The 55,008-nt window shown below is 63.4% G+C and carries 61 protein-coding genes and 4 tRNA genes (2 of these 65 only partly in view); 46 read left to right on the top strand and 19 right to left on the bottom strand.

From position 1 onward, the window contains the following. From AC25MA_RS11500 to recX, 13 genes are all read left to right on the top strand, one after another. Positions 1-289, top strand: the 3' portion of a protein-coding gene (locus tag AC25MA_RS11500; RefSeq protein WP_028690624.1) for a phage GP46 family protein. Its footprint begins 110 nt before the window's first position; only the last 289 of its 399 coding nucleotides appear in the window; the start codon falls outside the window, past its left edge; it ends in the stop codon at positions 287-289. After that, positions 279-1,319, top strand: coding sequence for a baseplate J/gp47 family protein (locus AC25MA_RS11495; protein ID WP_486972035.1), 1,041 nt, complete (start codon positions 279-281; stop codon positions 1,317-1,319). The genes AC25MA_RS11500 and AC25MA_RS11495 overlap by 11 nt, the downstream gene beginning before the upstream one ends. After that, the gene (locus AC25MA_RS11490; RefSeq protein ID WP_069016697.1) at positions 1,307-1,906 is read left to right on the top strand and encodes a YmfQ family protein; all 600 of its coding nucleotides are present in this window, start codon (positions 1,307-1,309) and stop codon (positions 1,904-1,906) included. Before AC25MA_RS11495 ends, AC25MA_RS11490 begins: the two co-directional genes overlap by 13 nt. Positions 1,907-1,917: 11 nt before the next feature. Then, positions 1,918-3,135, top strand: a complete 1,218-nt coding sequence (locus AC25MA_RS11485; protein ID WP_028690621.1) for a hypothetical protein — start codon at positions 1,918-1,920, stop codon at positions 3,133-3,135. A gap of 9 nt (positions 3,136-3,144) precedes the next feature. After that, on the top strand, positions 3,145-3,528 hold the full coding sequence (locus tag AC25MA_RS11480; RefSeq protein WP_028690620.1) for a phage tail assembly chaperone: 384 nt from the start codon (positions 3,145-3,147) through the stop codon (positions 3,526-3,528). 207 nt (positions 3,529-3,735) lie between these two features. Next, positions 3,736-3,945, top strand: a complete 210-nt coding sequence (locus AC25MA_RS11475; RefSeq protein ID WP_486972034.1) for a Com family DNA-binding transcriptional regulator — start codon at positions 3,736-3,738, stop codon at positions 3,943-3,945. Beyond that, on the top strand, positions 3,932-4,483 hold the full coding sequence (locus AC25MA_RS11470; RefSeq protein WP_486972033.1) for a glycoside hydrolase family 19 protein: 552 nt from the start codon (positions 3,932-3,934) through the stop codon (positions 4,481-4,483). Before AC25MA_RS11475 ends, AC25MA_RS11470 begins: the two co-directional genes overlap by 14 nt. A 32-nt stretch (positions 4,484-4,515) precedes the next feature. Then, entirely contained in the window at positions 4,516-4,977 is a 462-nt protein-coding gene (locus AC25MA_RS11465) for a lysis system i-spanin subunit Rz (RefSeq protein ID WP_186596900.1), read from the top strand. Between the two features lie 86 nt (positions 4,978-5,063). After that, positions 5,064-6,398, top strand: a complete 1,335-nt coding sequence (locus tag AC25MA_RS11460; RefSeq protein ID WP_486972032.1) for a colicin-like pore-forming protein — start codon at positions 5,064-5,066, stop codon at positions 6,396-6,398. Positions 6,399-6,400: 2 nt separating this feature from the next. Next, positions 6,401-6,961, top strand: coding sequence for a hypothetical protein (locus AC25MA_RS11455; protein ID WP_182323120.1), 561 nt, complete (start codon positions 6,401-6,403; stop codon positions 6,959-6,961). Between the two features lie 47 nt (positions 6,962-7,008). Continuing rightward, complete coding sequence (locus AC25MA_RS11450; RefSeq protein WP_028690617.1) at positions 7,009-7,491, top strand: CinA family protein; 483 nt, start codon at positions 7,009-7,011, stop codon at positions 7,489-7,491. A 104-nt stretch (positions 7,492-7,595) separates the two neighbouring features. Further along, positions 7,596-8,672 (top strand): recombinase RecA, encoded by a 1,077-nt coding sequence (gene recA / locus AC25MA_RS11445; RefSeq protein WP_028690616.1) that lies wholly within the window; start codon positions 7,596-7,598, stop codon positions 8,670-8,672. A gap of 8 nt (positions 8,673-8,680) precedes the next feature. Beyond that, the gene (gene recX, locus AC25MA_RS11440) at positions 8,681-9,151 is read left to right on the top strand and encodes a recombination regulator RecX (protein WP_028690615.1); all 471 of its coding nucleotides are present in this window, start codon (positions 8,681-8,683) and stop codon (positions 9,149-9,151) included. A gap of 52 nt (positions 9,152-9,203) precedes the next feature. Here the strand turns inward: recX and AC25MA_RS11435 are convergent, their stop codons facing one another. After that, positions 9,204-10,322 (bottom strand): LOG family protein, encoded by a 1,119-nt coding sequence (locus AC25MA_RS11435; protein WP_028690614.1) that lies wholly within the window; start codon positions 10,320-10,322, stop codon positions 9,204-9,206. A 303-nt stretch (positions 10,323-10,625) separates the two neighbouring features. On the opposite strand from AC25MA_RS11435, the gene AC25MA_RS11430 reads away from it, so the two are divergent. Beyond that, the gene (locus AC25MA_RS11430; RefSeq protein WP_028690613.1) at positions 10,626-10,832 is read left to right on the top strand and encodes a hypothetical protein; all 207 of its coding nucleotides are present in this window, start codon (positions 10,626-10,628) and stop codon (positions 10,830-10,832) included. Position 10,833: 1 nt separating this feature from the next. Here the strand turns inward: AC25MA_RS11430 and AC25MA_RS11425 are convergent, their stop codons facing one another. Beyond that, positions 10,834-11,253 (bottom strand): quorum-sensing-regulated virulence factor family protein, encoded by a 420-nt coding sequence (locus AC25MA_RS11425; RefSeq protein ID WP_028690612.1) that lies wholly within the window; start codon positions 11,251-11,253, stop codon positions 10,834-10,836. A 214-nt stretch (positions 11,254-11,467) separates the two neighbouring features. Between AC25MA_RS11425 and AC25MA_RS11420 the strand changes: the two genes are divergently transcribed. From AC25MA_RS11420 to AC25MA_RS11410, 3 genes are all read left to right on the top strand, one after another. Further along, positions 11,468-12,178, top strand: a complete 711-nt coding sequence (locus AC25MA_RS11420; RefSeq protein WP_028690611.1) for a tRNA-uridine aminocarboxypropyltransferase — start codon at positions 11,468-11,470, stop codon at positions 12,176-12,178. A 257-nt stretch (positions 12,179-12,435) separates the two neighbouring features. After that, positions 12,436-13,086, top strand: coding sequence for a response regulator transcription factor ErdR (erdR, locus tag AC25MA_RS11415; protein WP_028690610.1), 651 nt, complete (start codon positions 12,436-12,438; stop codon positions 13,084-13,086). 77 nt (positions 13,087-13,163) lie between these two features. Then, entirely contained in the window at positions 13,164-13,529 is a 366-nt protein-coding gene (locus tag AC25MA_RS11410; protein WP_028690609.1) for a diacylglycerol kinase, read from the top strand. A 4-nt stretch (positions 13,530-13,533) separates the two neighbouring features. Here the strand turns inward: AC25MA_RS11410 and finR are convergent, their stop codons facing one another. Beyond that, positions 13,534-14,460: a LysR family transcriptional regulator FinR gene (finR, locus tag AC25MA_RS11405; RefSeq protein ID WP_028690608.1), complete on the bottom strand. Its 927-nt coding sequence runs from the start codon at positions 14,458-14,460 to the stop codon at positions 13,534-13,536. 120 nt (positions 14,461-14,580) lie between these two features. On the opposite strand from finR, the gene fpr reads away from it, so the two are divergent. Beyond that, complete coding sequence (gene fpr, locus AC25MA_RS11400; protein WP_028690607.1) at positions 14,581-15,360, top strand: ferredoxin-NADP reductase; 780 nt, start codon at positions 14,581-14,583, stop codon at positions 15,358-15,360. Between the two features lie 79 nt (positions 15,361-15,439). Here the strand turns inward: fpr and tsaA are convergent, their stop codons facing one another. From tsaA to rimO, 5 genes are all read right to left on the bottom strand, one after another. Next, positions 15,440-16,132, bottom strand: coding sequence for a tRNA (N6-threonylcarbamoyladenosine(37)-N6)-methyltransferase TrmO (tsaA, locus tag AC25MA_RS11395; RefSeq protein ID WP_486972031.1), 693 nt, complete (start codon positions 16,130-16,132; stop codon positions 15,440-15,442). A gap of 6 nt (positions 16,133-16,138) precedes the next feature. Continuing rightward, complete coding sequence (locus AC25MA_RS11390; RefSeq protein ID WP_028690605.1) at positions 16,139-16,600, bottom strand: YehS family protein; 462 nt, start codon at positions 16,598-16,600, stop codon at positions 16,139-16,141. 189 nt (positions 16,601-16,789) lie between these two features. Beyond that, positions 16,790-17,500: an rRNA pseudouridine synthase gene (locus tag AC25MA_RS11385; RefSeq protein ID WP_486972030.1), complete on the bottom strand. Its 711-nt coding sequence runs from the start codon at positions 17,498-17,500 to the stop codon at positions 16,790-16,792. Positions 17,501-17,621: 121 nt separating this feature from the next. Next, complete coding sequence (locus AC25MA_RS11380; protein WP_028690603.1) at positions 17,622-18,080, bottom strand: GNAT family N-acetyltransferase; 459 nt, start codon at positions 18,078-18,080, stop codon at positions 17,622-17,624. Between the two features lie 85 nt (positions 18,081-18,165). Continuing rightward, positions 18,166-19,497, bottom strand: coding sequence for a 30S ribosomal protein S12 methylthiotransferase RimO (gene rimO, locus AC25MA_RS11375; protein WP_050704462.1), 1,332 nt, complete (start codon positions 19,495-19,497; stop codon positions 18,166-18,168). Positions 19,498-19,732: 235 nt separating this feature from the next. Between rimO and AC25MA_RS11370 the strand changes: the two genes are divergently transcribed. Beyond that, complete coding sequence (locus AC25MA_RS11370; RefSeq protein ID WP_028690601.1) at positions 19,733-21,631, top strand: potassium transporter Kup; 1,899 nt, start codon at positions 19,733-19,735, stop codon at positions 21,629-21,631. A gap of 35 nt (positions 21,632-21,666) precedes the next feature. On the opposite strand, the gene AC25MA_RS11365 is transcribed toward AC25MA_RS11370, so the two are convergent. The 5 genes from AC25MA_RS11365 to AC25MA_RS11345 all read right to left on the bottom strand — a co-directional run bounded on the left by AC25MA_RS11365 (position 21,667) and on the right by AC25MA_RS11345 (position 26,338). Further along, complete coding sequence (locus AC25MA_RS11365) at positions 21,667-22,959, bottom strand: AcvB/VirJ family lysyl-phosphatidylglycerol hydrolase (RefSeq protein WP_207851715.1); 1,293 nt, start codon at positions 22,957-22,959, stop codon at positions 21,667-21,669. Continuing rightward, complete coding sequence (gene mprF, locus AC25MA_RS11360) at positions 22,959-25,601, bottom strand: bifunctional lysylphosphatidylglycerol flippase/synthetase MprF (RefSeq protein WP_207851713.1); 2,643 nt, start codon at positions 25,599-25,601, stop codon at positions 22,959-22,961. Before mprF ends, AC25MA_RS11365 begins: the two co-directional genes overlap by 1 nt. 247 nt (positions 25,602-25,848) lie before the next feature. Beyond that, a tRNA-Met gene (locus AC25MA_RS11355) sits at positions 25,849-25,925 on the bottom strand. A gap of 124 nt (positions 25,926-26,049) precedes the next feature. Continuing rightward, positions 26,050-26,126 (bottom strand) — tRNA-Met (locus AC25MA_RS11350). 135 nt (positions 26,127-26,261) lie between these two features. Next, positions 26,262-26,338, bottom strand: a tRNA-Met gene (locus AC25MA_RS11345). A gap of 210 nt (positions 26,339-26,548) precedes the next feature. On the opposite strand from AC25MA_RS11345, the gene dinB reads away from it, so the two are divergent. After that, positions 26,549-27,607: a DNA polymerase IV gene (gene dinB / locus AC25MA_RS11340; RefSeq protein ID WP_207851745.1), complete on the top strand. Its 1,059-nt coding sequence runs from the start codon at positions 26,549-26,551 to the stop codon at positions 27,605-27,607. 31 nt (positions 27,608-27,638) lie between these two features. Here the strand turns inward: dinB and AC25MA_RS11335 are convergent, their stop codons facing one another. From AC25MA_RS11335 to AC25MA_RS11325, 3 genes are all read right to left on the bottom strand, one after another. Next, positions 27,639-28,592: a hypothetical protein gene (locus AC25MA_RS11335; RefSeq protein ID WP_486972029.1), complete on the bottom strand. Its 954-nt coding sequence runs from the start codon at positions 28,590-28,592 to the stop codon at positions 27,639-27,641. Positions 28,593-28,613: 21 nt separating this feature from the next. Beyond that, entirely contained in the window at positions 28,614-30,329 is a 1,716-nt protein-coding gene (locus tag AC25MA_RS11330; RefSeq protein WP_186597165.1) for a proline--tRNA ligase, read from the bottom strand. A gap of 157 nt (positions 30,330-30,486) precedes the next feature. After that, entirely contained in the window at positions 30,487-31,803 is a 1,317-nt protein-coding gene (locus tag AC25MA_RS11325) for an OprD family porin (RefSeq protein WP_247283464.1), read from the bottom strand. 761 nt (positions 31,804-32,564) lie between these two features. On the opposite strand from AC25MA_RS11325, the gene AC25MA_RS11320 reads away from it, so the two are divergent. Both AC25MA_RS11320 and AC25MA_RS11315 read left to right on the top strand, forming a co-directional pair. After that, entirely contained in the window at positions 32,565-32,984 is a 420-nt protein-coding gene (locus AC25MA_RS11320; RefSeq protein ID WP_207851709.1) for an HIT family protein, read from the top strand. A 2-nt stretch (positions 32,985-32,986) separates the two neighbouring features. Further along, positions 32,987-33,199 (top strand): SlyX family protein, encoded by a 213-nt coding sequence (locus tag AC25MA_RS11315; protein WP_036986089.1) that lies wholly within the window; start codon positions 32,987-32,989, stop codon positions 33,197-33,199. A 19-nt stretch (positions 33,200-33,218) separates the two neighbouring features. Here the strand turns inward: AC25MA_RS11315 and AC25MA_RS11310 are convergent, their stop codons facing one another. Beyond that, positions 33,219-33,812 carry a cold-shock protein gene (locus tag AC25MA_RS11310; protein ID WP_028690592.1) on the bottom strand — a complete coding sequence of 198 codons (594 nt, stop codon included), beginning with the start codon at positions 33,810-33,812 and terminating at the stop codon, positions 33,219-33,221. Positions 33,813-34,079: 267 nt separating this feature from the next. Between AC25MA_RS11310 and AC25MA_RS11305 the strand changes: the two genes are divergently transcribed. From AC25MA_RS11305 to AC25MA_RS11190, 24 genes are all read left to right on the top strand, one after another. Then, positions 34,080-34,553, top strand: coding sequence for a Dps family protein (locus AC25MA_RS11305; protein WP_028690591.1), 474 nt, complete (start codon positions 34,080-34,082; stop codon positions 34,551-34,553). A 193-nt stretch (positions 34,554-34,746) separates the two neighbouring features. Further along, positions 34,747-35,067, top strand: coding sequence for a ribbon-helix-helix domain-containing protein (locus AC25MA_RS11300; RefSeq protein ID WP_051555674.1), 321 nt, complete (start codon positions 34,747-34,749; stop codon positions 35,065-35,067). An 89-nt stretch (positions 35,068-35,156) separates the two neighbouring features. Continuing rightward, the gene (locus tag AC25MA_RS11295; RefSeq protein WP_003254776.1) at positions 35,157-35,378 is read left to right on the top strand and encodes an FmdB family zinc ribbon protein; all 222 of its coding nucleotides are present in this window, start codon (positions 35,157-35,159) and stop codon (positions 35,376-35,378) included. 94 nt (positions 35,379-35,472) lie between these two features. Next, positions 35,473-37,248 (top strand): aspartate--tRNA ligase, encoded by a 1,776-nt coding sequence (gene aspS / locus AC25MA_RS11290; protein ID WP_486972028.1) that lies wholly within the window; start codon positions 35,473-35,475, stop codon positions 37,246-37,248. 110 nt (positions 37,249-37,358) lie between these two features. Beyond that, on the top strand, positions 37,359-38,111 hold the full coding sequence (locus AC25MA_RS11285; protein WP_062574893.1) for a YebC/PmpR family DNA-binding transcriptional regulator: 753 nt from the start codon (positions 37,359-37,361) through the stop codon (positions 38,109-38,111). Positions 38,112-38,244: 133 nt separating this feature from the next. Continuing rightward, positions 38,245-38,769 (top strand): crossover junction endodeoxyribonuclease RuvC, encoded by a 525-nt coding sequence (gene ruvC, locus AC25MA_RS11280; RefSeq protein ID WP_028690587.1) that lies wholly within the window; start codon positions 38,245-38,247, stop codon positions 38,767-38,769. A 108-nt stretch (positions 38,770-38,877) separates the two neighbouring features. Further along, entirely contained in the window at positions 38,878-39,495 is a 618-nt protein-coding gene (ruvA, locus tag AC25MA_RS11275; protein ID WP_011535159.1) for a Holliday junction branch migration protein RuvA, read from the top strand. After that, positions 39,492-40,538, top strand: coding sequence for a Holliday junction branch migration DNA helicase RuvB (gene ruvB, locus AC25MA_RS11270; RefSeq protein ID WP_088852273.1), 1,047 nt, complete (start codon positions 39,492-39,494; stop codon positions 40,536-40,538). Before ruvA ends, ruvB begins: the two co-directional genes overlap by 4 nt. Positions 40,539-40,663: 125 nt before the next feature. Beyond that, positions 40,664-41,116, top strand: a complete 453-nt coding sequence (ybgC, locus tag AC25MA_RS11265; protein ID WP_062361235.1) for a tol-pal system-associated acyl-CoA thioesterase — start codon at positions 40,664-40,666, stop codon at positions 41,114-41,116. 2 nt (positions 41,117-41,118) lie between these two features. Continuing rightward, entirely contained in the window at positions 41,119-41,814 is a 696-nt protein-coding gene (gene tolQ, locus AC25MA_RS11260) for a protein TolQ (RefSeq protein WP_028690584.1), read from the top strand. 14 nt (positions 41,815-41,828) lie between these two features. After that, positions 41,829-42,281 (top strand): protein TolR, encoded by a 453-nt coding sequence (tolR, locus tag AC25MA_RS11255; RefSeq protein ID WP_011535155.1) that lies wholly within the window; start codon positions 41,829-41,831, stop codon positions 42,279-42,281. Then, positions 42,281-43,357, top strand: coding sequence for a cell envelope integrity protein TolA (gene tolA, locus AC25MA_RS11250; protein ID WP_036986087.1), 1,077 nt, complete (start codon positions 42,281-42,283; stop codon positions 43,355-43,357). The genes tolR and tolA overlap by 1 nt, the downstream gene beginning before the upstream one ends. Before the next feature lie 47 nt (positions 43,358-43,404). Beyond that, on the top strand, positions 43,405-44,655 hold the full coding sequence (gene tolB / locus AC25MA_RS11245; protein ID WP_051555667.1) for a Tol-Pal system beta propeller repeat protein TolB: 1,251 nt from the start codon (positions 43,405-43,407) through the stop codon (positions 44,653-44,655). Between the two features lie 54 nt (positions 44,656-44,709). Then, positions 44,710-45,207 (top strand): peptidoglycan-associated lipoprotein Pal, encoded by a 498-nt coding sequence (pal, locus tag AC25MA_RS11240; protein WP_028690581.1) that lies wholly within the window; start codon positions 44,710-44,712, stop codon positions 45,205-45,207. A 6-nt stretch (positions 45,208-45,213) separates the two neighbouring features. Continuing rightward, entirely contained in the window at positions 45,214-46,023 is an 810-nt protein-coding gene (gene ybgF, locus AC25MA_RS11235) for a tol-pal system protein YbgF (protein ID WP_028690580.1), read from the top strand. A 160-nt stretch (positions 46,024-46,183) separates the two neighbouring features. After that, positions 46,184-46,831, top strand: coding sequence for a 7-carboxy-7-deazaguanine synthase QueE (gene queE / locus AC25MA_RS11230; protein WP_028690579.1), 648 nt, complete (start codon positions 46,184-46,186; stop codon positions 46,829-46,831). 10 nt (positions 46,832-46,841) lie between these two features. Then, positions 46,842-47,516, top strand: a complete 675-nt coding sequence (gene queC / locus AC25MA_RS11225) for a 7-cyano-7-deazaguanine synthase QueC (RefSeq protein ID WP_028690578.1) — start codon at positions 46,842-46,844, stop codon at positions 47,514-47,516. Between the two features lie 61 nt (positions 47,517-47,577). Then, positions 47,578-47,653, top strand: a tRNA-Lys gene (locus tag AC25MA_RS11220). A gap of 301 nt (positions 47,654-47,954) precedes the next feature. Next, on the top strand, positions 47,955-48,806 hold the full coding sequence (locus AC25MA_RS11215; protein WP_062361232.1) for an STAS domain-containing protein: 852 nt from the start codon (positions 47,955-47,957) through the stop codon (positions 48,804-48,806). Positions 48,807-48,810: 4 nt separating this feature from the next. Further along, positions 48,811-49,173 (top strand): STAS domain-containing protein, encoded by a 363-nt coding sequence (locus tag AC25MA_RS11210; RefSeq protein WP_028692979.1) that lies wholly within the window; start codon positions 48,811-48,813, stop codon positions 49,171-49,173. Next, entirely contained in the window at positions 49,170-49,574 is a 405-nt protein-coding gene (locus AC25MA_RS11205) for an anti-sigma regulatory factor (protein ID WP_028692980.1), read from the top strand. Before AC25MA_RS11210 ends, AC25MA_RS11205 begins: the two co-directional genes overlap by 4 nt. Next, positions 49,571-50,581 carry an ATP-binding protein gene (locus tag AC25MA_RS11200; protein WP_279153519.1) on the top strand — a complete coding sequence of 337 codons (1,011 nt, stop codon included), beginning with the start codon at positions 49,571-49,573 and terminating at the stop codon, positions 50,579-50,581. Before AC25MA_RS11205 ends, AC25MA_RS11200 begins: the two co-directional genes overlap by 4 nt. Beyond that, positions 50,574-51,437 (top strand): sensor histidine kinase, encoded by an 864-nt coding sequence (locus AC25MA_RS11195; RefSeq protein WP_069016688.1) that lies wholly within the window; start codon positions 50,574-50,576, stop codon positions 51,435-51,437. The genes AC25MA_RS11200 and AC25MA_RS11195 overlap by 8 nt, the downstream gene beginning before the upstream one ends. Beyond that, positions 51,427-53,373, top strand: a complete 1,947-nt coding sequence (locus AC25MA_RS11190; protein WP_486972027.1) for a response regulator — start codon at positions 51,427-51,429, stop codon at positions 53,371-53,373. The genes AC25MA_RS11195 and AC25MA_RS11190 overlap by 11 nt, the downstream gene beginning before the upstream one ends. 84 nt (positions 53,374-53,457) lie before the next feature. Here AC25MA_RS11190 and AC25MA_RS11185 read toward each other — a convergent pair whose 3' ends face one another. Both AC25MA_RS11185 and AC25MA_RS11180 read right to left on the bottom strand, forming a co-directional pair. After that, positions 53,458-54,744, bottom strand: a complete 1,287-nt coding sequence (locus tag AC25MA_RS11185; protein WP_028692984.1) for an NAD(P)/FAD-dependent oxidoreductase — start codon at positions 54,742-54,744, stop codon at positions 53,458-53,460. Between the two features lie 53 nt (positions 54,745-54,797). Next, on the bottom strand, positions 54,798-55,008 hold the 3' portion of the coding sequence (locus AC25MA_RS11180; protein ID WP_486972026.1) for an amino acid permease. Its footprint extends 1,343 nt past the window's final position; only the last 211 of its 1,554 coding nucleotides appear in the window; its start codon lies off the right edge, out of view; the stop codon is at positions 54,798-54,800.

Raw genomic sequence — 55,008 nt, 5'->3', positions numbered from 1 at the left:
CGGCTGGTGGGGCGACAGCTACCCGAACGTGGCCGATGACCGTATCGGTTCGCGGCTGTGGCTGCTGCAACGGGTCAAGCTGACCGAGCAGACCCGCCGCGACGCCGAGTTCTATGCCCGCGAGGCCTTGCACTGGCTGGTCGACGACGGCCACTGCCGCGCGATCGAGGTGCGCGGCGAACGTCGCGGCCTGCAGCGCCTGGCCTTGCACACCACATTGGTGCTCGCTGACGGCGAGCGCCTGGAGATCAACCTGGGAGACAGCTGGCAGGTGAACTATGCCCTTTGAAACGCCAAACCTGGCGCAACTGATCGACCGCACCCAGAACGACCTGGGCCGCGTGCCGCTACGCCGGGCCGATGCCCAGGTGCTGGCCCGGGCCATCAGCGGTGCCGCCTATGGCCTATACGGCTACATGGACTGGATCGCCGAGCAGATCCTCCCGGACAGCGCCGACGAGGACACTCTCGAGCGCATGGCGACGCTGCGCCTGAAGCAACCGCGCAAGGCCGCCCAGCGCGCCACTGGCAGGGTGGCCTTCAATGCCATCGCTGGCGCGCGCCTGGAGCCCGACACATTGCTGCAGAGCGATGATGGACGCAGCTATCGCGTCAGCGAAACGCCGGTGCTGGTGGCGGGTGTCAATCAAGTTGCGGTCGAGGCCCTCGATCCCGGCACCGTCGGCAATGCCGAGGCGGGGTTGGCGCTGTTCTCGGTACAGCCCGTAGCCGGTGTCGGCGGGCCCTTCACCGTGCTGGCGCCGGGCGTGCGCGGCGGGGTGGCGGTCGAGAGCCTCGAGGCCTTGCGGGCTCGGGTGATCCGCTCGTATCGGGTGATCCCCCATGGTGGTTCTGCCGACGACTACGTGACCTGGGCGCTGGAGTTCCCTGGCGTGACCCGCGCCTGGTGTCGGCGCAATTACCTGGGGCCGGGTACCGTGGGCGTGTTCGTGATGTGCGACGAGGATGCCGAGCCCTTGCCGGACGCCAGTCAACTGGCTGCGGTTAAGGCCTACATCGAGCCGCTGCGACCGGTCACCGCCGAAGTGCATGTGCTGGCGCCGACGCCCATCGCGGTGACCTACCGCCTGCGCCTGACCCCCGACAGCAGCGCCGTGCGCGCCGCGGTCGAGGCGCAGTTGGCCGACCTGCACAAGCGCGAGGCCGAACTGGGCGAACCGCTGCTGCTCAGCCACATCCGCGAGGCCATAAGCGGTGCCACCGGGGAGCGCGACCATCGCCTCGACTGGCCGAGCAGCGATGTGTCGGCGCAGCTCAACCAGTTGCTGGTGTATGGAGGTTGCCAATGGCTGGACTGAGAAACGCCGCTGACTATCACCAGCAACTGCGTGCGCTGTTGCCTGACGGCCCGGCCTGGGACCCGGAGCGGGTGCCGGAGCTGGATCAGGTGTTGGCCGGCACTGCTGAGGAGCTGGCGGGTCTGGACAGGCGCATCCGCGACCTTCAGTTCGAGATGGACCCGGCAACCTTTAGCGAGCTGGTGTCTGACTGGGAGCGGGTCATGCAGTTGCCCGATGCCTGCCTTGGGTCTTCGGCGGCGTTCGAGGATCGCCGCCTGGCCGTGCGCCAGCGCTTGCTGGCAGTGGGCGGTCAGCATATCGCCTATTACCTGGAGCTGGCCCAGGGCCAGGGCTATCCGTCGCCCGCCGTCACCGAGCACAGGGCACCGCGCTTCGGCCGTGTGCGCTTTGGCCGGGACTACTTCGGCACCTGGCAGGCGCAGTTCATGTGGACCTTGAACACTGGCGGGCGGCAGCGCCTGGGGCGGCGCTTCGGCGCCAGCTATTTCGGCGAGCGCTTCGGCGTCAACCCGGGTAATGCCCTGGAGTGCCTGATACGGCGCAGCGCACCGGCGCACACGCAGGTGCGGATCAACTACGACTAGAGGAGAGCAACGTGGATTATCCGAAAAGTGTTCCCAGCGTCGGGCTGGTGAACGGCAAGTTCGTTGATGAAAACCCCGCGACGGGGATGCCGGGGTCGCTGATTCCGGCGAGTTGGGGTAATGCGGTGACCGAGGAACTGGTCAACGCGATCTATGCCGCCGGTATCGTTCCGACGGAGAACCGCAATGATCAGCTGGTCCTGGCGATCAGGCAGTTGGCCAAACTGGACCCGATGCAGAAGTTTCCAGTCCAGGTGTATCGCAGGAACCTGATCATCAACGGCAACTTCGATTTCTGGCAGCGCGGGACCTTGAATCCTGCAACCAATATTGGCGGATACGTGGCCGACCGTTTCCGCTGTGACTGGGACGGCAACGCAGGAGTGGTCATCTCTCGTCAGGGCTTCACGCCGGGCCAGACCGAAGTGCCCAACGAACCAAGGTTTTTCTTGCGCTGGCACCAGACGATCGCCGGCACCGGCAGTACCCAGCACCTGATCAGCCAAGCCGTGGAGTCGGTGGGTACGCTCGCCGGCAAGAAGGCAACGCTGAGTTTCTGGGCCAGAAGTGATGCGCCTCGAAACATTTCTGTCAGCTTCAGGCAGACGTTCGGATCGGGAGGGTCGCCTTCGGCAGGTGTCAGCGTGGGGGCCGGTCAGTTAAACATCACCACCGTCTGGCAGAAATACATCGTTGCTGTGCAGCTGCCTTCCATCGCCGGCAAGTTAATGGGCAGCAATGGCAACGACTACCTGCGGGTCGAGTGGAACCTGCCGTTGAATGCCCTGCAGATGTTCGATCTTGCCCAGGTACAACTGGAGGAGGGGCCGGTCGAGACACCGTTCGAGCAACGCAGTGCGATGCAAGAACTCGCGCTGTGCCAGCGCTACTACGAGAAGACCTTCGAACTGAGCGCTAGGCCAGGTCACAACCAGGGATGGACTGGCGGCATGCTGGTGTCGTGGGTCTATGCCGGGCAGGCCAATTCGGCGTCGCAGCCCTATGCGCAATGGTCCTTCAAGGTCGAGAAGCGCGCAGTGCCCAGTGTCGCCCTGTATTCCCCGTTTGGAGGCACGGCAGGCCAGTGGCGCTCAGGCAGCGATGCCATTTCCTCGGGTAATGCCGCGGTGCTCTATGCCGGTACCCGTGGAACCCATGTCTACAACTCGGATGTCGCGGTCCCTTCGCAGGCCTACTACATCCATGCGACGGCCGATGCCGAACTCTGAGGATCAATCATGGCTTACCAACTGACCGAAAATCCCAATCTGGTGCTGCGACTTGAAGATGGTGCGACCGTTCCGTGTGGTCACCGATTCTGGGACGAATACGAAGCGTGGCTGGCGGCAGGCAACACGCCATCACCTGTCGAAAAGCCTGACGGCGCGTCGAACGAAAGGCATTGGCGTGATGCCCAGATCGCTCGGGTGCGATGGTTACGGGAGCGCCATATCGATGAGCAGGCGCGCGAGGAGGGCACGACCTTGACGGAGGATATGCACAAGGCGTTGCTGGACTACCTGCAAGCACTGCGTGACTGGCCGCAATCGATGGCTTACCCGGACCGCTCACAGCGTCCTGTAGAACCGCAGTGGTTGGCAGTGCAGCTGCTTGAGCAATGACGTCTATCGAGTATGGGCAATCAAGGTTGCCCTATCGTGGATGTTCTACTGTCCACACCGAAGACTTCCTGCTGTCGCCCGGAACTGACGGATGCCTGATGAGCTTTTCCCGGTGCACTTGAGCGTGTGCGCTTTCTATAGTCGGGAGCAGGCAAGGCATTACTTTCGCCGGGTCGTCCTGGCGCTGACACCACCAGGACCTCGCATATGTTCCACGACTTGCGCTGCGGCCAGTGCCACAAGCTGCTGGCCCGCGTCACCCCCGCCTCCGAGCTCCAGATCAAGTGCGGTCTTTGCCGCACCCTCAATCACGTGAAAGCCGCGCGCTTCGAGCCATCGCCCATGAGCGAGCCACAGGCGGCACCGGCCGCCTTTCGATCAGACCGCAATGGAGAATGCACCGATGCCGCTCACTGAACAGCAATTCAAGCAGATCTACCCGCTCGCCGGCCAACGCGTCGCCGCCTTCCTGCCGGCGCTGAACACGGCCATGGCCAACTGGGAGATCGACCACCCCAAACGCATTGCCGCGTTCCTGGCCCAGGTCGGCCATGAGTCCGGTCAGTTGCGCTACGTCAAGGAACTGGGCGGCGACCGCTATCTGGCCCGCTACGACACCGGCAGCCTGGCCTTGCGCCTGGGCAATACGCCCGAAGCCGACGGCGATGGCCAGCGCTATTGCGGCCGTGGCCTGATCCAGGTGACCGGACGCAACAACTACCAGGCCTGCAGCCGTGCGCTGTTCGGCGACGAACGCCTGCTGGCGCAACCGCAGATGCTCGAGCAGCCGCGCTGGGCCTGCGAATCGGCGGCCTGGTTCTGGCACTCGCGCGGGCTCAACGCCCTGGCCGACCAGGGGGAATTCAACCGCATTACCCGGCATATCAACGGCGGCCTGAACGGCTTGTCGGAACGCCTCGAACTGTGGGCGCGGGCGCGGGAGGTGCTGTGCTGAGCCGCCTGCAACTGGCGCTGTGCCTCGGGCTGATGGCGTTGTCCGCGGCACTGGCCTGGCAGCTGCAGGGCTGGCGCCTCGGACGTCAGCTGGCCGAGCAGGAACAGGCGCTGGTGCAGCAGCGCCTTGACCAGGCCGAAGCGCTGCACGGCCTGCTGCTCGCCGAACGCGATCAGCGCCAGGACCTCGAACAACGCCTGCATGACAGTGAAACGAAGCATTTCCAGGAGCTGACCAATGCCCAACAGACTCAGGCTCGCCTGCGTGACCGCCTTGCTACTGCCGATCTGCGCCTGTCGGTCCTGGTCGAGCGCGACACCGCCTGTGCCCCAGTGCCTGCCGCCGCCGGCGCCAGCGGCGTGGATCATGGCCCCGTACGCGCCCGACTTGACCCGGCGCATGCTCGACGAATTGTCGCCATCACCGACGAAGGCGACCGTGGACTGATCGCCCTGCGGGCGTGCCAGGCTTATGTGCGTGCACTGTCGCACTGATCTGCATTTCTTATCTTTTTTCCATGGCCGGCCTCACTTTCGTGGGGCCGGCCATTTTTCAAGCAAGCCAATTCAAGGAGTAGAGAATGGGCGAAAAGAACATCATCGTGGACCGTGGCATTCCCCCTTCGGGTTCCTCAGGTGGAGGGGGACGCGGTGGAAGTTCAACGGGAGGCATCACTATCCCTTTGGGTGTCAATGGTGAACCCTCCCACCATGCACTCAACGTTGCCGCGCTGATGAACGGCACAGTGCTTGAAGCGGTGTTGGAGGGGCAGGGTTGGCCAAGCCCGGATGCCTACTATGACCTGGGCGTCGATATGTGGGGCATGTTGCCCTATCAGATCGTCGAGATGCGTAATGAACTGAGTGACAGCTACCTCAGAAAGGAGCGCAACCTGCCGGCCAGCCTCAATGCCGAGTTGGCTGCGGCCGAAGCCGCCGCGGGTAGCACTGCGGCGCTGCCGGACTCGAAGAAAGCCGAGCGCTCCATTGGGATCATCAAGTCGATGATGGCTACTCGCGACCAGCAGATCGCATTCAACCGTGGGCGACTGGCCACGGAGCAGGGCGGTCGTTTCGATGACCGCAGCATCAAGGAAGTGATCGACGAACTGCGCAAGCTGGACGATTACGATGTGCCGGCGGCACTGGATGTCGAGCTTTCGCTTTATACCGCAGCCCTGGCGTTGTATGTCGACTTGAAGGCGCAGGAGCAGTTGCGCGAAAAGCTCGATGCCCTGGAGAAGGCGCGCCGCGATGCGCTGGAGAAAGAGTCCTACAAGGAAGCGGCCACCTACGCCAGTGATATTGGCAAGGAAATCGCCAATCGCTTTGGCAACCAGGTGGCGCAGGCCGCCAACGACATGCAGAAGGGCATCGCGGGCAAGCGCATAGGCAGCTACCAGGAGGCCTTGAAGGCTTTCGAAAAGCTGTCGCAAAACCCCGGCTTGCGGCTGAACGCCAAGGACTCGGTGGCGGTTGCCCAGGCACTTGAGGCGCTGGACAAGGCCACGCTTGGCGATAACATGCTGCGTTTGGGCAAGGCCTTCGGTGTGACCGGTGGCGTCATTCAGGCTGCCGGGCTGGTTGACTCGGCAGTGAGCGGTTTCAAGACCGGTGACTGGAAACCCTTTCTTCTGGAACTGGAAAGTGCTGTCGTCGGCAAGGTGGCGGGCAGTCTGGCGGGCGCCATGGCTGGCATCGCCCTGGGCTTTCTGGTTTCCGTCCCCGCTGGCGCAGTGGCGGGAACCGTTTTGGCGGCCGTCTTCATCGGTGCTGCCAGCTCATACTTCGATACCGAGAAGGTCGACCAGATCAATCAGTGGGTCACGGGCGTAGTAGCACCCAGATACCTTTGCACCGAGCGCGCACAATGTTGCTCTCGGTGCCTCGCAACCTGTCTGTGCAAGGAGTTGTGACGTTGAATGCGAAACACACGGCCAGTCACTGGCCGTTGTATCTGATCACGGTCTCGAGCCTGGTGCCGGTGTTCCTGCTAGCCTGTTGGGTGCCGACGCTGAGTCAGGAGCAAGCCTTGGTCTTGGATCGCCTGCTTGACCAGCATCTGCTGGGGCAGGTGGGTGTCTGGTCGTCCAATTTTGCGCTGATGTCCAAGGCGGTCGCCAACTATGTAGCGATCGCCGCACCGTTGTGTTCAATCGGCCTGGCGCTGCTGGTATGCCGCCATCATCTACGTCCCTTGGAGCTACTGCCGGTGCTGTCATTGCGCCGCCAGTTATTTTTCCATGTCGGTTGGGTGGTGGTGGTTGGGGTGCTACTTGCCCAGAACTACTTCGGCTACACAGATTTCGCCCACCATCGTGCGAAGTTTCGCTGGGTGGGCAATCACCCTGGTTTGTATCCCTTTTTTGCCAGCATGATGTTGCTTGCGCTCGAATTCGCGTTCGTCTTCAGCTATGTCGTGCTGGTGCATTACCCATTGCTGCGCCTGGCCTATCGGCGTAAGGCAAGCCAGGACTGAGCCTGGCTTGAATGGTAGGGTATGGCGGTCGCAAACGAGGAGCCGCCATGGACCCGATCACCGTACTCTCCACCCGCCTGGGCGAACACCTGCGGCGCTTCAACGCCCAGGTGAGCACCGCCGAATCCTGCACCGGCGGCGGCATCGCCGAGGCGATCACCCGCATCCCCGGCAGCTCGGCCTGGTTCGAGGCCGGCTATGTCACCTATTCCAATGCCCAGAAAACCCGCCAGTTGGGCGTCCCCGAGGCGTTGTTCGCCCAGGTGGGGGCGGTCAGCCAGGAAGTGGTCGAGGCCATGGTGCGGGGCGCCCAGGCCGCCAGCGGAGCGCGCTTTGCGGTGGCGGTCAGTGGCGTGGCCGGGCCAGACGGCGGTTCGCCGGCCAAGCCGGTGGGCACGGTGTGGCTGGCCTGGGCTGACGGAACCCACGTGAGCAGCGAGCGCCGGCACTTCGACGGCGACCGCGAAGCGGTGCGCCGACAGACGGTGATCGCCGCGTTAGACGGCTTGTTACAGCTTGGTGCGGAGTAAATCGCCCGACGGGGGTTTGCGGAAACGAATCGCTGTGGAATAATACTGGCTACTTATACAGTTATTCCGGCCGTCAGGGCCACGTCGAACACGTGAGGATTTCAATGGACGACAACAAGAAGCGCGCCTTGGCTGCGGCCCTGGGTCAAATCGAACGCCAATTCGGCAAGGGCGCGGTCATGCGCATGGGCGACCACGAGCGCCAGGCCATCCCTGCCATTTCCACCGGTTCCCTGGGCCTGGACATCGCCCTGGGCATCGGCGGCCTGCCGAAAGGCCGTATCGTCGAGATCTACGGCCCGGAATCCTCGGGTAAAACCACGCTGACCCTGTCGGTCATCGCCGAAGCCCAGAAGAACGGCGCCACCTGCGCCTTCGTCGACGCCGAGCACGCCCTCGACCCTGAGTACGCCGGCAAGCTGGGCGTCAACGTCGACGACCTGCTGGTCTCGCAGCCGGACACCGGCGAACAGGCCCTGGAAATCACCGACATGCTGGTGCGCTCCAACGCCGTCGATGTGATCATCGTCGACTCCGTGGCCGCCCTGGTGCCGAAGGCCGAGATCGAAGGCGAGATGGGCGACATGCACGTCGGCCTGCAGGCCCGCCTGATGTCCCAGGCCCTGCGCAAGATCACCGGTAACATCAAGAACGCCAACTGCCTGGTCATCTTCATCAACCAGATCCGTATGAAGATCGGCGTGATGTTCGGCAGCCCGGAAACCACCACCGGTGGTAACGCCTTGAAGTTCTACGCCTCGGTGCGCCTGGACATCCGCCGTACCGGCGCGGTCAAGGAAGGCGACGAAGTGGTCGGTAGCGAAACCCGCGTCAAGATCGTCAAGAACAAGGTTTCGCCACCGTTCCGTCAGGCCGAGTTCCAGATCCTCTACGGCAAGGGCATCTACCGCAACGGCGAGATCATCGACCTGGGTGTGTCCCAAGGCCTGGTGGAAAAATCCGGTGCCTGGTACAGCTACCAGGGCAACAAAATCGGTCAAGGCAAGGCCAACGCCGCCAAGTACCTGCAAGAGAACCCGGCCATTGGCAGCGAGATCGAGAAGCAAATTCGCGACAAGCTGCTGACCGCGGGTGCCGCCGCCGCTGCAGCAGCTGCCGCCAAGGCCGGTGCAGCCGAAGCCGATGCCGACGACCTGGCTGACGCCGACGCCGGTTATTGATTGGCCCCATGTCCGTCGTACTCGACACCCCCGTCGCCGTTCGGCGGACAGCCATGGACCTGCTCGCTCGCCGCGAGCATGGTCGCGTCGAGCTGACGCGCAAGCTGCGTCAGCGTGGCGCACCGGACGAGCTGATCGAGCCTGCGCTCGATCGGCTGGCCGAAGAAGGGCTGCTCAGTGAGGCCCGCTATCTGGAAAGCTTCATCCGCTACCGGTCCAGTGCCGGCTACGGCCCCGCGCGAATTCGCGAGGAGCTTGGCCAACGCGGCTTGAACCGTGGCGATATCGACCAGGCCCTGCGCGACAGCGAAGTGGACTGGGCGACGCAACTGCGTGATGTCTGGCAGCGCAAGTTCGCCGGGCAACGCCCGCAAGATCCACGCAGCCGGGCGCAGCAGACGCGTTTTCTCGCCTACCGTGGTTTCCCCATGGACATGATCGGCCGGCTGCTCAGCGGTCGTGATCTCGACGATTATTGATGCCCTGTACGGCTGACACCCATGCGTGTCAGCCGTACAGGGCATTTTGCGTTCAGCTGACCCGCAAGGCTTCCCGGGCGCGCTGGGTGGTGTGCATCGGCTGGGGTTTGGCCCAGTTCTCCGGCAGATTGATGAAGTCGACCAGTTCGCGCAGGCGGCCCTGGTCGCGGCCGTTGAAGGCAAAGGTCAGGCGCGTCAGGTGGCTGAAGTTGCCTTCCTCGTGTTCGGCGCCGCTGTCCGGTTGCTGGTGGTACCTGCCGCTCAGGCGCAGGTCGGCGAAGCCTTCTTCCACATCATGCAGGGCCGCCTCGCTCAAGGGGTGGTGCATGCGGATCACGAACTGGCTCTTCAGCCAGCGGCTGGAGTGGTAGTTGCTGTAGAACTGGTTGATCTCCTCGACCGCCTCGTCGGCGCTGTGCACCAGGCGCACCAGCTTGAGGTCGCTGGGTAGGATATAGCGGTTCTCTTCGAGCTGGCGGCTGATGAAGGCCAGGGCGTCCTGCCAGAAACTGCCGCCGGGCGAGTCGAGCAGCACCACCGGCACCAACGGGCTCTTGCCGGTCTGGATCAGCGTCAGCACCTCCAGCGCCTCGTCGAGGGTGCCGAAGCCGCCGGGGCAGAGCACCAGCGCGTCGGCTTCCTTGACGAAGAACAGCTTGCGGATGAAGAAGAAATGGAACGGCAGCAGCTTGTCGGTGCCATTGACCGTGGCATTTGCGTGCTGTTCGAACGGCAGGGTGATGTTGAAGCCCAGGCTGTGGTCGGTGCCGGCGCCTTCATGGGCGGCGGCCATGATGCCGCCACCGGCGCCGGTGATGACCATCAGGTCCGAACGCGCCAGCGTCGCGCCCAGCTCCCGGGCCAGGGCGTACATGGGGTGTTCCATTGGTGTGCGCGCCGAACCGAATACGGTGACTTTGCGCCGCCCCTTGTAGTGCTCGAGGGTGCGGAAGGAGTGGTCGAGCTCGCGCAGGGCCTGCAGGGTGATCTTGGCGTTCCAGCGGTTGCGGTCGTCGTGGGCCATGCGCAGTACGGTCAGCAGCATGTCGCGGTACAGCGGCAGGTTGGGACTGTTCGGCGCGACCAGTTGCAGTTGTTCGTCGATCTTGCTCAGGTCGATGCCGTTGTCCCTGAAATGGTTGAACAGCAGCTCGTTCGATTGGTAAGGCATTCAACGTCTCCTTCTGCAGCAAAACCTCTGACCGGGTCGATGGCGTGTCCCGGCCGCGACACTGCGTGTGTCGCTGGCTGCTGTGGCTCGAGTGTGCCCCTCGAGCGTTGCAGTAGGCCTTCAAGGCCATGTTGCAGTGGCAATTCCATCGCGTTGTCGTTGTTATGGGTACTCGATATCAATCTAGACGCTGGCGCGGCTTTGTGCCGCCACAGGCGCGCACTACCGCCGGTCAGGCGAAAGCCAGTGACGACAGGGCTTTGATTAACTGGGGGCAGTGAAGCGATACAGCGAGGTGACGGTATGCACCGGCTGGTGATCGAGGTGGATAGGCAACTGTTGCAGTTGCTCGAGTACGAGGCCAAGGCTCATCACCTGAGTCTTGAGGGGGAGTGCCTGCGCCGGCTGCAAGGGGCCGAGGCGCATTCGCGCTACTTGCAGGCCCTGCTGGCCGAGTTGCGCGCCGATGATGAGCAGCGGCGCGCCAGTAACAGCGATCAGCTGGCTTGAATCACTTCTTCTTGTTGCCGGCCGCGCAGCTGGCGGCGTCGAAGGCCTGGTCCATGACCGGCTGGTTGGTCTTGTAGACAGTGAAGCGGTAGACCATTACGGCACCCTTGGACATCAGCTGGCGGTAGCCGTTGTTACGGCACACGCTGTCACCCAGCTGGCTGCGAACCTGCGCGGGATTGGCCTGCATGCGCTGGGCGTGCTCCTGGCGTACGCTCAGGTGATTAACCAGTGCCTTGCCTTCGACGGTGTAGCCCTGGTCGAGGATGTCCTCGTTGATGGCACGCGGGGTGCCGACGCTGCTTTCCTTGGCGACCTTCTGCAGCATCTGGTTCAGCTCGTATTCCTGCTTGGACGCAGCCTGGGCGGCCAGGGGCAGGGCGAGCAGCAGGCTCAGGGTCGGGACGATAAGACGCAGCATGGATCTCTCCTGGTTCGATGACTGGCGCTTTGACCAGCGCCGACGGGCGGCGTTCCATGAAACCACAGGGTTTCCAGGCCGCCAGGACCTGCGATTATAAAGGAGCGGCGCCGCTGGCTGCACGGCAAATGACGTGGGCTCTGGTAGACTTGGCGCCTTGTTTTCATCGAGTCGTCGCCGTGCCCCTCCCACTTCCCTGCCAAGGCCTGTTGCCATGAGCCACGCGGTAGCACGCCTGCGCGCCGAACGCCTGGCGCGCAGCATCAAACCCTTTGTCGCCCGAGGCTCGCGCGCCGAGCGTTGCCCGGATTGCCGGGTGATCGCCACGCACTGCCTGTGCGCCTGGAAACCCCGGGTGCCGGCCGAGTCCGGCATGTGCCTGCTGATGCACGATACCGAGCCGCTGAAGCCGACCAACACCGGTTGGTTGATCGCCGATGTGATCGAGGACACCTCGGCGTTCGGCTGGCTGCGCACCTCGGTGGACGAGGGGCTGCTGGCGCTGCTGGACGATCCCCGCTGGCAGCCCTACATCGTCTTTCCGGGCGAGTTCGTCAAGGAAGATCGGGTGGTCAGCGAAGTCGTGCGCGAGCCGGGCAAGCGCCCGTTGTTCATCTTGCTCGACGCCACCTGGACCGAGGCGCGCAAGATGTTCCGCAAGAGCCCTTACCTCGATCGCTTCCCGGTGCTGAGCCTGCAGCCCGAGCAGATGTCGCGCTACCGCCTGCGCCGTTCCAAGCGTGATGACCACTTCTGCACCGCCGAAGTGGCCGCCATGTGCCTGGAACTGGCCGGCGACGGCCAGGCTTCGCAGGCCCTGGACGCCTACCTGGACGTCTTCAGCCTGCACTATCTCAGTGGCAAGCGGCGCCTGCCGCTGGACGAGCAGGACGAGGTCCACCAGCGTTTGCATACCTTCCTATAGTCCAAGGGGCAGGCGCGACGGATTGGTTCATACTGTCGGGGCTGGCAGCCAGGGTAGGCGGGTTCGACCGGGCAAGTGGCTTGACCACCCGGGGCGTGCTCGGCATCCTTGGCGCCGCTTCGGGCACGACGAAGCTGCTGTTATCCCGGACTTCGCCGTGCCATCCCGGCCCGCGGCCCTGCCGTTCGCGCCATGAGTTGCCCGCCAGGCGTCTCCCGTATCCCCTGCGCCTGGCACAGAACAGGATCCATAGATCGATGGCCACATACGAAATCCTGATTGCCGATGACCACCCGCTGTTTCGCAGCGCACTGCGCCAGGCCGTTACCCTCGGCCTGGGCCCGGACGTGCGCCTGGTCGAGGTGGCGAGCATCGCCGAACTGGAAACCAGCCTCACCGAGAAAGCCGACTGGGACCTGGTCCTGCTGGACCTGAACATGCCCGGCGCCTATGGCTTCTCCGGCCTGGTCCTGCTGCGCGGCCAGTACCCGCAGATCCCGGTGGTGATGGTCTCGGCCCAGGAAGAGGCGGCCGTCGTGGTCAAGTCCCGCGAATTCGGCGCCAGCGGCTTCATCCCCAAGTCCAGCGAGCTCAGCAAGATCCAGGAAGCTGTGCGCAACGTGCTCGATGGCGATGTCTGGTGGCCGCCGCAGGCATTCGACAAGGTCGATGTGTCGGCCGAGGCCAAGGCCGCCAGCGAAGGCCTGGCCAGCCTCACCCCGCAGCAGTTCCGCGTGCTGACCATGGTCTGCGAAGGGCTGCTGAACAAGCAGATCGCCTATGAACTGAACGTTTCCGAGGCGACCATCAAGGCCCACGTGACGGCGATCTTCCGCAAGCTGGGGGTGCGCACGCGGACCCAGGCGGCGCTGCTGCTGCAACAACTTGAATCGGTTTCGGCCAGCTAAGTACCCGTGCATTCACGCTTTTTTGACTCAGGCTGGACTAGCCTTCGGGCCTTTCTCCGGTGAAGTGACGGACACACATGTCGCCATTCAAAGGCCAGACCGGCCTCAAACGTATCGTCAACGCCGCCAGCTATTCGCTGGACGGTCTGCGCACCGCCTTCAAGGGCGAGGCCGCCTTCCGGCAGCTGGTGCTGCTCAACGTGGTGCTGGTGCCGCTGGCCTTCTGGCTGCCGGTCAGTCGCGGTGAGCGGGCGATCCTCATTGCCGTGTGCCTGCTGGGGCTGATCGTCGAATTGCTCAATTCGGCGGTGGAGGCGGCCATCGACCGCATTTCCCTCGACCGCCACCCGCTGTCGAAGAACGCCAAGGACATGGGCAGCGCCGCGCAGCTGGTGGCCATGAGCATGGTTGCGGTGGTCTGGGGTGTGATCCTGCTTGGTTGAGCCTTCAAGCGATCGGCGGCAGCACGATTTCGTCGCTGCGCCGCACGCCTGCAGTAAAGCTGCGGCACAGTTCGAGGAACTCGCGCATGGCCGAGGTCTGGTACTTCTGTTTGTGCCAGATGAAGTAGAACTGCCGCGCCAGGTCCAGGGTCGGGGTCTCCACCGGTACCAGGCTGCCGCGGCGGAAAGCATCCCGCAGGGCCAGGCGTGAGATGCAGCCGATGCCCAGGCCCGACTCCACGGCACGCTTGATCGCCTCGGTATGTTCCAGTTCCAGGCGGATGTTCAGGTTGGCACGGTGATGGCGCATGGCCTGGTCGAAGGTCAGGCGCGTGCCCGAGCCCTGCTCGCGCAGGATCCAGGCTTCATGGGATAACTGCTCGATACCGGCATGGCCGACCTTGGCCAGGGGATGCTGGGGCGCACAGAACACCACCAGCTCGTCCTCCACCCAGGGCTGAACCTCAAGATCGGGATGGTTGCAGTCACCTTCGATTAGACCCAGGTCAATTTCATAGTGGGCGACCTGTTGCACTATATGCGCGGTGTTCTGCACGTGCAGCTTGACCTGGCTTTCCGGGTGTACCTGCATGAAGCTGCCGATCAGCAGGGTGGCCAGGTAGTTGCCGATCGTCAGCGTGGCGCCGACGGCCAGCGAGCCGAACCCCGACTTGCCGTTGAGCAGGTCCTCGATCTCCTTGGCCTGGTCGAGCAGGGCCACGGCCTGGGGCAGCAGTTGATGGCCCAGAGCATTGAGACTCAGGCGCTTGCCGGCGCGGTCGAACAGCTGGCAGCTGGACTGGCGCTCCAGTTCGGTGATCGAGGTGCTGGCGGCCGATTGCGACAAGGCCAGCACGCCGGCGGCCCGGGACACGCTCTGGTGCTGGGCGACGGCGACGAATACCTGGAGCTGACGGAGTGTGAATCGCATATCTATATAACCGATAACACATATCTTGATAATTCAGTTAACAGATATTGTCGCTGCCCCTAAACTATCGCGCAACTGCGCGTCTTGCGCGCGCCGCGTTTTCCTTCAGGAGCCCCATCGATGAGCAACATGAACCACGAACGTGTCCTCAGTGTGCACCACTGGAACGACACCCTGTTCAGCTTCAAGTGCACCCGTGATCCGGGCCTGCGCTTCGAGAACGGTCAGTTCGTGATGATCGGCCTGCAGCAGGACAGCGGCCGTCCGCTCATGCGCGCCTACTCCATCGCCTCGCCGAACTGGGAAGAGCATCTGGAGTTCTTCAGCATCAAGGTGCCGGACGGCCCGCTGACCTCGCAGTTGCAGCACCTGAAGGAAGGCGACGAGATCATCATCAGCAAGAAACCTACCGGTACCTTGGTGCTGGATGACCTGAACCCGGGCAAGCACCTGTATCTGCTGAGCACCGGCACCGGCCTGGCGCCGTTCATGAGTGTCATCCAGGACCCGGAGACCTACGAGCGCTTTGAGAAAGTGATACTGGTTCACGGCGTGCGTTACGTCAACGAAGTGGCCTACCGCGAGTTCATTACCGAGCACCTGCCGCAGAACGAGTTCTTCGGTGACGCGGTGCGTGACAAGCTGATCTACTACCCGACCGTGACTCGCGAGCCTTTCGAAAACCAGGGTCGCCTGACCGACCTGATGCGCAGTGGCAAGCTGTTCAGCGACATCGGTCTGCCACCGATCAACCCGCAGGACGACCGCGCGATGATCTGCGGCAGCCCGAGCATGCTCGACGAGACCAGCGAAGTGCTCGACAGCTTCGGCCTGAAGATCTCCCCGCGCATGCGTGAGCCAGGTGACTACCTGATCGAGCGTGCGTTCGTCGAGAAGTAAGGCGAGCGGCAGGCATTAAAAACGCAGGCTTGGCCTGCGTTTTTTTTATGCCTGGAATGTGGGTCTTATCGACACCCCATTACTCCGGCGTCACCTCCAGCACCCGAATCACATCCGGCTGCGGATAATGCCAGCGCACCTGCACATCCCAGAACTTCACCCCATACACTCGTTCGGGCGGTGGCACCTGGTAGGCCGGGCGTGGATCCTGGGCCAGGCACTGCTCGATCAGCTCGACCAAGGGTTCGCCCAGGCGCAGTGCGTGGGTGTGTGCCTGGGGCAGTGCGCTCTCGCTCCATTGCACCCTGATCGGCTCCGGCGCATCACTGGCCATCAGGTTCGATGCCTCGGCGACGCTGTCCGCATACGGCACGTAAGGCTTGATATCCAGCACCGGCGTACCGTCCAGCAGGTCGATCCCCGACAGCAGCAGACGCCCCGGTTCGACGCCTTCCAGGCGCACCACTGACTGGCCGATGCCATTGGGCCGGTGGGTGGCCCGGGTGGCGAACACCCCCATGCTCTTGTTGCCGCCCAGGCGCGGTGGCCGCACCTTCAGGCGTGGCTTGTTTTCCAGTGCCTGGTGGAACAGGAACAGCAGCCACACATGGCTGACCTGTTCCAGCCCTTCGACGGCATCGCCCTGGTCAAAGGGCGGCAGCAGCTCCAGCACGCCACGGGCGGCCGGCGCCAGCTGGGGCTGGCGCGGGATGGCGAACTTTTCCTTGAAGCAGGAACGGACGATGCCGACCGGCGAGACGCTATGCTGCATCACGGCTCAGCCGCGCACGCGCAGGGTCAGGCCCTTGAGGAAATTGCGCAGCAACTGGTCGCCGCAGGGCCGGTAGTTGTCGTGGCCGACCTTGCGGAACAATGCGCTCAGCTCGGGCTTGGACACCGGGAAATTGACTGACTTGAGCACTGCGTGCAGGTCGTCTTCCTTCAGCTCGAAGGCCACCCGCAGCTTCTTGAGTACGGTGTTGTTGGTCACCGGTACTTCGATCGGCTGCGGTGGGCGGCTGTCGTCACGACCGCGACGGTGGATCACCAGGCCGTCGAGGAAGTGCGCCATGACCTTCTCCGGGCAGCGCACGAAGCCAGGCTCCTCTTCTTTCTTGACGTAGCCGGCGATGGCCTCGGCGGAAACTTCCAGGCCCGAGAGCTTGATAATCTCGGCCAGCTTCTGGTCGTTGGCCTTGAGCATGTAGCGCAGGCTGCGCAGTACATCGTTGTGGTTCATTGCAGCGAATCCTGTTCTGTTGCCGTGTCAGTCTTTGCGCGGCGGTAATGCTGGGCTCTGTACGAAATGTATCTGCACTCGCCCATACTGCGTTGAAACGGGGCTCGGAATGCTCATGTACTCCAGTACACTCCGCTTCCCCCCGTTTCGCCTTGTCTGGCCTTCGCGCAGACACATTTCGTACAGACCCTAGAAGCGTTCTGCAGCGGCCACATAGCGCCACTGGCCCACTGGCAGCTTGCCCATCGACACGCCGCCCAGGCGAATGCGGCGCATCGCCAGGACCTTGAGGCCGGCGGTTTCGCACAGTTGTTCGATCAACCCGGGCTGCGGGTTCTTCAGGACCATGCGCAGGTGCTGTTCGTTCTGCCAGCTGGCCTTGGCCTTCGGCAGTTCGACGCCCTTGCGCTCGACACCGCGGGCCAGACGCTCGAGAGCGCCTGGCTTGGCTTCACCGCTGACCTGGACGATGTATTCCTGCTCCATTCGGCGCAGGTCGGCGTCGAGCTTGCGGGTCACCCGCCAGTCCTGGGTGAACAGTTGCAGGCCGCTGGCGCCTGGCAGCAGCGGGGCGACACAGGCCTGGCGGGCGAAATGCCCGTGCAGCGGGCGCACGCCTTCGCGGTGCGCTTCGCTGAGGCTGGCCATGCTCACGCCTGCCTGGGCGCTGGCGACGTCCTGTCCGGCCTGCTGGTTGAGCAGCAGTGTCACCGGTTCAAGCGTTTCGGCACGGGCGCCTGGGAGCAGTTCGATGCGTTGCCCGGCGACCTTGAACTGCGGCTGTTCGACCACCTCGCCGTCGACCGTGACCCAGCCTCCCTCGATGTACAGTTCGGCCTCTCGGCGGGAGCAGCCAAGCTGTTCGATGAGGCGTTTGGAGAGACGAATGGGTTCGGACATGGACACGGGCATCACGCGGTAGGGAAAGCTTTCATTGTACCTGCCTGCGCAGGGTAGCGGCTGCAAATCGATGTCATTTGCGCCATTTCGGAGCGGGGTGGTGGTTTCCTTGGCTTTTGTCCTAGGACGTTGTACGAACTAGCCTCATGTGCAGCAGGGGATAGGGCTGCCCCAGGCCGTCGGTTTCCGAGCGCCCGTACACCTCGAAGCCTTCGTGCAGATAAAAGCCCAGGGCCTGCGGGTTCTGCTCGTTGACGTCCAGGCGTTCGGCATTGAGCTCTCTTACAGCATGCCGCAGCAGGCGTTGGCCAATACCCTGGCCACGGTACTGCGGCGCGACGAAGAGCATGTCGACACGGCCATTGGCCACGCCGGCGAAGCCGAGGATGCGTCGCCTGGCGTCCTTGCAGCAGACCAGCATCACCGCGTCGAGGTATTTGCGCAGCACATGCTCGCGCAGCAGCACGATGTAGCCGTCGGGCAGGAAGTCGTGGGTGGCGCGCACCGACGCCTCCCACACCCGCACCAGTTCGGGGTAGTCGCTCAAGTGGGGCGTTTGCAGCGTGACGGTGGGCGACATCCTGTGATCCTCGGGGCCATTGAGGAAAACATAGATGCAAAAAAATACCCCGCCAGTGGGCGGGGTATCTTCAGGCGAGCATCGCTCAGACGGGCTCGGCCCACATGTCGTACTCGTCGGCATCGACGATGCGGCAACGGACCTTGTCGCCCGGCTTGAAGCCGTGGTCGCCGTCGATGAACACGTTGCCGTCGATTTCCGGCGCGTCGAAGAAGCTACGACCGACCGAGCCCTGCTCCTCGACCTCGTCGATCAGCACTTCGATCTCCTTGCCGATGCGCTGTTGCAGGCGCGCGGCGCTGATCGCCTGCTGGTGGGCCATGAAGCGGTCCCAACGTTCCTGCTTGACGTCGTCCGGTACTTCATCCAGGCCCAGGTCATTGGCCGGGGCGCCTTCGACCGGCGAGTACTGGAAGCAGCCGACGCGGTCGAGCTGGGCTTCGGTCAGCCAGTCGAGCAGGTACTGGAAGTCTTCCTCGGTCTCGCCGGGGAAGCCGACGATGAAGGTCGAACGGATCACCAGCTCCGGGCACTGCTCGCGCCAGCTCTTGATGCGCGCCAGGGTGCGGTCTTCGAAGGCCGGGCGCTTCATCGACTTGAGCACCTTGGGGCTGGCGTGCTGGAACGGAATGTCCAGGTACGGCAGGATCTTGCCAGCTGCCATCAGCGGGATCACGTCGTCGACGTTCGGGTACGGGTAGACATAGTGCAGGCGCACCCAGGCGCCCAGGCTGCTCAAGGCCTCGCACAGCTCGAGCATGCGGGTCTTGACCGGGCGGCCGTTCCAGAAGTCGGTCTTGTACTTGACGTCGACGCCGTAGGCGCTGGTGTCCTGGGAAATCACCAGGATCTCCTTGACGCCGGCCTTGACCAGGCGCTCGGCCTCGCTCAGCACTTCACCGACCGGACGGCTGACCAGCTTGCCGCGCATCGATGGGATGATGCAGAAGCTGCAGCTGTGGTTGCAGCCTTCGGAAATCTTCAGGTAGGCATAATGGCGCGGGGTCAGCTTGATGCCTTGCGGCGGCACCAGGTCGATCAGCGGGTTGTGGTCCTGGCGTGGCGGCACCACCTCGTGCACGGCGTTGACCACCTGCTCGTACTGCTGGGGGCCACTGACCGACAGCACGCTGGGGTGCACGTCGCGGATATTGCCTTCCTCGACACCCATGCAGCCGGTGACGATGACCTTGCCGTTCTCCTTGATCGCCTCGCCGATCACTTCCAGCGACTCGGCCTTGGCGCTGTCGATGAAGCCGCAGGTGTTGACCACCACCACGTCGGCGCCATCGTAGGTAGGCACGACTTCATAGCCTTCCATGCGCAGCTGGGTCAGGATGCGTTCGGAATCGACCAGGGCCTTGGGGCAACCCAGGGAAACGAAGCCGACCTTTGGGGTGGCGGGAGTGGTGGACATGGCTAACCTCGGTATTGAATACAGGTCGCCCGACCGGTAACGGGGGCGATCCTGGCGGACGCTTTTGGCGCCTCTGATCAAAAAGTGCGCAATTCTAGCGAGCGCAAGGTCGCTTTACCAGCAGAAATACGACGAACGCTGCGCTATGCTTCGCGCCGTTGCGCCGGGGCATCCGGGATGGCCCGGCGCGGGTAGGAATTCAACCGGTCTAGATGGCCGTCTGCGGGAGTGGTCGATGGTTCAGGCAAGCAGTCACGCCGAAGGCGGACAGGGCGCGGCACGGCCGCTGGGCCTGCTGGTGGCAGCTGTTGGGGTGGTCTATGGCGATATCGGCACCAGTCCGCTTTACACCCTCAAAGAGGTCTTTACCGGTGGTTATGGCGTACAGGTCAACCATGACGGGGTGCTGGGCATCCTGTCGTTGATCCTCTGGTCGCTGCTCTGGGTGGTGTCGTTCAAGTACGTGATGTTCATCCTGCGCGCCGACAACCAGGGCGAGGGCGGCACCATGGCCCTGACCGCGTTGGCGCGGCGGGCCACGGCGCAGTACCCGCGGTTGCGCATGCTGATGGTCGGTTGCGGCCTGGTCGGCGCCTCGCTGTTCTACGGCGACAGCATGATCACCCCGGCGGTGTCGGTGCTCTCGGCGGTGGAGGGCATGGGCCTGGCGTTCGAGGGCATCGACCACTGGGTGGTGCCGATTTCGCTGGTGGTACTGGTGGCGCTGTTCCTGGTGCAGAAACACGGTACGGAGAAGATCGGCAAGGCCTTCGGCCCGATCATGGTCGCCTGGTTCCTGGCCCTGGCGGCGCTCGGGGTGCACGGCATCTCGCAGAGCCCGGAAGTGCTCAAGGCCTTCAACCCGGGCTGGGCGCTGAACTTCTTCATCGTTCATCCGGGCATGGGGGTGGCGATTCTCGGTGCTGTGGTGCTGGCGCTGACCGGCGCCGAGGCCCTGTACGCCGACATGGGCCACTTTGGCCGCAAGCCCATCGCCCGCGCCTGGTTCGCCCTGGTGCTGCCGGCGCTGGTGCTCAACTACTTCGGCCAGGGTGCGATGCTGCTGCAGAACCCGGAGGCGGCGCGCAACCCGTTCTACCTGCTGGCGCCGAGTTGGGCGTTGCTGCCGCTGGTCGGGTTGGCCACCATGGCCACGGTGATCGCTTCGCAAGCCGTGATTTCCGGTGCCTTCTCCCTGACCCGACAGGCCATCCAGCTGGGCTACGTGCCGCGCATGCAGATCCAGCACACTTCCAGCGACGAGCAGGGGCAGATCTACATCGGCGCGGTGAATTGGACGCTGATGGTTGGCGTGGTGCTGCTGGTGATCGGTTTCGAGTCCTCCGGCGCCCTGGCCGCCGCCTACGGCGTGGCAGTGACCGGCACCATGTTGATGACCACGATCCTGGTGTCGGCGGTCATGCTGCTGCTGTGGAAGTGGCCACCGGTGCTGGCGGTGCCGCTGCTGGTGGGCTTCCTGCTGGTCGACGGGCTGTTCTTCGCCGCCAACGTGCCGAAGATTGTCCAGGGTGGTGCCTTCCCGGTCTTGGCGGGGATCGTGCTGTTCGTGCTGATGAGTACCTGGAAGCGCGGCAAGCAGATCCTGGTCGATCGCATCGATGAAGGCGCGCTGCCGTTGCCGGTGTTCATCAGCAGCATTCGCGTGCAGCCGCCGCACCGGGTGGAGGGCACCGCGGTGTTCCTCACTGCCCGGCCCGATGCCGTGCCCCATGCGCTGCTGCACAACATGCTGCACAACCAGGTGTTGCACAGCCAGGTGGTGCTGCTGACGGTGGTCAGCGAAGACCGGCCCAGGGTGCCGGAGCACGAACGGTTCGAGGTGGAAGCCTATGGCGACGGGTTCTTCCGGGTGCTGCTGCACTTCGGCTTCATGGACGAGCCAGACGTGCCGGCGGCGCTGAAGCTGTGCCACCTGGACGCGCTGGACTTCAGCCCGATGCGCACCACCTACTTCCTCAGCCGGGAAACGGTGATCGCCTCGCGCCTTGAAGGCATGTCGCGCTGGCGCGGGAACCTGTTCGCGTTCCTGCTGAAGAACGCCAACGGCAACTTGCGGTTCTTCAACCTGCCGCTCAATCGGGTGATCGAGTTGGGGACACAGGTCGAGATCTAAGCTGGGTCAGGGCCGCGAAGCGGCCCTTTTCCCTGTCATTTTTCAGCGACGTTGGCCTTTCCCTGGCGGGTCTCGATCTCGCCGATCAGGCGCTTGGCCAGCGCCGGGTAGTTCTCGTCGAAGTGATGGCCGCCCGGCAGCTTCATGCGCTCGCCCACGGCTGTCTTGTCAGTGCAGCCGCTCTCGTCGGTCTCTTCGACGCCATAGATGCACACCACCTTCGCTGCTGGCAACCTGGCCATCTCAGGTCCGGTCGGCGCCTCCTGGCCTTCCTTGCCCAGCCAGCCCTCCACCTCGATCTCGAAGCTGCCGCTGCGGGCGAAGGCCAGCAGGATCACCGCGTCGATACGCTTCTGGTCTTCCTCGGAGAGGCGGTTGTAGATGGCCGGCAGCACATCGGCGCCGAACGAGTAGCCGGTCAGCACGAAGCGCTTGGTGCCCCATTTCTGGCGGTAGTGCTGCATCAGTTCGGACAGGTCGGCGGCGCTCTGTTCCGGGGTCTTGTGCTGCCAGTAATAACGCAGGGTGTCGATGCCGACCACCGGGTAGCCGAGCTTGGCCATCTCGCCGGCCACGTCGCGGTCCAGGTCGCGCCAGCCGCCGTCGCCGGAAAGGAACAGGGTCACGGTGTCGGTGGTCTGCCCGGCCGGAACTTCCACCACCGGGATCGCCAGGGCGTTGCCGTCATGGCCGACCAAGGCCTGGGTCAGTTGGGCCTTGAGCACCTGGGGCAGGTGGATGTCGTAGTCGGCGATGCTGGTCTCGGCGTTGGCCTGGTCGCGCACGAAGGCGGCGCTGGCGTCATCCGGGTTGTCGTTCCAGGCCACGTTCCAGTGGCCGTGGGCGGCGGACTTGGGCAGGGCGACCTGGCAGCCGGGCTGCTCGACGGTAAAGTCCACCGAGATGGCCCGGGCCTCGTCGTCGCCTTGTGCGGCCAGCCAGCGCCAAGCCTGGGCCGCGCCCGGGCCGATGCCGGCGACCAGGGTCGGTTTGTCGGCCAGGCGGGTGAGGGCCTGGTCCATCGCCGCCTGCTGCTTGGCGCAGTCGGCGGGCGGCAGGATCACCTGCACCAGCTGAGCCTCGCCGGCCTGGCTGAGGTCGAGCAGTTGCTTGTCGGTCAGGGCTTGGGCCTGGGGCACGCCGATGGCCACCCGGGCCTTGGCGTGCACGCCGGGGGTGGCGCGGGTCAGGGCACTGCCGTCGTCGAGGGTGAGGTGCTCCAGGCGCGCCTCGGGCGCCGGCCGGGTCCACAGCCAGAAGGCCGCGGCGCCGGCCAGCACGGCCAGCAGCAGGGGAATCAGTACGTACAGCCAATAGCGTCGGATCATCAACGTTTCACCAATCCAGTCAGGCCGCCAGCGATCAGGGCGGCAGTATCAGCCAGTGCCACGAGCGGGTCGAGCCCGGCCGGCACGGCCATGTAGCGGGGTTCCCAGTCCGGCTGGAACTTGTCCTTGAAGCGCCGCAGGCCCTGGAAGTTGTAGAGCTGCTCGCCGCGCTGGAACACCATCGAGCCCAGACGCTGGGTCAAGGGGGCGCCACGGCGTGGCTGCAAGCCGGAGAGAGGGACCATCCCCAGGCTGAATCGGCCATAGTCATGGCTCTTGTAGTGCAGGATCAGGCCGACCATCATGAATTCCATGGTCAGTTTCGGTGCCTCAGGGTGCGCACGCATCAGGTCGAGGCTGGCCAGTTCGTTGCTGCGGGTTTCCAGCAGGTTGGCGAAGGCCACCGGACGGCCCTGGAAGCGGATCAGCGCGATGCGGAAATGCTGCAGGTACTCGGGGCTGAAGCGACCGAGGGAGAAGCCTTTCTCGCGCACATTCTTGCCGTCGAGCCAGGCGTCGGAGATTTCCTTGAGCTCGGCCAGCGGCGCTTGACCAGGCTCGTGGATCTCCAGGCTCAGCCCGTCCCGCCCGCCTCGGTTCCAGGTGTAGCGCAGGTCCTTCATCTCCTTGCCCTTGGCTTCGATGTCGAAGCGCCGCAGGTCGACCCGGGCCTCTTCGCCGAGCTTGATCGCGGTCAGGCCGATGTCCATGTAGAACGGCAGGTTCTCCGCGCGTACCTGGTAGAACACCGGGCGTGCATGATGCAGGTCGCACAGGTCGCGGAACTGCCAGATCATCTCGGCGCGCTCCTGGGCCGGGCCGATCGGATCGTACAGGGCCACCAGGCTGCGGCCACGGCGGGCATACATGAGGAAGGCGTTGTCGTTGGGGTGGAACAGCAGCGCCTTGTCGCCGGTCAGGGCCAGGCCGCCGTCGGGCTGGTCGGAAGCCAGCAGGATGCGGTTGGCGCGTTGCAACTCGTCGTCGGTTGGCAGATGGATGACCGGGCGGGCGGTGCGCAGCAGCCAGGTCAGGGCGACGATCACCAGCAGCACGGCGCTGCCGAGGGCGGCGCGCAGGCCGCGCGGCGCGTCGGCATCGAGGGTGAACTGCCACCACAGCTTGTGGGTGTAGGGCACGTCCTGATAGGCAAACAGCAGCAACCACACCGAGGCACCGACCACGCAGGCGCTGGCTACCAGGTACACCGGCGAGAACGGGAGCTCCAGCAGACGGCTGGGGCGGTAGAACGAGCGGCGGAACAGGGCGAGCAGGGCGGCGGTGAAGCACATCAGGCTGGCTTCTTCCCAGTCGAAGCCCTTGAGCAGCGACAGCACCGCGCCCACCAGCAGCAGCACCGTGGTCAGCAGCCAGGCGGCCGAAAGGCGCCGGCGCAGGCCCTGGGCGAGCAGCAGGCAGAGCACGCCGATCAGGCTGGCACCGAAGTGCGAGGCATCGATCAGGCGGTGCGGAATCAGGAAGCCCATGTGTTCCAGACGGCTGTCGATCTCCGGGGTGGCGCCGGAGAACAGCAGCACCACACCGGAGAGAAACACCAGGATTGCCAGCACCGGCGCGGCTAGGCCGGAGGCGGCGCGGATCGCCTGCTGGGCGACCATCAGGCGCCGGGCCTCGTTGGCCAGCAACAGCACACAGGCCAGCAACAGCGGCAGGACCACGTAGATCAGCCGGTACAGCAGCAGCGCGGCAGCCAGTGGCGCGGCCCCCAGCTGGTTGGCGAAGGCCGCCAGCAGGATCGCCTCGAACACGCCGACGCCGCCCGGCACATGGCTGAGCACGCCGGCGGCGAGGGCCAGCAGGTAGACCAGCACGAAGGCGCCGAACGGCGGCGCTTCCGGTAGCAGCAGATAAAGCACGGTGGCGGCGGCGGCGACATCCAGGGCAGTGATCAGCAGTTGCAGCGCGGTCAGGCGCGCCCCCGGAAGGCGCAGAGTACGACGGCCGAACTGTACCATCAGGCTGTCGGCCAATGGTTGTTCGGGTAGGCGCCGGCGATACAGGCCCATCACCACGGCTGCGGCGGCCCCCAGCACGGCAATTGCAATCCCGCCCAGCAGTGGCGCGGGCAGACGTAGCGCGGTTGCCGCCGCCGGCAAGTCGCTCAGGGTGGCCAGGGCAGCCAGGGGGGGGAGGGCGCATCCCAGCGAGAGGCTGGCAAACACCGTCATGCGCGCGACTTCCGCGGCGCCCAGGCCTTGGCGCGCATAGAGGCGATATCGGACCGATCCGCCGGACAGCATCGACAGGCCAATGGCGTTGCCGATGGCGAAGGCACTGAAGCCGCCGAGCACCAGGATGCGGGGTGGCAGTTGCACGGCCGCATAACGGCTGGCGGACCATTCGTAGCCCAGCAGGATCACGAAACCGATCACGGTGGCCAGTATTGCGCCGATCAGCGAACGTGCCGGTACTTCGAGCATGGCGTCATGCAGCGCGTAGATATCCAGCTCGCTCAGCAGGTGACGGCAGGCAATCAGGCCCATGGCGAACAACACCAAGGTCACTGCCAGCCCAATGGGCTGGCGGTACTTGCTCAGCCGCTCCAGCCAGGGCAGGCGCTGAGCCGCCGTGGGCAGGGCCGCTGTCAATGGCGCCTGGGTTTCGGGAGTGGGGGCGGTCATGGGGTGCCTCGTGCAGTCTGCGCGAGGTGGAGGCGAGGTACGGCCAAGTGAAAGTCCCTTTGGAAAACGTATCCGAATATTACTCCGGGCCGGCGTCTTAATCTGTTTCAGGATAGTTAAAGATAGTTCATTCAGCCGCAGGGTCGGCATGGGAGCGAGGAGGGCGGGGAGGATTGTCTTTTACAGGGCGCTGAATGCAACAAACCCCGCGCTATCTTGCGATAGGCGGGGTTCGTTCTGACGAATATGGTTGCGGGAGCCGGATTTGAACCGACGACCTTCGGGTTATGAGCCCGACGAGCTACCAGGCTGCTCCATCCCGCGTCAGAGGGGCGCATTATACGGATTGGCCGTGAGTTGTCAAGTGCGTACGTTAAGTACAACGTCGCTTGGCTGATCAACAGACAATAAAAAGGCCACTGTCGAAACAGTGGCCTTTTTTTGAATCTGGTTGCGGGAGCCGGATTTGAACCGACGACCTTCGGGTTATGAGCCCGACGAGCTACCAGGCTGCTCCATCCCGCGCCTGTGGAATCGAATTCTACGGATTTTGTACTGGGAGTCAAGCGTTACTGTTTGATTTTTCGAATGTTTTTACTGATCGATAATCAAGAGACAATAAAAAAGGCCACTGTCGAAACAGTGGCCTTTTTTTGAATCTGGTTGCGGGAGCCGGATTTGAACCGACGACCTTCGGGTTATGAGCCCGACGAGCTACCAGGCTGCTCCATCCCGCGCCTGTGAGATCGAATTCTACGGATTTCCTTTCCGGTGTCAAGCATTAATTCAAAAAAATCCTTTTTTGTTCAAACCCTTAGCGTCTCAAATCGGCACGCGGCTCAGTCGCGACGGGGCTTGCAGGCCGATCGTCCCGCGCAGGCTGTTTCGTGGCAGGGGCATGGGATACTATCTGTATGAATTTACAGTAGTGGCTGTCGTCCATGTCCCTGCGCAAGATCATCCACATTGATTGTGACTGTTTCTACGCCGCCATCGAGATGCGTGACGACCCGCGCCTGGTCGGTCGACCCATGGCGGTGGGCGGGCAGCCTGGGCAGCGCGGGGTGATTGCCACCTGCAACTATGAGGCGCGCGCCTACGGGGTTCGTTCGGCGATGGCGTCCGGGCATGCCCTGAAGCTGTGTCCGGACCTGGAGATCGTCAAGCCGCGCTTCGAGGCCTACCGCGAGGCGTCGCGGGAGATCCATACGATCTTTCGCGACTACACCGAGTTGATCGAGCCGCTGTCCCTGGACGAGGCCTACCTGGATGTCAGTGACAGCCAATGGTTCGCCGGCAGCGCCACACGGATTGCCGAGGACATTCGCCGTCGGGTGGCCCGGCAGTTGCACATCACGGTTTCTGCCGGTGTGGCGCCGAACAAGTTCCTGGCCAAGATTGCCAGTGACTGGCGCAAGCCCAACGGCCTGTTTGTCATTACCCCGGACCAGGTGGAGGCGTTCGTTGCCCATCTGCCGGTGGCGCGCTTGCATGGGGTTGGCAAGGTGACAGCGGACAAGCTTTCGCGGCTGGGGATCGATACCTGCCTGTCGCTGCGCGACTGGTCGCGGCTGGCGTTGGTTCGCGAGTTCGGCAGTTTCGGCGAGCGCTTGTGGGGGCTGGCGCGGGGGATCGACGAGCGTGCGGTGCAGAACGATAGCCGGCGGCAGTCAGTCAGCGTCGAGAACACCTATGACCATGACCTGCCCGACTTGAACAGTTGCCTGGATAGACTGCCGGAGTTGCTGGCCAGCCTGAACGAGCGGATTGCGCGGATGGACAGCAGCTATCGGCCCGACAAGCCCTTCGTCAAGGTCAAGTTCCATGACTTCAGCCAGACCACCCTGGAGCAGGCGGGGGCGGGGAGGGACCTGGAAAGTTACCGGCAGTTGCTGAGCCAGGCGTTTGCCCGGGGTTGCAAGCCGGTACGTTTGCTGGGCGTTGGGGTGAGGCTGCGCGATCTGCGCGGGGCGCATGAGCAGTTGGAGTTGTTCGCAGATACATAGAAGAAGGGCTGCAAAGCAGCCCTTCTTCGTATTACTGCGCGCCCGGATCGGCCACCAGGCGCCCGGTGGCCTTGGTCAGTGTCTGCAGGAACTCCTGTTGCAGCTCCGGATCGTTGCGGGTCAGCTCGATCAGGCTCTGCTCCAGTTCACTGGCTTCTTCTTCCAGACCCAGTTCCGACAGGCGCTTCACCCGGTGGACCCACTGGCCGACATCATCGTCCTCGAGATCGTCGAAGATCAGCTCATGGGCCTCGAGCAGCTTGCCGCGCAGGTTGCCGCTGACCAGCAGGCTGGCATCGCCGCGCACCTGGTGGTCCTCGTCGACCACCTGCAGGTGCAGGGTGCCGATATGGTTGAGGTTCTGCTCGGAGAACGGGCTATCGAGCAGGTTCAGGCGTAGCACACCGTTCTTGTCGGTGGTCAGCTCGTGAGTCATCTTGCCGGCTTTGACCTCGACCAGACGTTCGTTCCACGGCAGGCTGATGGACTCCTCGCGCTTGCCCTTCTCAACCTCGTCGATACCGGCCAGGTTCTGCTGGGCGCGACCGTTGGACTGCACGTTCATGAACGGGTTGACCCCCGCCAGGCCATAGCTGAGCCAGTCGTGGGTGACGCTGTCCGGCAGGTTGCCCAGGGCGAACACGTTGACCACGTTGGCACCAACGCCGGCCACCACCGCCACCGCGCCCAGCGGGATCTCGTAGATCTCCCGCCAGGGTTGGTAGGGGGTGTAGCGGTCGTAGCGGCGGGTCACCTCGAACTCGGTGACCTCGAAGCGCTTGAGCTCATGGATGCGTACACGTCGTTGCGGAAGCTCCATCACCTTCGGCTCGCCGACATCGATCTGCAGACTGTGCTCGAGCAGTTTGCGCTCGACGCGCTCCTCATGATCGCTGCGCTGGGACATCTGGTTGGCGCAGCCGCCGAGGAGCAGGGCGCCGCACAGTGCGGCGCCCCCCAGGGTGTAGGTACTTCGCTTGGACATGATCACTCGCGTAACGGGTTATCAGCGGCGGATGCGGGCCTGCAGGAAGGTCAGCACGTCCGAGAGCGGCAGTGCCTGGGCCTCCGATTCGGTGCGGTGCTTGTACTCCAGGTTGCCTTCGGCAAGGCCCCGGTCGCTGACGACGATGCGGTGCGGAATGCCGATCAGCTCCATGTCGGCGAACTTGATGCCGGGGCTGGTCTTCTTGTCGCGGTCGTCCAGCAGTACCTCGTAGCCGGCGGCGGTCAGTTCGGCATACAGCTTGTCGGTGGCTTCGCGGACTACGTCGGTTTCGTAGCGCAGCGGTACCAGGGCGATCTGGAACGGGGCCAGGGCGTCGTTCCAGATGATGCCTTTTTCGTCATAGCTCTGCTCGATGGCGGCGGCAACCACGCGGGACACGCCGATGCCGTAGCAGCCCATGGACAGCACCACAGGCTTGCCGTTCTCACCCAGTACCTGGCACTTGAGCGCCTCGCTGTACTTGGTGCCGAGCTGGAAGATGTGGCCGACTTCGATGCCGCGCTTGATCACCAGGGTGCCCTGGCCGTCCGGGCTCGGGTCGCCCTCGACCACGTTGCGCAGGTCGGCGACCTGTGGAACCGGCAGGTCGCGCTCCCAGTTGACGCCGAAGTAGTGCTTGTCGTCGATGTTGGCGCCGATGCCGAAGTCGCTCATCAGGGCGACCGAGCGGTCGATGATGCACTCCAGCGGCAGGTTCAGCGGGCCGAGGGAGCCTGCGCCGGCACCGATGGCGGCGCGCAACTCGGCGTCGGACGCCATCACCAGCGGATCGGCGACCTGTTCCAGCTTGGCGGCCTTGATCTCGTTGAGTTCGTGGTCGCCACGGACGATCAGGGCGACCAGCTTGCCTTCCTCGGCGCCGTGCACGATCAGGGTCTTGACGGTCTTCTCGATCGCCAGACCAAAGTTTTCCACCAGTTCGGCGATGGTCTTGGCGTTCGGGGTGTCGACCAGGCGCAGCTCTTCGGTCGGCGCCGGACGCACGGTTTCGCGCGGGATGGCCTCGGCCTTCTCGATGTTGGCGGCGTAGTCGGAGGTGTCGCTGAAGATCACGTCGTCCTCGCCGGAGGAGGCGAGCACGTGGAACTCGTGGGAGTAGCTGCCACCGATGGAACCGGTATCGGCCTGCACCGGACGGAAGTCCAGGCCCAGGCGGGTGAAGATGTTGGAGTACGCCAGGTGCATGCGGTCGTAGGTTTCCTGCAGGGAAGCCTGGTCGGCATGGAAGGAGTAGGCGTCCTTCATGATGAACTCGCGGCCGCGCATCAGGCCGAAGCGCGGACGGATCTCGTCACGGAACTTGGTCTGGATCTGGTACATGTTCAGCGGCAGCTGCTTGTAGCTGGACAGCTCGTTGCGCGCTAGGTCGGTGATGACCTCTTCATGGGTCGGGCCGACGCAGAATTCGCGCTGGTGGCGATCCTTCAGGCGCAGCAGCTCGGGGCCGTATTGCTCCCAGCGGCCGGATTCCTGCCACAGTTCAGCCGGCTGGATGCTCGGCATCAGCACTTCGAGGGCACCGGCGGCGTTCATTTCCTCGCGGACCACGGCTTCGACCTTGCGCATCACCCGCAGGCCCATCGGCAGCCAGGTGTACAGGCCAGAGGCCAGTTTGCGGATCATGCCGGCACGCAGCATGAGCTGGTGGCTGATGACCACTGCATCGGCAGGGGTTTCTTTCTGGGTGGCGAGCAAATATTGACTGGTGCGCATGGTGGGCCGTGTCGATTGCCTGAATGTGAAATGACCCCGCATTGTACGGGGGCGAAACGAAAGCGTACAGAATGCAGCAGTCAGGCTTTTCTGTCAGCCAGGAAAAAGCCCGGCGATTGCCGGGCTTCTTCATTTACAGAGCGATGCAAGCGCGGGCTTACAGGATGCTCAGCGGGTACTCGACGATCAGGCGCAGTTCGTCGATCGAGTTGGAGCCGTAGTACACACCGTCCGCGGAGCGATAGGTAGCTTGACGCACGCGCAGGCTCAGGTCCTTGGCCGGGCCGCTTTGCAGGACGTACTTGACATCGATGTCGCGTTCCCACTCCTTGCCGTTGTCGGTGGTGCGGGTGGTGGCGCCGGTACCACGAGCGTAACGGGTCATGAAGGTCAGGCCTGGAATGCCATACTCGGCGAAGTTCAGGTCGTAACGGGCCTGCCAGGATTTCTCGTCCTCGGCGTTGAAGTCGGAGCGGGCGATGGAGTTGGCCAGGAACACAGTGCCGCCACCGTCGACGCCATAGGCGTAGTCACCGTCGCCGCTGACTTTCTGGTAGGCCAGGGTGAAGGTGTGCGCGCCGATGTTGTAAGCGGCCGAGAGGCTGGCGGCAATGTTGTCGAGCTCGTTGGTGCCATCCGATTTCTTCACCCAGGCGCCGGTGCGGTTTTCACCAATGGACTTGGTGTCATAGATGTTGAAGTCGAACACCAGGCCTTGTTTGTCGCTGATCGGCAATGCCCAGTTGACGTTGCCGTACCACTTGCGGAAGTGATCCTCGACGCGCGAATAGTAGAGGGTGGTGCTCAGGCTGTCGGTAATCGCGTAGGTGCCACCGAAGACGTTTGCTTCGGTCAGGCCCGGACGCTTCTCGCGCGCATCGTTGAGGCCGCCGATGCTGTCCTTGTAGCTTGCCGCCTGGGCATCGAGACGGGTGAAATGACCGGCGTTCAGTTCCAGGCCCTTGATTTCCTTGCTGGTCAGCAAGAAGCCTTCGGCAACTTCAGGCAGCAGTCGGCTGTCGTCGGTGGCAAAGACCGGCATGGCGGTGTACTGGCCGCCGTATTTCAGGACGGTGTCGGAAATACGGAATTTGACCGCGCCGTAGCCCTTGGAGTAATCGTCTTGCGAACGGCCGTCAGAGCCGGTAGGGAACAGACCGGTGCCGGCGCGGCCCTTGCCACTGTCGACCTTGACGCCCAGCAGGCCGATGGCGTCGACGCCGACGCCGACGGTGCCTTGGGTGAAGCCGGATTCGAAGGTACCATGGAAGCCCAGGCCTGTTTCTTCTGCACGGCTCTGGTCGCCAGCCGGGGCATTACGGAAGTCACGGCTGAAATACAGCATCCGGGTCTTGACATTCAGCTTGCTGTCTTCGACGAAGCCCTTGGACTCATCCTGCGAAGAGGCGACAGCCATCTGCGAAGTCCCTGCCGCTACGGCCAGGGCGATCATGCTCCACTTCATCACGCGCATCGTGATTTGCTCCTTTGGTTTTTAGGAAGAGTACCGCCGCACCCGGGTATTTTAGTTATGGGGTCGGCTCTTTCTTGTTATGTCGGCGAAAATGTATATCACGCGGACTATTCTTGGCGATATGGGCAGAAACAACCTTTCGGTAACTTTATGGCCATGTCGCTGTTGGTTGTCTCCATGTCGCAAATCACGCCTGTCATATAAGGGCGTACAACTCCAGCGCTGTCTCGAAACCGTCATTTTTGTATAAATACAAAGTACGGCTTGTGAAACTCCCTGGTTTATCCGATGCCGCTGTTGTTATTTGTCGCGTCCACCCTGCAATGCAGGGGTCGTGCCGACTTGGCGTGAAACGAATGCAACAAGCGTGCTCAAAATCACGAACGCTTGATGAAATTTTCACATTTGCCTTGAGCGGGGCTGGGAAACCTCCGCAAACACGGGGCGCGACCGGTTCGTCGGTGGGTCGCGATCCTTTCTTGTGTTTGCTTGTGAAGCTGCCTTCCAAGTCAAGGTGTTACCGCCGATTGTTTATCCTGGCTGTTTTATGTGAAGGATGTGTGGCGAAGGTCTGGCGAGCGGCATCATTTTGGTGCGAAAAGTAGCGCAGTGTTACCGAAGCAGGGCGTTGATGTTGTCATTCGCGTGCCACAAATGCCCAGGATCGACGTCGGCGGGTGTGGCAGCGGTCGAAGCGGAGTATCCTTGCGCGCCTGTGCCCGACCGCTCGGAAGGGCAGAATCGCTTTAAGGAGGTTTGCCGTGTTCACCCTCGATTCGCGTCTGCAGGAGGATTCCCTAGTACTGGGCGACCTGCCGCTGTGCCGCCTGCTGCTGAGCAAGGATGCCAACTACCCCTGGTTCATCCTGGTGCCGCGTCGCGCCGATATCACCGAAGTGTTCGAGCTCGAGGAGGCCGACCAGCAGCAACTGTGGGTCGAGACCACCGCCCTGGCCGAAGCGCTGAAGGATGCCTTTGCCGCCGACAAGATGAATATCGCGGCGTTGGGTAACGTGGTCAGCCAGTTGCACATGCATGTGATCGTGCGCCGCCAGGGTGATGCTGCCTGGCCTGCCCCGGTTTGGGGCAAGGTGCCGGCCATCGGCTACACCCAGGAACAGATCGACGGCATTCGCCAGCACGTGCGTGCGCTGCTGGGCGAAAGCTTCAAGGGGGCTTGAGGATGTCGCAGGAGCTGGAAATGCGCATGGTCGAACTGGAGACCCGTCAGGCGTTCCAGGACGACAGCTTGCAGGCGCTCAATGATGTGATTGTCGAGCAAAGTCGAGTAATCGAACGCTTGCAATTGCAGATGGCGGAGCTGATCAAGCGCTACGAGGAAATGGCCGGCCAGCAGGGCGGCGGTGAAGAAGAAGCGCCGCCGCCTCATTATTGAGCGCGGCGGCGGCAAAGGGTCAGCGGCGGGCGACGGCGACCACGTCTTCGGCCTGCAGGCCCTTGTCGCGGTGCATCACCGAGAACTCCACGCGCTGGCCTTCGACCAGCACCCGGTGGCCTTCGCCACGGATGGCGCGAAAGTGCACGAAGATATCGTCACCGGAGTCGCGGGAGATGAAGCCGAAGCCCTTGGAGGTATTGAACCACTTCACGGTGCCGGTATCGCGATTGCCGGCGTCATGCGAAGTGCCTTGGGTGGAACGGGCCTTTCGCGTGCCGCGAACGAAGCCGGCAATCAGGTGCAGGGCGCAGGCCAGGACAGCACAGGCCAGGGCTGGCAGGTTGCCCAGCTCCGGACGGGCCAGCAGGGTGACGGTCTGCAGCACCACAGCCAGCACCAGCAGCAGGCTGGCGGCGTGTTGCAATTGCTGGCGCATGCCTTTGTAGTACTGCGGCAGTACCGGGGCAATGACCAGGTTGAGCAGCCCGAGCAGCGCCAGGTAGACGGCCTCGGGTTGTTGCAGGAAGGGTGTTGCGTCAGCTTTCAGGCTGGGTATGAGCGATAGCAGCAACGCCGCCAGGCCCGTCACCAGATGGACGATCTTGAACATTGGTTTGGCTCACATTGATAAGGCCGATCACAGGATGAGCTGGTCGCACGGTGCGCGTGAACGGTAGGCGCGAAAACGTGGCGGGCCAGCCTATGCACCCGACACTGACAATCCGCACGGGTGGCACACTGCCTATTTAACAGCAAAGGCGCAGGCTTCTCAAACCGGTTGGCACGGGCGGCCCTGTGCCGCATGCGCCGGGCGGCAACTCTTGTTAGAGTGTTTGCTGCCCGCTTGATGATCAAGCCTTATGGAAAGGGGAGCTTCATGGCAATCGATATCGGTATCAGTGAAGAAGATCGCAAGTCCATCGTCGATGGGTTGTCCCGCCTGTTGTCGGATACCTATGTGCTGTATCTGAAAACCCATAACTTCCATTGGAACGTCACCGGTCCGTCGTTCCGTACTCTGCACCTGATGTTCGAGGAGCAATACAACGAGCTGGCCCTGGCGGTTGATTCGATCGCCGAGCGCATTCGCGCACTGGGCTTCCCGGCGCCGGGTTCCTATGCCTTCTATGCCCGCCATTCTTCCATCAAGGAGGAGGAGGGCGTGCCGCCCGCCGAGGAAATGATCCGCCAGCTTGTGCAGGGGCAGGAGGCGGTGGTGCGTACCGCGCGCAGCATATTCCCGGTGGTGGACAAAGTCAGCGATGAGCCGACCGCCGACCTGCTGACCCAGCGCATGCAGGTCCACGAGAAAACGGCGTGGATGCTGCGGGTCCTGCTCGACGGGAACTGATTGCCGGTTGCTTGTCGTTCGACCCAGTGAAGCCGGGCCCGATACCGTCAGCGGTATCGGGCCCGTGCGTTTGCGGGGAAGGCTTTGCCGCTGCTATCGGCCTGGTCGGTGGCGCTTCATGACGGTCATGGACCTGTTCGGCTGACGAACGGGGTGTGTTTCGTGACGATGGGGCGGTGCGATGGGCGATCCGATGCGTGGTATCGATGGCAATGCAAGGCAGGGGGGAGGCAGTCCCCGGATTGATCCGTTCAGGCGGGATTTCGACATGGCCCAGGCCGGCCCCGTGTCACGCTCGGTGCGGCTCAACGGCTTTGCCACCTGCCTGCGCCTGGAGGTGGTGTACTGGCGCATCCTGGAGCGCATCGCCCAGGCCAACCGCTGTTCGGTGAGCGCCGTGCTGTCCTATGTGGATCGTGAGGTGCACCTGCGTCATGGTGGGGTGCGCAATTTCAGCGGCTTGGTCAGGGTGATCTGTGTCGCCTGGCTGCAGGAAGCGCGGGACGCGCACTGATCGCCGGGCTGCGCTGCTCTTCTTTACCATATATAATCCCGCTCTTTGCTGCCCTGGGCAGCGTGCGATGTGGTTGACGAGAGACACCCATGCCCCTGTATGACTATCAATGTGCATCCTGCGAACACCGAATGGAGGTGTTGCAGAAGATCAGTGCCGCGCCGCTGACCGATTGCCCGGCGTGTCAGGCGCCGGCATTGAAGAAGCTGCTGTCGGTCCCCGGCTTTCGCCTGAGTGGCAATGGCTGGTACGAGACCGACTTCAAGACCGGGGCAAAAAAGAATCTGGCAGGCGGCGACAAGGCCGACTGAGTTGAATTGCACCCGCCGGGTCTTGCAGTATTAGCCCCTTGGGCGGCCAAGACCTCCACCGAACACACGAATCACGAGAAGCGAAACCACGATCATGATGCGCAGCCATTATTGCGGCCAACTGAACGAGTCCCTGGACGGCCAGGAAGTCACCCTTTGCGGCTGGGTCCATCGTCGCCGCGACCACGGCGGGGTGATTTTCCTCGATATCCGTGACCGCGAAGGCATGGCCCAGGTCGTGTTCGACCCGGATCGCGCCGAAACCTTCGCCGCCGCCGACCGCGTGCGCAGCGAATATGTCGTGCAGATCACCGGCAAGGTGCGCAAGCGCCCAGAAGGCGCGGTGAACGCCAACATGGCCTCGGGCGCCATCGAGATCCTCGGCTACCAGCTGAACGTGCTCAACGAAGCGGAAACCCCGCCGTTCCCGCTGAACGAATACTCCGACGTCGGCGAGGAAACCCGCCTGCGCTACCGCTTCATCGACCTGCGCCGTCCGGAAATGGCCGACAAGCTGCGCCTGCGTTCGCGCATCACCAGCAGCATCCGTCGCTTCCTCGACGCGAACGGCTTCCTTGATGTCGAAACACCGATCCTGACCCGCGCCACCCCTGAGGGCGCGCGCGACTACCTGGTGCCGAGCCGCACCCACGCTGGCAGCTTCTTCGCCCTGCCGCAGTCGCCGCAACTGTTCAAGCAGCTGCTGATGGTCGCCGGCTTCGACCGCTACTACCAGATCGCCAAGTGCTTCCGCGACGAAGACCTGCGCGCCGACCGCCAGCCGGAATTCACCCAGATCGACATCGAGACCAGCTTCCTCGACGAGTCCGAGATCATGGGCCTGACCGAAAGCATGATCCGCAAGCTGTTCAAGGAAGTGCTGGACCTGGAGTTCGGTGAATTCCCGCACATGACCTTCGAAGAAGCCATGCGCCGCTACGGTTCCGACAAGCCGGACCTGCGTATTCCGCTGGAGCTGGTCGACGTCGCTGACCAGCTGAAAGACGTCGACTTCAAGGTCTTCGCCGGCCCTGCCAACGATCCGAAGTGCCGCGTCACCGCCCTGCGCCTGCCAGGCGGCGCCAGCATGCCGCGCAGCAAGATCGATGAGTACACCAAGTTCGTCGGCATCTACGGTGCCAAGGGCCTGGCCTACATCAAGGTCAACGAGCGCGCCAAGGGCGTCGAGGGTCTGCAGTCGCCGATCGTCAAGAACATCCCCGAGGCCAACCTCAACAACATCCTCGACCGCGTGGGTGCCGTGGATGGCGACATCGTGTTCTTCGGTGCCGACAAGTTCAAGATCGTCAGCGAGGCCCTGGGCGCGCTGCGTATCCGTCTGGGCCACGACTTCGAGCTGCTGACCTGCGAGTGGGCGCCGATGTGGGTCGTCGACTTCCCGATGTTCGAAGAGAACGAAGACGGCAGCTTCACCGCGCTGCACCACCCGTTCACCGCGCCGAAGTGCACCCCTGAAGAGCTGGAGGCCAACCCGGCCACCGCGCTGTCGCGTGCCTACGACATGGTCCTGAACGGCACCGAGCTGGGTGGCGGTTCGATTCGTATCCACCGTAAAGAGATGCAGCAAGCGGTCTTCCGCCTGCTGGGTATCGAAGCGGCAGAACAGGAAGAGAAGTTCGGCTTCCTGCTCGACGCCCTGAAGTTCGGCGCGCCGCCTCACGGTGGCCTGGCCTTCGGCCTGGACCGCCTGGTCATGCTGATGACCGGCGCCCAGTCGATCCGTGAAGTGATCGCCTTCCCGAAAACCCAGAGCGCCGCCTGCGTCATGACCCAGGCCCCGGGCATGGTCGACGCCAAGGCCCTGCGTGAACTGCACATCCGTCTGCGCGAGCAGACCAAGGTCGAGTGATCGACCGGGGCGCCCCGGCAACGGGGTGCCCCCGCGCTTGAGGCGCAGGATTCTTCACGTTCCGCCCTTCGGGGCGGAACCTGTTTCTGTTTCAAGGATTCGGAGTCGTTATGGCTGGTCATTCCAAGTGGGCGAACATCAAGCACCGCAAAGAGCGCCAGGATGCCAAGAGAGGCAAGGTCTTCACCAAGTGGATCCGCGAACTGACCGTCGCGGCCAAGCAGGGCGGTCCTGACCCGGCCTCCAACCCGCGGCTGCGCCTGGCGCTGGACAAGGCCCTGGGTGCCAACATGAGCCGTGATATCATCGATCGCGCCGTGGCCCGTGGTGCCGGCACCAACGAAAGCGACAACGTCGAAGAGCTGAGCTACGAGGGCTACGGCCCGGGCGGCGTGGCGATCATGGTCGAGGCCATGACCGACAACCGCAACCGTACCGCCGCCGCCGTGCGTCATGCCTTCACCAAGTGCGGTGGCAACCTGGGCACCGACGGCTCGGTGGCCTACCTGTTCGAGCGCAAGGGGCAGATCAGCTTCGCCGCCGAGCTTGCGGTCGACGAGGACGCGCTGATGGAAGCCGCGATGGAGGCCGACGCCGATGACGTGGTGGCCAACGACGATGGCTCCTTCGAGGTGTTCACTTCGTTCAACAGTTTCTATGCCGTGCGCAATGCGCTCGAAGAGGCTGGCTTCAAGGCCTCGGACGCCGAGATCGTGATGCAGCCGACCACCAGTGCCGAGCTGGACAAGGACGGCGCGGAGAAGGTGCTCAAGCTGATCGACATGCTCGAGGACCTGGACGACGTGCAGAACGTCTACTCCAATGCACAGATCTCCGATGAGATCATGGAAACGCTGGGCTGATCGTTTCGGCTATCGGCTTGATCGCGGGGCAAGCCCGCTCCCACAAGACGTGCGCCAGATGGCGGTGTAGGTTTTGTGGGGGCGGGCTTGTCCTGCGATATGGCCGGCAAATTCGCACATCTTTGTAGGCGTTATGACTCTCATTCTTGGTATCGACCCTGGCTCGCGCATCACCGGCTTCGGCGTGGTCCGCCAGACCGCCCGTGGCTGCGAGTACGTGGCGTCGGGTTGTATCCGCACCGGCGGCGGCGAGCTGCACGAGCGCCTGCAGATCGTCTTTCGCGGGGTGAGCGAGATCATCCGCGAGCATGGCCCGGTGACCATGGGCATCGAGCGGGTGTTCATGGCGCGCAACGCCGATTCGGCGCTCAAACTGGGCCAGGCCCGGGGCGCGGCCATCGTCGCTGCGGCCGAGGCCGGCCTGGAGATCGCCGAGTACACCGCAAGCCAGGTCAAGCAGGCCGTTGCCGGCACCGGCGGGGCCAATAAAGAGCAGGTGATGATGATGGTCATGCACCTGCTCAAGCTGACCCAGAAGCCGCAGATCGACGCCTCCGACGCCCTGGCCATCGCCCTGTGCCACGCCCATACCCGTTCCAGCCTGATTCCCCATGGGTTGGCGACAGCGCGGCGGCGTGGCGGGCGCTTGCGTCTGTAACCGCTTCATGCGCTGATACACATTTTGTCCGGGGGGCGCGCGCTCCCGGCGCATTTGCTGATAGGGTGGACCGGTTTTCGACCGGCGCCCGAGAGGAAGGAACGGAACGTGATTGGACGTTTGCGTGGCACCCTGGCGGAAAAACAGCCGCCGCACCTGATTATCGACGTCAACGGCGTAGGCTATGAGCTGGAAGTGCCGATGACTACCCTGTACCGCCTGCCCAAGGTCGGCGAGCCAGTGACCGTGCACACCCACCTGGTGGTGCGCGAAGATGCCCACCTGCTCTATGGTTTTGCCGAAAAGCGCGAGCGCGAGCTGTTCCGCGAGCTGATCCGTCTCAACGGCGTGGGGCCGAAGCTGGCGCTGGCGCTGATGTCCGGTCTGGAAGTGGACGAGCTGGTGCGCTGTGTGCAGGCCCAGGACGCCTCGGTCCTGGTGCGCGTGCCCGGCGTCGGCAAGAAAACCGCCGAGCGCCTGCTGGTCGAGCTCAAGGACCGCTTCAAGGCGTGGGAAACCTCCCCGGCGATGTTCACCTTGGTCTCCGACGGCCCGCTGCCGGTGGCCAGCGAGTCCTCGGCCGAGGCCGACGCGGTCAGCGCTCTGGTCTCCCTGGGCTACAAGCCACAGGAAGCGAGCAAGGCGATTGCCGCGATCAAGGACAAGGCTGGCCTTAGCAGCGAGGAACTGATCCGTCGCAGCCTTAAAGGGATGATTGCCAAGTGATCGAGACCGACCGCCTGATCGCCGCCAGTGGCCGCGACCGTGAAGAAGTCCAGGACCGCGCGATCCGCCCGCTGCGCCTGGACGAATACATCGGCCAGCCGGTGGTGCGCGAGCAGATGGCGCTGTTCATCCAGGCCGCGCGCGGGCGCAACGAATCCCTCGACCATACCCTGATCTTCGGCCCGCCAGGCCTGGGCAAGACCACCCTGGCCAACATCATCGCCCAGGAGATGGGCGTGTCGGTCAAGAGCACCTCGGGGCCGATTCTCGAACGCCCGGGTGACCTGGCGGCGATGCTGACCAACCTCGAACCCCATGACGTGCTGTTCATCGACGAGATCCACCGGTTGTCGCCGGTGGTCGAGGAAGTGCTCTACCCGGCAATGGAAGACTTCCAGCTGGACATCATGATCGGCGAAGGCCCCGCCGCGCGCTCGATCAAGCTCGACCTGCCGCCGTTCACCCTGGTCGGCGCCACCACCCGTGCCGGCATGCTGACCAACCCGCTGCGCGACCGTTTCGGCATCGTCCAGCGCCTGGAGTTCTACAGCAACAAGGACCTGGCCACCATCGTCAGCCGATCGGCCGGCATTCTCGGGCTGCCGATGGACGACAAGGGCGCCTTCGAGATCGCCCGCCGGGCGCGGGGGACGCCACGCATCGCCAATCGCCTGCTGCGGCGGGTGCGCGACTTTGCCGAAGTGCGTGGCAAGGGCGAAATCACCAAGGCGGTCGCGGACATGGCGCTGAACCTGCTGGATGTCGACGAACGTGGCTTTGATCATTCCGACCGCCGTCTGCTGCTGACCATGATCGAGAAGTTCGACGGCGGCCCGGTGGGGCTCGACAACATTGCCGCGGCGATCGGCGAGGAGCGTCACACCATCGAGGACGTGCTCGAGCCCTATCTCATCCAGCAGGGCTACATCATGCGTACTCCGCGAGGCCGCGTGGTGACCCGGCACGCCTACCTGCATTTCGGCCTGAACATCCCCGGGCGCTTCTGCGAAGGTGGTGAATATGCCGCCGAGGACGACATATGACAGATCAAATCGGGTTTTTCGTGGTCCTACCGCTGGCACGGCGCAGGCTCGCTGGCAATACGACATTATCGATGCAAAAACAGTTGCCGGGGCGGATTGGCAAGTTCAGGAGTAACCACTAGAGTATGCGCGCGCAAAATGGGCTGGAACCGTTCGCACACCGTTGTCGCGTCTATTACGAGGATACCGACGCCGGTGGCGTGGTGTATTACGTCAACTACCTCAAGTTCATGGAGCGCGCCCGCACCGAGCGGCTGCGGCACCTTGGGTTCTCCCAGGCCCAGCTGGCGCAGGACAACCTGTTGTTCGTGGTCCATTCCAGCGAGGCGCGCTATCACGCGCCGGCCCGCCTGGACGATGAGCTGCGGGTGACCGCGCAAGTGCTTGAATTGAATCGTGCCAGCCTGCGCTTCGTGCAGCAGGTGTGGCGAACACAGGATGAAGTGCTGCTCTGCGAGGGGCAGTTCCTGGTGGCCGCCGTGCGCGCCGACACTTTCAAACCCCGGGCCATTCCGCCAGAACTGCGCGACGCCTTCCTGGCGGACGGCACGGGTACTCAATCGAACGCAGGAGAATAAGCGTGGAAGCAAACGTCGTCGACCATACCTCCATGTGGAGCCTGGTCGCCAATGCCAGTATCGTGGTTCAGCTGGTGATGCTGACCCTCGTGGCAGCCTCGGTGACCTCTTGGATCATGATCTTCCAGCGCAGCACCATGCTGCGCGCCGGTCGTCGTGCACTGGACGCTTTCGAAGAGCGTTTCTGGTCAGGCATCGACCTGTCCAAGCTCTACCGTCAGGCGGGCAGCAACCCTGATCCGGACTCGGGTGTCGAGCAGGTGTTCCGCGCCGGCTTCAAGGAGTTCTCGCGCCTGCGCCAGCAGCCGGGTGTCGACCCGGACGCGGTCATGGAAGGTGTCGGTCGTGCCATGCGCGTAGCCATCTCCCGCGAGGAAGAGAAGCTTGAGCAGAGCCTGCCGTTCCTGGCCACCGTCGGTTCCACCAGCCCGTACATCGGCCTGTTCGGTACCGTATGGGGCATCATGAACTCGTTCCGCGGCCTGGCCAGCGCCCAGCAGGCTACTTTGGCCACCGTGGCACCCGGCATCGCCGAGGCGCTGGTTGCCACCGCGATCGGCCTGTTCGCCGCGATCCCCGCCGTTATCGCCTACAACCGTTTTGCCGCGCGCAGTGAAGTGCTGATTGGCCGCTACTACACCTTCGCCGATGAGTTCCAGGCGATCCTGCACCGCAAAGTACACACCAGCGAAGAGTGATCAGGTAGAAACCCATGGCCCGAGTTCGCCACAAACGCAAGCCGGTCGCCGAGATGAACGTGGTGCCCTACATCGACGTGATGCTGGTGCTGCTGGTCATCTTCATGGTGACCGCCCCCATGCTCAATCAGGGCGTGAAGGTGGACCTGCCCAAGGTTTCCAGCGAAGCCCTGCCGCAGGACAACAACGTCCAGGTCCTGACCATTTCGATCAAGGCCGACAAGACCTACTACTGGAACCTTGGCAGCGAAGTCGACACCGACAAGCAGATGGACAAGGCCATGACCTTGCCGGAAATGACTGGGGCGGTGACCAAGATCATCGCCGCCGGCCGTGATCAGGGCAAGCAGACCCAGGTCTTCATCCGTGGCGACAAGGCCGTCGACTACGGCGCGGTCATGGGTGCCATGGGCGGGTTGCAGAAGGCCGGTGTCGGTAACGTTGGCCTGATTACCGAGGCGCCCTGATGCAACAGCGAGAGCCATCCGCCTCGGAAAGCTACTTCTGGCCCAGTGTCTGGGCCATTGCGCTGCATGTGCTGGTGTTCGGCATGCTGTTCGTCAGCTTCGCCATGACGCCAGAGCTGCCGCCTGCCAAACCTATCGTCCAGGCCACGCTCTACCAGCTCAAGTCCAAGAGTCAGGCGACTACCCAGACCAATCAGAAGATTGCCGGGGAGGCGAAGAAGACCGCTTCGCGCCAGACCGAGGTCGAGCAGATGGAGCAGAAGAAGGTCGAGCAGGAGGCCGTGAAGGCCGCGGAACAAAAGAAAGCCGACGCCGCTCAAAAGGCCGAGGAGGCTCGCGAAGCCGCCGAGGCGAAGAAGGCTGAGGAGGCCGCCAAGGCCGCCGAGCAGAAGAAAGCCGCCGAGGCCAAGAAAGCCGAGGAAGCGAAGAAGGCCGCTGAAAAGCAACAGGCCGACATCGCCAAGAAGAAGGCTGAGGAAGAGGCCAAGAAGCAGGCCGAGGAAGAAGCCAAGAAACAAGCCGCGGAAGAGGCGAAGAAGAAAGCCGCCGAAGACGCGAAGAAAAAAGCAGCCGAGGACGCCAAGAAGAAAGCGGCGGCCGAGGAGGCGAAGAAGAAGGCAGCTGAAGAGGCCAAGAAAAAGGCCGCGGCAGACGCCCAGAAGAAAAAGGCACAGGAAGCGGCTCGCAAGGCGGCGGAAGACAAGAAGGCCCAGGCGCTCGCCGAGCTGTTGTCCGACACCACCGAGCGGCAGCAGGCGCTGGCCGACGAGCAGGGTGACCAGGTGGCCGGCGACTTCGACGACCTGATTCGCATGCGCGCGGCCGAAGGTTGGGCGCGTCCGCCATCTGCGCGCAAGGGCATGACGGTAGTTCTGCAGATCAACATGCTGCCGGACGGCACCATCACCAACGTGAGTGTGGCCAAGTCCAGCGGCGACGGCCCGTTCGACAGCTCGGCCGTGGCCGCGGTGAAGAACATTGGTCGGTTGACCGAGATGCAGGGCTTGAAGCCGAGCGATTTCAATCCGTATCGTTCATTCAAGATGACATTTACACCTGAGGATCTAGCGTTGTGATTAAACGTCTGAGAGGACTCCTGGTCTTGCTCTGCTGCGTGGCAGGCATGGCCATGGCAGAAGAAAAGAACATCCTGGTCACCAGTGGTAGCGACCGGGCAACTCCCATTGCGGTAGTGCCGTTCGGCGTGCAGGGCGGCAGCGTGCTGCCCGAGGACATGGCTGACATCATCAGCAACGACCTGCGCAACTCCGGTTACTACGGGCCGATTCCGCGGCAGAACATGATCAGCCTGCCTACCCAGGCCAGCGAAGTGATCTTCCGTGACTGGAAAGCCCTGGGCGCCCAGTACGTCATGGTCGGCAACATCGTGCCGGCAGGTGGTCGCCTGCAGGTGAGCTACGCGCTGTTCAACGTCGCCACCGAGCAGCAAGTGCTGACCGGCAGTGTTGCTGGCGGCGTCGACCAGCTGCGCGACATGGCTCACTACATCGCCGATCAGTCGTTCGAAAAGCTCACCGGGATCAAGGGTGCGTTCTCCACCCGCATGCTGTACGTGACCGCCGAGCGTTTCTCGACCAACAACACCCGTTACACCCTGCAGCGTTCGGACTACGACGGTGCCCGTGCAGTGACCCTGTTGCAGTCGCGTGAGCCGATCCTGTCGCCGCGTTTCGCGCCGGATGGCAAGCGTATCGCCTATGTCTCGTTCGAGCAGAAGCGCCCGCGCATCTTCATCCAGCACATCGACACCGGCCGCCGCGAGCAGATTACCAACTTCGAAGGCCTGAACGGCGCTCCAGCCTGGTCGCCTGACGGTACCCGTCTGGCGTTCGTGCTGTCGAAGGATGGCAACCCGGACATCTACGTGATGAACGTGGCCTCGCGCCAGATCACTCGCGTGACCGCAGGCCCGGGCATCAATACCGAGCCGTTCTGGGGCAAGGATGGCAACACCCTGTACTTCACCTCCGACCGTGGCGGCAAGCCGCAGATCTATAAACAGTCGATTGGTGGCGGTGGTGCCGAGCGCGTGACCTTCGTTGGCAACTACAACGCCAACCCGAAACTGTCGGCGGACGAGAAGACCCTGGTGATGATCCATCGCCAGCAGGGCTTCACCAACTTCAAGGTGGCCGCTCAGGACCTGCAACGCGGAAGTGTAAAGATTCTCTCCGAGACCAGTCTTGATGAGTCTCCCACTGTTGCGCCAAACGGCACCATGCTAATCTACGCCACCCGCCAGCAGGGCCGGGGAGTCTTGATGCTCGTGTCGCTTAACGGCCGTGTGAGGCTCCCACTTCCTACCGCTCAAGGCGAAGTCAGAGAACCGTCCTGGTCCCCTTACCTGAACTGATTGCGGCGTAACATTTTTTGCTTAACACACTGGGGTTTCATTAGGAGTTTCACGATGGAAATGCTGAAGTTTGGTAAATTCGCTGCGCTGGCTCTGGCCATGGCCGTAGCTGTAGGTTGCTCCTCGAAGGGCGGTGACAACGCTGGTGAAGGCGCTGTTGACCCGAACGCTGGCTACGGTGCCAACACTGGCGCTGTCGACGGCTCCCTGAGCGAAGAAGCCGCCCTGCGCGCAATCACCACCTTCTACTTCGAATACGACAGCTCGGATCTGAAGCCAGAAGCCATGCGCTCCCTGGACGTTCACGCCAAGGACCTGAAAGCCAACGGCAACCGCGTTGTTCTGGAAGGCAACACCGACGAGCGCGGCACCCGCGAGTACAACATGGCTCTGGGTGAGCGTCGTGCCAAGGCCGTTCAGCGCTACCTGGTTCTGCAGGGCGTTTCCCCTGCTCAACTGGAACTGGTTTCCTACGGCGAAGAGCGTCCAGTTGCCACCGGCAACGACGAGCAGTCCTGGGCTCAGAACCGTCGCGTAGAACTGCGTAAGTAAGTTCTTATGCGTATGTGCCGTCGTGCTGTAACCGTCCTCGCACTCAGCCTGCCCCTTTCGGCGTGGGCTGCGGTTCCCGTAGTAGATGACAACGCGGGTGGCTATCCACCTGCGGGTTATGGCACGAGCGGCGCCTATGCCGGAGCAGGGGCTTCGGCCCCTGCTTCTGCAAATGGCCAGCTGTTCATGCAGCTGCAGCAGATGCAGGACCAGATTTCCCGCCAGCAAGGCATCATCGAAGAGTTGCAGAACGATGTGTCGCGCATGAAGCAGGAAAACCTCGAGCGCTACCAGGATCTCGACCGCCGCATCAGCAGCGGTGCCGCGCCTGCCGCGACTCCAGACAATTCCTCCACCGGTGGCGCGAACAACGCAGCCACGGGTGCCGCCGCCGGCGCCAGCGCCGCGCAGCCACCGGCCGCCAGCAGCGAGCCGGGTGATCCGGCGAAAGAGAAGCTGTATTACGACGCCGCTTTCGACCTGATCAAGCAGAAGGACTTCGACAAGGCCAGCCAGGCCTTCAACGCCTTCTTGCGCAAGTACCCCAACAGCCAGTACGCCGGCAATGCCCAGTACTGGCTTGGCGAGGTCAACCTGGCCAAGGGCGACCTGCAAGGCGCCAGCCAGGCCTTCGCCGAAGTCGGCCAGAAGTACCCGAAACACAGCAAGGTGCCGGACTCGCTGTACAAGTTGGCCGATGTCGAGCGCCGCATGGGCCACACCGACAAGGTCAAGGGCATCCTGCAGCAGGTCATCACCCAGTACCCCGGCACTTCCGCCGCACAACTGGCCCAGCGCGACCTGCAGAAGCTCTGAGCGATCCGTTGATGAAGAAACCCGCGCCTGCCGCGGGTTTTTTCGTTAGAATCACGGCCCTTTTTTCGTAAACACGCTGCCGCGGATAACGCCATGTCGAGTCCGCGACAGTGCCTGACGGAGGCGGACAGCCTGTTCAGCTGTCACGCCCGTGGCGAACATGCAAGACACATTACGCATCACCGAAGTGTTTTACTCGTTGCAGGGTGAAACGCGAACGGCCGGGCTGCCCACGGTTTTCGTGCGCCTGACCGGTTGCCCCCTGCGCTGCCAGTACTGTGACAGTGCCTACGCCTTCAGTGGCGGCACTATTCGCACCCTCGATTCGATCCTCGAGCAGGTCGCCGGCTTCAGGCCGCGCTACGTCTGCGTGACCGGCGGCGAGCCGCTGGCCCAGCCCAACGCGTTGCCGTTGCTGCAGCGCCTGTGCGATGCCGGTTATGACGTGTCGTTGGAAACCAGCGGCGCCCTCGACATCAGTGGCGTCGACACCCGGGTCAGCCGTGTGGTTGACCTCAAGACCCCAGGCTCGGAAGAGTCCCATCGCAACCGCTACGAGAACATCGAGCTGCTGACCGGCAACGACCAGGTCAAGTTCGTCATCTGTTCCCGCGAGGACTACGATTGGGCGGTTTCCAAGCTGATTCAGTACAACCTGGCCGAGCGTGCCGGGGAGGTGCTGTTCTCGCCCAGCCACCATCAGGTGAGCGCTACCGACCTGGCCGACTGGATCGTCGCCGACAACCTGCCCGTGCGTTTCCAGCTGCAGTTGCATAAGTTGCTGTGGAACGACGAACCCGGACGTTGAGGAGAAAAACATGACTGACAAACGCGCGGTAATCCTGCTGTCCGGTGGCCTGGACTCGGCCACCGTGGTGGCCATGGCCAAGGCCGACGGCTACCAGTGCTACACCATGAGCTTCGACTACGGCCAGCGCCATCGCGCCGAGCTCAACGCCGCGGCACGGGTGGCCCGTGACCTGGGCGTGGTCGAGCACAAGGTGATCGGCCTGAACCTCGACGGCATCGGTGGCTCGGCCCTGACCGACAGCAGCATCGATGTGCCCGAGGCCCCAAGCGAGGGAATTCCGGTCACCTACGTGCCGGCTCGCAACACCGTGTTCCTTTCCCTGGCCCTGGGCTGGGCGGAGGTGCTCGAAGCCCGTGACATCTTCATTGGTGTCAACGCCGTGGACTATTCCGGTTATCCGGACTGCCGCCCGGAATTTGTCGAAGCCTTCGAGCGCATGGCTAACCTGGCCACCAAGGCCGGCGTGCAAGGGCAGGGCTTTTGCATCCAGGCACCGTTGCAGAACCTGAGCAAGGCGCAGATCGTCCAGGCGGGCATTGCCCGTGGCGTTGACTACAGCCTCACCGTTTCCTGCTACCAGGCCGACGACGACGGGCGTGCCTGTGGCAAGTGCGACAGCTGCCGCCTGCGGGCCGACGGCTTCAAGGCGGCAGGTGTAGAGGATCCCACCCGGTATTTTTGAAAAAAGTTGCGATGGGGTGTTGATTTCCTCTGAGAAATCAGTAATATACGCGCCATCCAACGGGTCGTTAGCTCAGTTGGTAGAGCAGTTGGCTTTTAACCAATTGGTCGTAGGTTCGAATCCTACACGACCCACCATATTCTCAACCTTTCCAGTCTGGAATGGTTGATACGAAAAACCCGCCTATAGGCGGGTTTTTTCGTTTCCAGGCCAAATAAGCAAGGACTTGGCGCTTTTTGAGCTTACACGCTCTATTGCGCGTTGCCGCGGAACCCGTTCCTCACTCACTTTCCCTCTGCCCCAAGCCAGGAGCCATGGCGCGGTGGCTCATTGCAATTATCTTTTCAAACTCTACAACTATTTGCAGCGCTAAATGTCATTCTTTGCAGGTCGGCTGTTCATGGGGATGCCGGCCTAACCGCATAGGAGCGAACACACATGGCAGCACTGCACGGCAGCACATTGGAAGCCATCAAGCACAACCAGGCGCAGTTGTTGGAGCAATGGACGGCAGCGCTTGAGGCCAATGGCGCTACCCGCAATATCAAGGAACAGACCCTGTTGCAGGAAACCCGCGATTTCCTGCAACTGCTGGTCGATGTCTTGCAGACAGGCAGTGGCAATGACATCGCCATCAGCGACTGGGATGAAACCCGCCGGTTCCTGGAAAAACTCTCGGCCAGCCGCGCCCAACTGGGGCACGACTCGCACCAGGCGGTGTATTTCATCTTCGCCCTCAAGGGGCCGCTGTTCAGCCTGCTGCAAACGCATTTCAGCGACGACCCGGCTCGCTTGGCCGAGCAATTGTGGTTGATCTCCGAGCTGGTCGACACTTTAGGGATGCACACCATCCGCACCTATCAAAAGACCCGCGAAGCGGTTATCAAGCGCCAGCAGGAAGAGCTGCTGGAGTTGTCCACTCCGGTGGTCAAGCTGTGGGATGGCGTGCTGGCCCTGCCGCTGATCGGCACGCTCGATTCGCAGCGTAGCCAGACGGTGATGGAGTCGTTGTTGCAACGTATCGTCGACACCGGCTCGGAAATCGCCATCATCGACATCACCGGTGTGCCGACTGTCGATACCCTGGTCGCCCAGCATCTGCTCAAGACCGTCACCGCCATCCGGCTGATGGGCGCCGACTGCATCATCAGCGGGGTGCGCCCGCAGATCGCGCAGACCATCGTGCACCTGGGGTTGGACCTGGGCACCCTGACTACCAAGGCTAACCTCGCTGATGCGCTGAAGCTCGCGCTCAAGCGCCTGGGTGTGAACCTGGGCGAGCAGGCCTGAGCCCATGGACCGTATCCCGATTCTGCGGATGGGCGAGTTTCTGCTCGTGACCATCCAGGTCGACATGCATGACAAGCTGGCCATGTGCTTGCAAGACGACCTTACCGACCGCATCAGCGCCACCTCCGCCAGGGGCGTGTTGCTCGACATCTCGGCGCTGGACATGGTCGACTCGTTCATTGGCCGGATGATCGCTGACATCGCCAGCCTGTCGCGGCTGATGGATGCCCAGGTGATGGTGGTGGGCATGCAGCCGGCCGTGGCCATTACCCTGGTGGAACTGGGCTTGACCCTGCCTGGGGTGAGCACGGCACTGGATGTGGAGCGAGGCATGCAGCGGCTCAGCCAGCACGTGAGGCACCCATGAGCGGCGAGCACAGTGGCAGCCTGCCGGTACGCATCGAGCAGGACGTGGTACTGGCCCGGCAGTTGGCGCGCAAACTGGCCAGCGATTGCGGCATGCGCCTCGTGGACCTGACCAAGCTGGTCACCGCTGTCAGCGAGCTGGCGCGCAACACCGTGATCTATGGCGGCGGGGGCGACATGGATTGGCAGGTGCTCGAGGAAGCGGGTCGCACCGGAGTGCGCTTGTTGTTCCGTGACGAAGGGCCGGGTATCGCCGACCTGAAGCTGGCCCTGACCGATGGCTGGACCTCCGGCAATGGCCTGGGCCTGGGCCTGACCGGCGCTCGCCGTCTGGTGGACGAGTTCGAGCTCGACAGCGTGCCAGGCGAGGGCACGCGGGTGACGATCACGCGATGGATATGAATATTTCTGCCAGCAGGACGCAGGTCTTGCCCTTGGAAGAGGGCACCCAGATCGGCCACGCCCGGCGCACCGCACAGCGCCTGGCCGAGCAACAAGGCTTCGACAGCGAGGACGCCGGCCGTGTGGCGTTGCTGGCTACCGAGCTGGCCAGCAACGTGCTCAAGCACGCCGGAGCGGGTGCATTGCACTTGCGCAGCGTGCCCGGTGCCAACGGCCTGGGCATCGAGTTGCTGGCAGTGGACCGGGCTCAAGGGTTCGATGCCCAGACATGCCTCGTCGATGGCTACTCCACCGGTGGTACACAGGGCATCGGCCTGGGCGCGGTGGCACGTATGGCCAAGGTGTTCGACATGCACACCGACGCCCGCGGCTCGGTAATCATGGCCCGCGTGTACCAACGCGCTGCCGAAAGTCGTGACCTGCGCATCGGCGTCAGCCATCACGCGCTGCATGACGACCCGGCTTGCGGCGACACCTGGCACGTCGCGCTCACCCACGGGCGTCTCAGCGCCTTGCTGGTCGACGGCCTGGGGCATGGCCCGGATGCCGAGGAGGCGGCCCAGAGCGCGGCAGCGGCATTCGCCGAGGATGCCTTTCTCGACCCACTTTTGCTGATCGAGCGGCTGCACCTGGCGATGTGCAGCACCCGGGGCGGCGCGGTTGCCATCGCACAGCACGATCAGCACAGCGGCCATATGGCCTTCTCTGGCATCGGCAACATCGGCGCCAGTCTGGTGGCGCCGACCCGCATGCGCGGCATGCCCTCGCTTCCAGGTATCGTCGGCGGGCAATACCGCAAAGCCCAGGTCTTCGACTACGCTGACGTGACGGGCAACCTGCTGATCCTCTACAGCGACGGCCTGCAGTCGCGCTGGAATCTACAAGACTACCCTGGGTTGGTGCATCGCCACCCGGCGGTGATTGCTGCCGTGCTGCATCGGGATTTCTGCCGGGGGCGGGACGATGTGACGGTGCTGGTGATCGACCTGGAGCCAGACCATGGCTGAGCCTACCATGCGAGACGCCGAGCAGTTCGCGCGGCTGCAGGCCGAAAACGAGGCCCTGCGCGCCGAGCTCGAAGAAACCAATCAAGGCGTGCTGGCCTTGTATGCCGAGCTGGACATCCAGGCTGAGCACTTGCGCCAGGCGTCCGACCTTAAAAGTCGCTTTCTGTCGTACATGAGCCATGAGTTCCGCACCCCGCTGGGCTCGATACTGAGCATCACCAGCCTGCTGGCCGACGAGCTGGACGGGCCGCTGTCGGAAGAGCAGCACCGCCAGGTTGCATTTGTCAGTAATGCGACCCGTGAGTTGTCGGACATGGTCGACGACCTCCTCGACCTCGCCAAGATCGAGGCCGGGCGCATCACCATCTCGCCGGCCTGGTTCGATATGTTCGACCTGTTCGCGGCGCTGCGCGGGATGTTTCGGCCGATCGTCGACGCCACGGCGGTCGACCTGATTTTCGAAGAGCCGGTGGGCCTGCCGCGCCTTTATACCGACGACAAGAAGCTTGCGCAGATCCTGCGCAACTTCATCTCCAATGCCTTGAAGTTCACTACCCGCGGTGAAGTGCGAGTGTCGGCGCAACTCGTCGATGCGCAGCACATCCGCTTCGCCGTCAGCGATACAGGCATTGGCATTGCCTCGGAGCTGCTGGGCACGTTGTTCGAGGATTTCGCACAGCTCGATTCACCCTTGCAGAAACGCCTGCGTGGCACCGGCCTGGGGCTGTCGTTATGCAAGCGTTTCGTCACGCTGCTGGGCGGGGAGGTAGGCGTGCACAGCGAGCCAGGGGTCGGTTCCACTTTCTTCGTGATCATTCCGCTGGCGTTGGCCCAGGAGAGTGTGGATGAAACCTGACCTGCGCCTGCTCATCGTCGATGACAACGTCGCCACCCGTTACGCCCTGCGCCGCCGCCTCGGCGCGCACGGCTACGAAGTGCTCGAAGCGGGCACCGGCGGGGAGGGGCTGGCGCTGATTCGTGACGAGCAAGTGGATGCGCTGATTCTCGACGTCAACCTCCCGGACATGAGCGGTTTCGACATTGTCCGGTTGCTGCGCGAGGACAGTCGCACGGCGCTGTTGCCGGTGATCCACGTGTCGGCGGCATCGATCCAGAGCGGCGATATCATTACTGGCCTGAACGCCGGTGCCGATGCTTATCTGATCCACCCGGTGGACCCGGACGTGCTGCTCGCCACCCTGCGCACCCTGCTGCGAGTGCGCGACACCGAGCGGGCCTTGCGCCAGAGCGAAGCGCGGTTCCAGGAAATCTTCCGGGGTGTGTCCGCCCCCATCGCCGTGCTCGATGGCGACTTGAAGGTGCACGAATGCAACCTCGCCTTCGCCCACCTGGTGCAGGACAACCGCGACCCGCTGTGTCTGCACGAGTGCTTCGCCGAAGGCCAGGTCAAGGCGCTCGCGGAGTTGCGCCAGCACCTCGCGGCGGGGGAGCGCTGGAAAGGCACGCTGGGCATGCGCCTGCAGGGGCAAGCGCGCGACACCGAGTGGCAACTGTCGCCGTACCAGGCGCCTGGCCTGTGTCTGGTGTTCGTCGAGGACATCACCGAACACCGTCACCGCGAGCGCTCGCACCTGGCACGCCTGGACGATGCCAACAGCCAGTTGGCCAGGGAAGTGGCCGAGCGCGTGCGCACCGAGGCGCAACTGTTGCAGTTGCAGAAAATGGATGCCTTGGGCAGCCTCACCGGGGGCATCGCCCACGATTTCAACAACCTGCTGACCGGCATCATCACCAGCCTTGAGCTGATCCGCAAACGAGTGGCGGAAAACCGTGTGGAAAAGGTGCCGAAGTATGCCGAGGTGGCGCTGAGTTCGGCCAACAGCGCTGCCGTGCTCACCCAGCGGCTGCTGGCCTTTGCCCGCCAGCAACCGCTCGACACCCGTCCGGTGGACGTCAACCAGCACATACGCTCGCTGGAGGAACTGGTGACCCGCACGATCGGTGAGCGAGTCACCCTCACCCTGGAGTTGTCCACCCTGCCGGCCATCGCCCTGGTCGATCCGGTGCAACTGGAAAGCGCGGTGCTCAACCTGGTCATCAACGCCCGCGATGCGCTGCCCAAGGGCGGGCAAATCTGGGTCAACACTTCGGCGGCCTGGTGCCACGGCGACGCCAACCTCGCCGATGGCGCCTACGTGGCCGTGACCGTGCGCGACAACGGCAGTGGAATCGAGGCAGAGTTGCTCGACAAGGTCTTCGATCCGTTCTTTACTACCAAGCCTCTCGGCCAGGGCACTGGCCTGGGCTTGTCGACCATCTACGGTTTCGCCCGCCAGTCGGGTGGCCATGTGAAGCTGCGCAGTGTGGTTGGCAAGGGCACCGAGGTGACGCTGTTGCTGCCGGCCAGCGACGAGGCGGCGGTCAGCCTGGACCGCGAGGTCGAGAATGACCAGCAGGGCAATGGCGAGCACGTGTTGATCGTCGAGGACATGGCCTCGGTCCGACTGTCGGTGGCCGAGGCGCTGGGCGAGGCCGGGTACCGATGCACCTTGGCGTCGACCATCGATGAGGCGTTGCAATACCTGCAGCAGGAGGAGAGCATCGACCTGCTGTTGACCGATGTCGGACTACCGACCATGAGTGGGCGAGAGCTGGCTGACATCGCACGGTTGCATCGACCAGGGTTGCCGGTGCTGTTCATGACCGGGTACGCCGATGCGGCGCTGGACCGCCAGGCGTTCCTGGGGACAGGGATGGAAATGCTGGTGAAGCCATTCAAAATGTCGGAGTTGCTCGACAAGGTCAAGCACGCGGTAGTGCGCTTGGGCTGAGGGGCGCCGTGACCTTCTCGCCGCCGTACACGCTTGGGTTACCCCGATGCGCATGATCGGCATGCCATCAATGGTATACCGGCGTCAACGGTTCAGCCGCCGAGCATCGAAGGCATCGCGTGCCTGGTAGGCGGTGTAGGTGGCCTGAGCTGCCACCAGGCCGGCCAGGCCAAAGGTGCGTTCGAGGCCGAACCGGCTGAAACCACTCGGGATCGGCAGGCGACGGGCGATGGCGTCCGCCAGGACTTCGCCGGCGACCGTGGTCGGTGCCATGCCGTGGCCGCCGAAGCCGACGGCGTGCCAGATGCCGTTAGCGTCCTGGCCGATCTGCGCCATCTGGTGGCGTCCGTAGCTCATCAGGCCGCCCCAGGCGTATTCCAGCGCCACGTCCTCGAGTTGCGGATAGACGCTCACCAGGTCGGCCTTGAGCAGCTTGGCGATGGCCTGTGGCGCGCGATCGAGGATGGATATGCGTCCGCCCCAGAGGATTCGGGTGTCTTTCAGTGGGCGGTAGTAATCGAAGGCGAAGCGTGTGTCGTAGATGGCCGACTGGCAGTCGATGGCGTCCGGCAAGCGCGCGCCCAATGGCGGGGTGGTTACCACGTAGGTGGCGATCGGCAGCACGGCGCGTTCGATCGGGGCGTAGATGCCACGGGCATAGCCCCCTGCGCTGAACACCACTTCCTCGGCATGGACTTCGCCCTGGCCGGTGCGCACGATGTAGCCGCCTGCCTTCTTCTCGATGCCGGTCACCGGCGACTGCTCGTAGATCGTCACCCCGGCCTGGGCGGTAGCCTGGGCGATGCCGCAGACGTACTTGAGCGGGTGGAAGTGGAATGCGTTGCGCTCCAGCAATCCGCCGTAATAGCGCTCGGTCCTGAGCTGTTCCTTCAGTTCGCCGGGGGCGATGTATTGCCAGTCGACGCCATAGGCCTGCTTCATCAGCTGGCGTGGTTTCTCAAGGCGCAACGGGTCGTTGAACCAGTTGGCGAGGATCACGCCCTGGTCGACCAGGTCGCAGTCGATGGTGTAGCGGCGGGTGCGTTCGCGGATCAGGTCGACGGCGTCGAGTGTCAGTCGATACAGCTTGCGTGCCTCGTTGGCGCCCAGCGCCGATAGCAGGTCGGCGTTGCCAAGGCTGTAGCCGCCGAAGACGAAGCCGCCGTTGCGTCCCGATGCACCATGGCCGATGCGTTGCGACTCGAGGATCGTCACATCGCTCACCCCGCGCTCGGCAAGCCCTATCGCGGTCGACAGGCCGGCCAGGCCGCCACCGAGTATGCACACGCGGGTATCGGTGCGCCCACTCTGGGCAGGGTAGAGGGTTCTGCTGGCGGTGGCTTCGTAGTAAGAGTCGAAGGTGCTGTTCATCAGGGTCCCGGAGCAGTGATGGGCGGACCGGTGCGGGGCCGCCAATGGAGTTTTCAGGCGGGCTGCTGACTGGCCGCGACCGCGTTGCCGGAAGGCTCTGCTTTGCTACGTTCGGCCTTGCGCATCTCGATGCTGGAGAAGTCCATTTCCCTGTAGCGCACCACCCTGGAGCCTGTGACCAGCTTGTGGCCGAACCAGACCACCACGAACAGCACCAGGCCGACATAGGTGGCGAAGGCACCGATCCAGTCGATCTGCCCGCCG

It is taken from the genome of Pseudomonas sp. P65(2024), assembly GCF_057480955.1.
This window is presented reverse-complemented; position numbering and strand designations above follow the sequence as displayed.

Coding starts and splice junctions, on each gene's coding strand:
- AC25MA_RS11495 (WP_486972035.1), top strand. CDS start 279: ATGCCCTTTGAAACGCCAAACCTGGCGCAACTGATCGACCGCACCCAG.
- AC25MA_RS11490 (WP_069016697.1), top strand. CDS start 1,307: ATGGCTGGACTGAGAAACGCCGCTGACTATCACCAGCAACTGCGTGCG.
- AC25MA_RS11480 (WP_028690620.1), top strand. CDS start 3,145: ATGGCTTACCAACTGACCGAAAATCCCAATCTGGTGCTGCGACTTGAA.
- AC25MA_RS11475 (WP_486972034.1), top strand. CDS start 3,736: ATGTTCCACGACTTGCGCTGCGGCCAGTGCCACAAGCTGCTGGCCCGC.
- AC25MA_RS11470 (WP_486972033.1), top strand. CDS start 3,932: ATGCCGCTCACTGAACAGCAATTCAAGCAGATCTACCCGCTCGCCGGC.
- AC25MA_RS11465 (WP_186596900.1), top strand. CDS start 4,516: ATGGCGTTGTCCGCGGCACTGGCCTGGCAGCTGCAGGGCTGGCGCCTC.
- AC25MA_RS11460 (WP_486972032.1), top strand. CDS start 5,064: ATGGGCGAAAAGAACATCATCGTGGACCGTGGCATTCCCCCTTCGGGT.
- AC25MA_RS11450 (WP_028690617.1), top strand. CDS start 7,009: ATGGACCCGATCACCGTACTCTCCACCCGCCTGGGCGAACACCTGCGG.
- recA (WP_028690616.1), top strand. CDS start 7,596: ATGGACGACAACAAGAAGCGCGCCTTGGCTGCGGCCCTGGGTCAAATC.
- recX (WP_028690615.1), top strand. CDS start 8,681: ATGTCCGTCGTACTCGACACCCCCGTCGCCGTTCGGCGGACAGCCATG.
- AC25MA_RS11435 (WP_028690614.1), bottom strand. CDS start 10,322: ATGCCTTACCAATCGAACGAGCTGCTGTTCAACCATTTCAGGGACAAC.
- AC25MA_RS11430 (WP_028690613.1), top strand. CDS start 10,626: ATGCACCGGCTGGTGATCGAGGTGGATAGGCAACTGTTGCAGTTGCTC.
- AC25MA_RS11425 (WP_028690612.1), bottom strand. CDS start 11,253: ATGCTGCGTCTTATCGTCCCGACCCTGAGCCTGCTGCTCGCCCTGCCC.
- AC25MA_RS11420 (WP_028690611.1), top strand. CDS start 11,468: ATGAGCCACGCGGTAGCACGCCTGCGCGCCGAACGCCTGGCGCGCAGC.
- erdR (WP_028690610.1), top strand. CDS start 12,436: ATGGCCACATACGAAATCCTGATTGCCGATGACCACCCGCTGTTTCGC.
- AC25MA_RS11410 (WP_028690609.1), top strand. CDS start 13,164: ATGTCGCCATTCAAAGGCCAGACCGGCCTCAAACGTATCGTCAACGCC.
- finR (WP_028690608.1), bottom strand. CDS start 14,460: ATGCGATTCACACTCCGTCAGCTCCAGGTATTCGTCGCCGTCGCCCAG.
- fpr (WP_028690607.1), top strand. CDS start 14,581: ATGAGCAACATGAACCACGAACGTGTCCTCAGTGTGCACCACTGGAAC.
- tsaA (WP_486972031.1), bottom strand. CDS start 16,132: ATGCAGCATAGCGTCTCGCCGGTCGGCATCGTCCGTTCCTGCTTCAAG.
- AC25MA_RS11390 (WP_028690605.1), bottom strand. CDS start 16,600: ATGAACCACAACGATGTACTGCGCAGCCTGCGCTACATGCTCAAGGCC.
- AC25MA_RS11385 (WP_486972030.1), bottom strand. CDS start 17,500: ATGTCCGAACCCATTCGTCTCTCCAAACGCCTCATCGAACAGCTTGGC.
- AC25MA_RS11380 (WP_028690603.1), bottom strand. CDS start 18,080: ATGTCGCCCACCGTCACGCTGCAAACGCCCCACTTGAGCGACTACCCC.
- rimO (WP_050704462.1), bottom strand. CDS start 19,497: ATGTCCACCACTCCCGCCACCCCAAAGGTCGGCTTCGTTTCCCTGGGT.
- AC25MA_RS11370 (WP_028690601.1), top strand. CDS start 19,733: ATGGTTCAGGCAAGCAGTCACGCCGAAGGCGGACAGGGCGCGGCACGG.
- AC25MA_RS11365 (WP_207851715.1), bottom strand. CDS start 22,959: ATGATCCGACGCTATTGGCTGTACGTACTGATTCCCCTGCTGCTGGCC.
- mprF (WP_207851713.1), bottom strand. CDS start 25,601: ATGACCGCCCCCACTCCCGAAACCCAGGCGCCATTGACAGCGGCCCTG.
- AC25MA_RS11335 (WP_486972029.1), bottom strand. CDS start 28,592: ATGTCCAAGCGAAGTACCTACACCCTGGGGGGCGCCGCACTGTGCGGC.
- AC25MA_RS11330 (WP_186597165.1), bottom strand. CDS start 30,329: ATGCGCACCAGTCAATATTTGCTCGCCACCCAGAAAGAAACCCCTGCC.
- AC25MA_RS11325 (WP_247283464.1), bottom strand. CDS start 31,803: ATGCGCGTGATGAAGTGGAGCATGATCGCCCTGGCCGTAGCGGCAGGG.
- AC25MA_RS11315 (WP_036986089.1), top strand. CDS start 32,987: ATGTCGCAGGAGCTGGAAATGCGCATGGTCGAACTGGAGACCCGTCAG.
- AC25MA_RS11310 (WP_028690592.1), bottom strand. CDS start 33,812: ATGTTCAAGATCGTCCATCTGGTGACGGGCCTGGCGGCGTTGCTGCTA.
- AC25MA_RS11305 (WP_028690591.1), top strand. CDS start 34,080: ATGGCAATCGATATCGGTATCAGTGAAGAAGATCGCAAGTCCATCGTC.
- AC25MA_RS11300 (WP_051555674.1), top strand. CDS start 34,747: ATGCGTGGTATCGATGGCAATGCAAGGCAGGGGGGAGGCAGTCCCCGG.
- AC25MA_RS11295 (WP_003254776.1), top strand. CDS start 35,157: ATGCCCCTGTATGACTATCAATGTGCATCCTGCGAACACCGAATGGAG.
- aspS (WP_486972028.1), top strand. CDS start 35,473: ATGATGCGCAGCCATTATTGCGGCCAACTGAACGAGTCCCTGGACGGC.
- AC25MA_RS11285 (WP_062574893.1), top strand. CDS start 37,359: ATGGCTGGTCATTCCAAGTGGGCGAACATCAAGCACCGCAAAGAGCGC.
- ruvC (WP_028690587.1), top strand. CDS start 38,245: ATGACTCTCATTCTTGGTATCGACCCTGGCTCGCGCATCACCGGCTTC.
- ybgC (WP_062361235.1), top strand. CDS start 40,664: ATGCGCGCGCAAAATGGGCTGGAACCGTTCGCACACCGTTGTCGCGTC.
- tolR (WP_011535155.1), top strand. CDS start 41,829: ATGGCCCGAGTTCGCCACAAACGCAAGCCGGTCGCCGAGATGAACGTG.
- tolA (WP_036986087.1), top strand. CDS start 42,281: ATGCAACAGCGAGAGCCATCCGCCTCGGAAAGCTACTTCTGGCCCAGT.
- tolB (WP_051555667.1), top strand. CDS start 43,405: ATGGCCATGGCAGAAGAAAAGAACATCCTGGTCACCAGTGGTAGCGAC.
- pal (WP_028690581.1), top strand. CDS start 44,710: ATGGAAATGCTGAAGTTTGGTAAATTCGCTGCGCTGGCTCTGGCCATG.
- ybgF (WP_028690580.1), top strand. CDS start 45,214: ATGCGTATGTGCCGTCGTGCTGTAACCGTCCTCGCACTCAGCCTGCCC.
- queE (WP_028690579.1), top strand. CDS start 46,184: ATGCAAGACACATTACGCATCACCGAAGTGTTTTACTCGTTGCAGGGT.
- queC (WP_028690578.1), top strand. CDS start 46,842: ATGACTGACAAACGCGCGGTAATCCTGCTGTCCGGTGGCCTGGACTCG.
- AC25MA_RS11215 (WP_062361232.1), top strand. CDS start 47,955: ATGGCAGCACTGCACGGCAGCACATTGGAAGCCATCAAGCACAACCAG.
- AC25MA_RS11210 (WP_028692979.1), top strand. CDS start 48,811: ATGGACCGTATCCCGATTCTGCGGATGGGCGAGTTTCTGCTCGTGACC.
- AC25MA_RS11205 (WP_028692980.1), top strand. CDS start 49,170: ATGAGCGGCGAGCACAGTGGCAGCCTGCCGGTACGCATCGAGCAGGAC.
- AC25MA_RS11200 (WP_279153519.1), top strand. CDS start 49,571: ATGAATATTTCTGCCAGCAGGACGCAGGTCTTGCCCTTGGAAGAGGGC.
- AC25MA_RS11195 (WP_069016688.1), top strand. CDS start 50,574: ATGGCTGAGCCTACCATGCGAGACGCCGAGCAGTTCGCGCGGCTGCAG.
- AC25MA_RS11190 (WP_486972027.1), top strand. CDS start 51,427: ATGAAACCTGACCTGCGCCTGCTCATCGTCGATGACAACGTCGCCACC.
- AC25MA_RS11185 (WP_028692984.1), bottom strand. CDS start 54,744: ATGAACAGCACCTTCGACTCTTACTACGAAGCCACCGCCAGCAGAACC.